At 61.8% G+C, this 56,251-nt stretch carries 53 protein-coding genes (1 of these 53 cut by a window edge); 31 read left to right on the forward strand and 22 right to left on the reverse strand.

Annotation, left to right across the window (positions count from 1 at the left end; all coding sequences use genetic code 11):
- Window positions 1-392: 392 nt before the first annotated feature.
- The gene (locus tag JQ600_RS18110; RefSeq protein ID WP_212390316.1) at window positions 393-3,011 is read right to left on the reverse strand and encodes a CHAT domain-containing tetratricopeptide repeat protein; all 2,619 of its coding nucleotides are present in this window, start codon (window positions 3,009-3,011) and stop codon (window positions 393-395) included.
- 93 nt (window positions 3,012-3,104) lie between these two features.
- Window positions 3,105-3,851: a HugZ family protein gene (locus JQ600_RS18115; protein ID WP_212390317.1), complete on the reverse strand. Its 747-nt coding sequence runs from the start codon at window positions 3,849-3,851 to the stop codon at window positions 3,105-3,107.
- Between the two features lie 214 nt (window positions 3,852-4,065).
- Here JQ600_RS18115 and JQ600_RS18120 point away from each other — a divergent pair, with 214 nt between their 5' ends.
- The 5 genes from JQ600_RS18120 to JQ600_RS18140 all read left to right on the forward strand — a co-directional run bounded on the left by JQ600_RS18120 (window position 4,066) and on the right by JQ600_RS18140 (window position 8,127).
- Window positions 4,066-4,767: a response regulator transcription factor gene (locus JQ600_RS18120; protein WP_016843287.1), complete on the forward strand. Its 702-nt coding sequence runs from the start codon at window positions 4,066-4,068 to the stop codon at window positions 4,765-4,767.
- A 172-nt stretch (window positions 4,768-4,939) separates the two neighbouring features.
- On the forward strand, window positions 4,940-6,751 hold the full coding sequence (locus JQ600_RS18125; protein WP_212390318.1) for a sensor histidine kinase: 1,812 nt from the start codon (window positions 4,940-4,942) through the stop codon (window positions 6,749-6,751).
- Complete coding sequence (locus tag JQ600_RS18130) at window positions 6,748-7,269, forward strand: HPr kinase/phosphorylase (protein WP_212390319.1); 522 nt, start codon at window positions 6,748-6,750, stop codon at window positions 7,267-7,269. Before JQ600_RS18125 ends, JQ600_RS18130 begins: the two co-directional genes overlap by 4 nt.
- Window positions 7,270-7,402: 133 nt before the next feature.
- Complete coding sequence (locus JQ600_RS18135) at window positions 7,403-7,804, forward strand: PTS sugar transporter subunit IIA (protein ID WP_021076632.1); 402 nt, start codon at window positions 7,403-7,405, stop codon at window positions 7,802-7,804.
- Window positions 7,801-8,127, forward strand: a complete 327-nt coding sequence (locus JQ600_RS18140) for an HPr family phosphocarrier protein (protein ID WP_212265809.1) — start codon at window positions 7,801-7,803, stop codon at window positions 8,125-8,127. The genes JQ600_RS18135 and JQ600_RS18140 overlap by 4 nt, the downstream gene beginning before the upstream one ends.
- An 88-nt stretch (window positions 8,128-8,215) precedes the next feature.
- Here JQ600_RS18140 and JQ600_RS18145 read toward each other — a convergent pair whose 3' ends face one another.
- Together JQ600_RS18145 and JQ600_RS18150 are read right to left on the reverse strand one after the other, a co-directional pair.
- The gene (locus tag JQ600_RS18145) at window positions 8,216-9,013 is read right to left on the reverse strand and encodes an SDR family NAD(P)-dependent oxidoreductase (protein ID WP_212390320.1); all 798 of its coding nucleotides are present in this window, start codon (window positions 9,011-9,013) and stop codon (window positions 8,216-8,218) included.
- A gap of 43 nt (window positions 9,014-9,056) precedes the next feature.
- Window positions 9,057-10,661 (reverse strand): glycosyltransferase family 39 protein, encoded by a 1,605-nt coding sequence (locus tag JQ600_RS18150; protein ID WP_212265807.1) that lies wholly within the window; start codon window positions 10,659-10,661, stop codon window positions 9,057-9,059.
- 115 nt (window positions 10,662-10,776) lie between these two features.
- On the opposite strand from JQ600_RS18150, the gene lepA reads away from it, so the two are divergent.
- The 3 genes from lepA to JQ600_RS18165 all read left to right on the forward strand — a co-directional run bounded on the left by lepA (window position 10,777) and on the right by JQ600_RS18165 (window position 15,270).
- Window positions 10,777-12,588: a translation elongation factor 4 gene (lepA, locus tag JQ600_RS18155; protein WP_212390322.1), complete on the forward strand. Its 1,812-nt coding sequence runs from the start codon at window positions 10,777-10,779 to the stop codon at window positions 12,586-12,588.
- A gap of 171 nt (window positions 12,589-12,759) precedes the next feature.
- Entirely contained in the window at window positions 12,760-14,007 is a 1,248-nt protein-coding gene (locus tag JQ600_RS18160) for an MFS transporter (protein WP_212390323.1), read from the forward strand.
- Between the two features lie 90 nt (window positions 14,008-14,097).
- A complete protein-coding gene (locus JQ600_RS18165) occupies window positions 14,098-15,270 on the forward strand; it encodes an acyl-CoA dehydrogenase family protein (protein ID WP_212390324.1) in 1,173 nt (390 codons plus the stop codon).
- Window positions 15,271-15,284: 14 nt separating this feature from the next.
- On the opposite strand, the gene JQ600_RS18170 is transcribed toward JQ600_RS18165, so the two are convergent.
- Window positions 15,285-16,007: an RDD family protein gene (locus JQ600_RS18170; protein WP_212468745.1), complete on the reverse strand. Its 723-nt coding sequence runs from the start codon at window positions 16,005-16,007 to the stop codon at window positions 15,285-15,287.
- A gap of 253 nt (window positions 16,008-16,260) precedes the next feature.
- Between JQ600_RS18170 and JQ600_RS18175 the strand changes: the two genes are divergently transcribed.
- Window positions 16,261-16,680: a DUF1801 domain-containing protein gene (locus tag JQ600_RS18175; RefSeq protein ID WP_312017257.1), complete on the forward strand. Its 420-nt coding sequence runs from the start codon at window positions 16,261-16,263 to the stop codon at window positions 16,678-16,680.
- A gap of 1,057 nt (window positions 16,681-17,737) precedes the next feature.
- Here the strand turns inward: JQ600_RS18175 and JQ600_RS18180 are convergent.
- The 4 genes from JQ600_RS18180 to JQ600_RS18195 all read right to left on the reverse strand — a co-directional run bounded on the left by JQ600_RS18180 (window position 17,738) and on the right by JQ600_RS18195 (window position 25,193).
- Entirely contained in the window at window positions 17,738-19,957 is a 2,220-nt protein-coding gene (locus JQ600_RS18180; RefSeq protein ID WP_212386690.1) for a bifunctional diguanylate cyclase/phosphodiesterase, read from the reverse strand.
- Window positions 19,958-20,298: 341 nt separating this feature from the next.
- Complete coding sequence (locus tag JQ600_RS18185) at window positions 20,299-22,416, reverse strand: methyl-accepting chemotaxis protein (RefSeq protein ID WP_249135965.1); 2,118 nt, start codon at window positions 22,414-22,416, stop codon at window positions 20,299-20,301.
- A gap of 83 nt (window positions 22,417-22,499) precedes the next feature.
- A complete protein-coding gene (locus tag JQ600_RS18190; protein ID WP_212386688.1) occupies window positions 22,500-23,675 on the reverse strand; it encodes an ABC transporter substrate-binding protein in 1,176 nt (391 codons plus the stop codon).
- A gap of 306 nt (window positions 23,676-23,981) precedes the next feature.
- Complete coding sequence (locus JQ600_RS18195; protein ID WP_212386681.1) at window positions 23,982-25,193, reverse strand: FAD-dependent monooxygenase; 1,212 nt, start codon at window positions 25,191-25,193, stop codon at window positions 23,982-23,984.
- 137 nt (window positions 25,194-25,330) lie between these two features.
- Here JQ600_RS18195 and JQ600_RS18200 point away from each other — a divergent pair, with 137 nt between their 5' ends.
- Window positions 25,331-26,329, forward strand: coding sequence for a tripartite tricarboxylate transporter substrate binding protein (locus JQ600_RS18200; RefSeq protein ID WP_212386679.1), 999 nt, complete (start codon window positions 25,331-25,333; stop codon window positions 26,327-26,329).
- 41 nt (window positions 26,330-26,370) lie between these two features.
- On the opposite strand, the gene JQ600_RS18205 is transcribed toward JQ600_RS18200, so the two are convergent.
- The gene (locus JQ600_RS18205; RefSeq protein WP_212386677.1) at window positions 26,371-26,805 is read right to left on the reverse strand and encodes a L,D-transpeptidase; all 435 of its coding nucleotides are present in this window, start codon (window positions 26,803-26,805) and stop codon (window positions 26,371-26,373) included.
- Between the two features lie 240 nt (window positions 26,806-27,045).
- On the opposite strand from JQ600_RS18205, the gene mepA reads away from it, so the two are divergent.
- The 7 genes from mepA (at window position 27,046) to JQ600_RS18240 (ending at window position 31,788) form a co-directional block, all read left to right on the forward strand.
- Entirely contained in the window at window positions 27,046-27,993 is a 948-nt protein-coding gene (mepA, locus tag JQ600_RS18210; RefSeq protein ID WP_212386675.1) for a penicillin-insensitive murein endopeptidase, read from the forward strand.
- A 159-nt stretch (window positions 27,994-28,152) separates the two neighbouring features.
- Entirely contained in the window at window positions 28,153-28,362 is a 210-nt protein-coding gene (locus JQ600_RS18215) for a molybdopterin-binding protein (protein ID WP_212265795.1), read from the forward strand.
- A gap of 1 nt (window position 28,363) precedes the next feature.
- Window positions 28,364-28,867: a hypothetical protein gene (locus JQ600_RS18220; RefSeq protein ID WP_212386673.1), complete on the forward strand. Its 504-nt coding sequence runs from the start codon at window positions 28,364-28,366 to the stop codon at window positions 28,865-28,867.
- A gap of 200 nt (window positions 28,868-29,067) precedes the next feature.
- A complete protein-coding gene (gene modA, locus JQ600_RS18225) occupies window positions 29,068-29,853 on the forward strand; it encodes a molybdate ABC transporter substrate-binding protein (protein ID WP_212386672.1) in 786 nt (261 codons plus the stop codon).
- On the forward strand, window positions 29,853-30,548 hold the full coding sequence (gene modB, locus JQ600_RS18230) for a molybdate ABC transporter permease subunit (protein WP_192739217.1): 696 nt from the start codon (window positions 29,853-29,855) through the stop codon (window positions 30,546-30,548). The genes modA and modB overlap by 1 nt, the downstream gene beginning before the upstream one ends.
- Before the next feature lie 2 nt (window positions 30,549-30,550).
- Window positions 30,551-31,225 (forward strand): molybdenum ABC transporter ATP-binding protein, encoded by a 675-nt coding sequence (gene modC / locus JQ600_RS18235; protein WP_212265791.1) that lies wholly within the window; start codon window positions 30,551-30,553, stop codon window positions 31,223-31,225.
- A 266-nt stretch (window positions 31,226-31,491) separates the two neighbouring features.
- Complete coding sequence (locus JQ600_RS18240; protein WP_212466341.1) at window positions 31,492-31,788, forward strand: hypothetical protein; 297 nt, start codon at window positions 31,492-31,494, stop codon at window positions 31,786-31,788.
- Here JQ600_RS18240 and JQ600_RS18245 read toward each other — a convergent pair.
- Window positions 31,785-32,690, reverse strand: coding sequence for a LysR family transcriptional regulator (locus JQ600_RS18245; protein ID WP_212386669.1), 906 nt, complete (start codon window positions 32,688-32,690; stop codon window positions 31,785-31,787). The two genes, JQ600_RS18240 and JQ600_RS18245, sit on opposite strands and share 4 nt — an antisense overlap.
- A 126-nt stretch (window positions 32,691-32,816) precedes the next feature.
- Between JQ600_RS18245 and JQ600_RS18250 the strand changes: the two genes are divergently transcribed.
- The 3 genes from JQ600_RS18250 to JQ600_RS18260 are packed head-to-tail and all read left to right on the forward strand — an operon-like array spanning window position 32,817 to window position 33,718.
- A complete protein-coding gene (locus JQ600_RS18250) occupies window positions 32,817-33,086 on the forward strand; it encodes a hypothetical protein (RefSeq protein ID WP_212386668.1) in 270 nt (89 codons plus the stop codon).
- Between the two features lie 43 nt (window positions 33,087-33,129).
- Complete coding sequence (locus JQ600_RS18255) at window positions 33,130-33,381, forward strand: DUF1127 domain-containing protein (RefSeq protein WP_212265787.1); 252 nt, start codon at window positions 33,130-33,132, stop codon at window positions 33,379-33,381.
- A gap of 46 nt (window positions 33,382-33,427) precedes the next feature.
- A complete protein-coding gene (locus tag JQ600_RS18260; protein WP_212386667.1) occupies window positions 33,428-33,718 on the forward strand; it encodes a DUF1330 domain-containing protein in 291 nt (96 codons plus the stop codon).
- Here the strand turns inward: JQ600_RS18260 and JQ600_RS18265 are convergent.
- The 6 genes from JQ600_RS18265 to JQ600_RS18290 form a co-directional block, all read right to left on the reverse strand.
- Entirely contained in the window at window positions 33,715-34,908 is a 1,194-nt protein-coding gene (locus JQ600_RS18265; protein WP_212490002.1) for a CaiB/BaiF CoA-transferase family protein, read from the reverse strand. The genes JQ600_RS18260 and JQ600_RS18265 overlap by 4 nt on opposite strands.
- Window positions 34,909-35,095: 187 nt before the next feature.
- On the reverse strand, window positions 35,096-36,025 hold the full coding sequence (locus JQ600_RS18270) for a glycine/sarcosine/betaine reductase selenoprotein B family protein (protein ID WP_212386662.1): 930 nt from the start codon (window positions 36,023-36,025) through the stop codon (window positions 35,096-35,098).
- Between the two features lie 205 nt (window positions 36,026-36,230).
- Window positions 36,231-36,833: a hypothetical protein gene (locus JQ600_RS18275; RefSeq protein ID WP_212386661.1), complete on the reverse strand. Its 603-nt coding sequence runs from the start codon at window positions 36,831-36,833 to the stop codon at window positions 36,231-36,233.
- A complete protein-coding gene (locus JQ600_RS18280) occupies window positions 36,830-37,621 on the reverse strand; it encodes a hypothetical protein (RefSeq protein ID WP_212386660.1) in 792 nt (263 codons plus the stop codon). Before JQ600_RS18280 ends, JQ600_RS18275 begins: the two co-directional genes overlap by 4 nt.
- A gap of 16 nt (window positions 37,622-37,637) precedes the next feature.
- Complete coding sequence (locus JQ600_RS18285) at window positions 37,638-38,498, reverse strand: hypothetical protein (protein WP_212386659.1); 861 nt, start codon at window positions 38,496-38,498, stop codon at window positions 37,638-37,640.
- 149 nt (window positions 38,499-38,647) lie between these two features.
- Window positions 38,648-40,441, reverse strand: coding sequence for a potassium/proton antiporter (locus JQ600_RS18290; protein ID WP_212386658.1), 1,794 nt, complete (start codon window positions 40,439-40,441; stop codon window positions 38,648-38,650).
- A 274-nt stretch (window positions 40,442-40,715) separates the two neighbouring features.
- Between JQ600_RS18290 and JQ600_RS18295 the strand changes: the two genes are divergently transcribed.
- From JQ600_RS18295 to JQ600_RS18320, 6 genes are all read left to right on the forward strand, one after another.
- Window positions 40,716-42,032: a mechanosensitive ion channel domain-containing protein gene (locus tag JQ600_RS18295; RefSeq protein WP_192739229.1), complete on the forward strand. Its 1,317-nt coding sequence runs from the start codon at window positions 40,716-40,718 to the stop codon at window positions 42,030-42,032.
- Between the two features lie 108 nt (window positions 42,033-42,140).
- Window positions 42,141-42,965 carry a type I methionyl aminopeptidase gene (gene map / locus JQ600_RS18300; protein WP_211998364.1) on the forward strand — a complete coding sequence of 275 codons (825 nt, stop codon included), beginning with the start codon at window positions 42,141-42,143 and terminating at the stop codon, window positions 42,963-42,965.
- Window positions 42,966-43,655: an HAD family phosphatase gene (locus JQ600_RS18305; protein WP_212386654.1), complete on the forward strand. Its 690-nt coding sequence runs from the start codon at window positions 42,966-42,968 to the stop codon at window positions 43,653-43,655. It begins immediately after the preceding gene.
- A 230-nt stretch (window positions 43,656-43,885) separates the two neighbouring features.
- On the forward strand, window positions 43,886-44,845 hold the full coding sequence (locus tag JQ600_RS18310) for an MBL fold metallo-hydrolase (protein WP_212265780.1): 960 nt from the start codon (window positions 43,886-43,888) through the stop codon (window positions 44,843-44,845).
- A 127-nt stretch (window positions 44,846-44,972) separates the two neighbouring features.
- Complete coding sequence (locus JQ600_RS18315) at window positions 44,973-45,575, forward strand: RadC family protein (protein WP_212490039.1); 603 nt, start codon at window positions 44,973-44,975, stop codon at window positions 45,573-45,575.
- A gap of 134 nt (window positions 45,576-45,709) precedes the next feature.
- Complete coding sequence (locus tag JQ600_RS18320; RefSeq protein ID WP_212490003.1) at window positions 45,710-46,951, forward strand: site-specific integrase; 1,242 nt, start codon at window positions 45,710-45,712, stop codon at window positions 46,949-46,951.
- A gap of 163 nt (window positions 46,952-47,114) precedes the next feature.
- Here JQ600_RS18320 and JQ600_RS18325 read toward each other — a convergent pair whose 3' ends face one another.
- The gene (locus JQ600_RS18325) at window positions 47,115-47,897 is read right to left on the reverse strand and encodes a dCTP deaminase domain-containing protein (protein ID WP_212490004.1); all 783 of its coding nucleotides are present in this window, start codon (window positions 47,895-47,897) and stop codon (window positions 47,115-47,117) included.
- Window positions 47,898-47,946: 49 nt separating this feature from the next.
- Between JQ600_RS18325 and JQ600_RS18330 the strand changes: the two genes are divergently transcribed.
- Window positions 47,947-48,438: a deaminase gene (locus JQ600_RS18330; protein ID WP_212490005.1), complete on the forward strand. Its 492-nt coding sequence runs from the start codon at window positions 47,947-47,949 to the stop codon at window positions 48,436-48,438.
- Window positions 48,439-48,615: 177 nt separating this feature from the next.
- Window positions 48,616-49,515, forward strand: coding sequence for a hypothetical protein (locus JQ600_RS18335; protein WP_212490006.1), 900 nt, complete (start codon window positions 48,616-48,618; stop codon window positions 49,513-49,515).
- A 49-nt stretch (window positions 49,516-49,564) separates the two neighbouring features.
- On the opposite strand, the gene JQ600_RS18340 is transcribed toward JQ600_RS18335, so the two are convergent.
- The gene (locus JQ600_RS18340; RefSeq protein WP_212490007.1) at window positions 49,565-50,866 is read right to left on the reverse strand and encodes a DNA cytosine methyltransferase; all 1,302 of its coding nucleotides are present in this window, start codon (window positions 50,864-50,866) and stop codon (window positions 49,565-49,567) included.
- A 12-nt stretch (window positions 50,867-50,878) separates the two neighbouring features.
- Entirely contained in the window at window positions 50,879-51,301 is a 423-nt protein-coding gene (locus JQ600_RS18345; RefSeq protein WP_212490008.1) for a very short patch repair endonuclease, read from the reverse strand.
- Between the two features lie 164 nt (window positions 51,302-51,465).
- Between JQ600_RS18345 and JQ600_RS18350 the strand changes: the two genes are divergently transcribed.
- The 3 genes from JQ600_RS18350 to JQ600_RS18360 all read left to right on the forward strand — a co-directional run bounded on the left by JQ600_RS18350 (window position 51,466) and on the right by JQ600_RS18360 (window position 54,483).
- Window positions 51,466-51,993 (forward strand): hypothetical protein, encoded by a 528-nt coding sequence (locus tag JQ600_RS18350; RefSeq protein WP_212490009.1) that lies wholly within the window; start codon window positions 51,466-51,468, stop codon window positions 51,991-51,993.
- Between the two features lie 172 nt (window positions 51,994-52,165).
- A complete protein-coding gene (locus JQ600_RS18355) occupies window positions 52,166-53,524 on the forward strand; it encodes an ATP-binding protein (protein ID WP_212490010.1) in 1,359 nt (452 codons plus the stop codon).
- Complete coding sequence (locus JQ600_RS18360; protein ID WP_212490011.1) at window positions 53,521-54,483, forward strand: O-methyltransferase; 963 nt, start codon at window positions 53,521-53,523, stop codon at window positions 54,481-54,483. The genes JQ600_RS18355 and JQ600_RS18360 overlap by 4 nt, the downstream gene beginning before the upstream one ends.
- A gap of 37 nt (window positions 54,484-54,520) precedes the next feature.
- Here the strand turns inward: JQ600_RS18360 and JQ600_RS18365 are convergent, their stop codons facing one another.
- Complete coding sequence (locus JQ600_RS18365) at window positions 54,521-55,480, reverse strand: replication-relaxation family protein (RefSeq protein WP_212490012.1); 960 nt, start codon at window positions 55,478-55,480, stop codon at window positions 54,521-54,523.
- Window positions 55,481-55,541: 61 nt separating this feature from the next.
- On the reverse strand, window positions 55,542-56,251 hold the final stretch of the coding sequence (locus JQ600_RS18370; protein WP_212490013.1) for a type IV secretory system conjugative DNA transfer family protein. Its footprint extends 1,597 nt past the window's final position; 710 of the gene's 2,307 nt are visible here — the last part of the coding sequence; its start codon lies off the right edge, out of view — the gene reads right to left on this strand; the stop codon is at window positions 55,542-55,544.

Here is a 56,251-nt window from a genome sequence, read left to right on the forward strand (position 1 = left end):
TTGGTAGAGCTGCGGCGCTCCGAGGTTCCAATGCACCTCTTTGAGTTTCTTTAAGCCAAATTTATCGGCGCCAAAGGCACCGTTACGTAGACCCGTCTCTTGCACGAAGAACCTCCTCGAACCCGCGTATCTCGATCGCGCGAATGCCGCTAAACGCGCTTCTGTCGCGGTGACCACTGAATATAGCCTTCCGGCTCCGGTCCGGCGACCTAATACTTGGCAACGCCGTGCTTGCCAAGCCGATCCCGCGCATTTTGGTTTATTCCAGCCAAGGCTTTGATCTGGATCAAACACTTGTTGCGGCGCGGGGCGTTTTGCAGCGCTCAACACGCGACCATCAGCCGCGCGATAGCGCTACCATTTGGTTTGCGCCGCACAATCCACGGTAAAGCTCAGCGCGGCGCACCCTCGCCGATCAGCGCAAACGGCGCCCAGAATGCCGGATAGGCATTTCGGGGCGACGAAGTATCGTTGAGGTAGGCCAGCATCGACTGGCGCAGCGCCTCGGCCCGGCCAAGCTTCGGGTCAGCCTTGAGGCGATCGAAGGTCGATGTCGTCAGCCGCGTCGCGGCCGCGGAATCCACCGCCCAGTGTGACACCAGCAATGCACGCGCGCCGGCATAGAAGAACGATCGCGCCAATCCCGACAGCGCTTCGGCGCCGGGCTTGTCGCCGGCGATCGTGTTGCAGGCTGATAGCACCACCCAATCGGCGTTGAGTTTCAGCTGCGCCACTTCGCTCGACGTGAGCAGGCCGTCGTCGAGTTCGGACGGCTGCTTCGGAATACTGAGCACCAGCGAGGGCTCGGCGATCCCCTTCACGTCCCCGGCGACGAGACCGTGGGTCGCGAAATAGACGATGCTGTAATCGGCGAGCCGGGCGCGCTTCACATTGGTTTCGCTGGCGTTCTCGCCGAGATGAATATCGCTTTCGGAAACGCCGAGATCCTTTGCGACCGCATTGAGTTCGTCGGCGGTATCAGGCAGTTGCGACAGCACGCGAGAGAGCCGCGCGCGATCGACACCGGCGCCTTGCCAGAAGTCGGTATAGGCCACGTTGGTGACGCCGCGCGCCGCGGACTTGATCGCCTCCGGCCCGGCTGCGCCGCGCTTGTCGCCAGCGCTATCCTGCAACGGATTGAACAGCGGATCGCCGAAACCGGTCATCGGTTTGGTGGTTTGATCCTTGCGGGCAATCGCCCGCAGCGTCTTCAGGCTTGCGACCGACGGCAACACCGACACCGCGTGACGCTTGAGCAGCCAGGCGGCATCGCGATAACCGTCGAGTTTTTCCGGGATCGCGGCCGGCGGCTTCTCCGTCACCAGCAAATGAAACGGCAGCGCCGTCAACGCGCCCGTGGGAACAATCAGAAGGCTGCGCTTGTCCTTCAGCCGTGTCTCGACGCGGCCCAGCAGGTGGTTGTACAGCCAGTGTGCGAATTCGAGATTGAACAGCGTGGATTTTCCCGACGAATCGCTGGCATTGGCGATATCCAGTCCACGGCGGAAATCGGCGACCAACTCATGCAGCCCTTCCGAGCCACGCCCGATCGGGGACCAGTCAAATCCCTCGCGCGTGATCGCAATGACGTAGCTGTCCTTTACCGTGACCGCGAGCAGCACCATCGCCTCATCGCCCGATAACAGCGACTGAATCTCCTTCACCGTCATTGGCAGTGGATTCGACAGCGCGGCGTAATCGGGAAATTCCGCAGACAAGGTCTTTTGCAACGACGGGCGTTCGCTCGAAATGGCGGCAAGCCTGGCCTTGGTCCGCTGCTCGGCAGCAAGGTCGCGCTTCGATCGCTCTTTGGAGACCGCCGCCACCAGAGCCTTGTCCAGCGCTTCCGCTTCCGCGGCGAGATCCTGATCCCGGCGCACCAGTTCGGCGAGCCGATCGTTGCCGGCAGCCAGCCGCACCGCCAGCTTGTTGACGGCTGACGCCGCCGACGACTGGGTGCCGCGCTGGATCGCATTGAGCATCGCATCCAGCGCTTGATCGGTCGGTATCAATTGGTTGCGCTCGGCGTCCGCCAGCACCGGCAGCACGGCGCGCAGCTCCCCGCGCCCGCTCGCAATCAGCCGCAGCGCCAGCGGCAACGCCTTTTCCGGGTAACCTGTATTTGCTTGGAAGAGCGCCAGATTGTTCATGGATCTGGCGGTATCGGGATGATTGGGGCCGACCGCGCGTTCACGGATCGCCAACGCCCGCTCGAATAGCCGCTCGGCATCACGGACACGGTCCGTCGGCCCATCGTAAAGCTCCGCCAGATTGTTGAGCGAACGCGCCACGTCGGGATGATCGGGGCCGAGCACTTTCTCGCGGATCGCCAGCGAGCGCTTGATCAGCGGCTCCGCTTTGGCAAAGTGGCCCTCGACCTTCTCGACCTGACCGAGATTGTTCAGAAGCGTCGCGACCGCCGGATGCTCCGGACCCGCCGCTTTCTCATAGATCGCCAGCGCGCGCCGGAACAACGGCTTGGAGTCGTCGTGGCGGCCCTGCTTCTCGTAATGGGTGCCCAGATTGTTCAGGGACTGCGCGACGTCGGGATGCCCGGATCCCAGCGACCGCTCACGGATCGCCAGTGCCCGCTTGAACAGCGGTTCAGCTTCGGCGTAGCGCTCCTGGCGCTGATAGAGCGCAGCGAGATTGTTTAGCGCCGCAGCGATGTCCGGCGACTCGGCGCCAGCCGTCTTCTCCAGGATCGCAATGGCCCGCCTGGACAGCGGCTCGGCTTCAGCGTCCCTGCCCTGACTGCCATAGAGCTGCGCCAGATTGTTCAGTGCGGCTCCGACGTCGCGATGCGCGGGGCCGTATTTCTTTTCCAGGGATTCGACCTGCCCCTGCGCCAGCGCAACAGCTTCGGCATATTTTCCGGCGCGGCTGAGCTCGTTGATTTTGGCGCTGACCGCCGCGGTCTCGCTCTTTTGCGCCGAGGACGGCGCACTGAGGCAAGTTGTCGCCAGCAGCGCGAGGCACAGCGAAAATACCAAACGATTGCGGGAATTCATGATGCGGACTTGACCTTTGGCCATCTCGACGCGGGCGTCGATTAGGTCGCGCGAATAGCCGCCGCCGTTCAAATTCCGCTTTCGCGTGGCTGCCTAGGGCTTGGCGGGCTCTTGGGCCCGCGCCTCGCCCGCCAACCGGACCAGCATTTTGCGTAAGGCAGTCCCGTTGGTGACCCGTTCCGGGAAATCCAGCCGCAGCGTGGCGGAGCCTGCCTGCATGTCCATGCCATCGGGGTCGCAGCCGGTGCAGGCCCAGTCGGCGGTGTCGGCCCCGAGCAGGCGCGTGGCGTAGAGGTTCATCGCCTCGCGGTGGTCCTCGTTCATGTGTTCCACGGCGCCCTGCTCGGCCTCCAACAGCCCCTCCGCATCGCTGATATCGGTCAGGAACTGCTGGGGGGTCAGGTCGATGATGCGGCCAAACCCGGCGACCAGATGGGCGCCTATGGGTGCGATCCGGAAGAACGAAAAATCCTTAAAGTCTACAAAGACTTCCGCGGATGGATGGGCGTTGAGGTAGCGCCGGCGCAGGATCTCAGCCCGGTCGCCCGCGGCCTCCTCGGCCCGCCCCGCCAGCATGATCCGGGCGCCCTCCAGCGGGTCGCCCGCGGCGCGCTCGTCCAGCATCAGTGAGACCCTGCTATCGGCCAGGATATTCCTGGTATGCAGCGCCAGCCGGGAGATCAGCAGGATCGGCGAGGCGTCAAAATGACAGGCGATATTGACCAGCGAGCAATAGGGATCGCCGCTGCCGGCCATCAGGGTTCCCAACGCGCCCTGCCGACTGCGCCGCAGCAGCGAGCGGGCCAGTTTGGAAGGGTTAAAATCAGCCGTCGGTTGCATGGGTTTTTCCAGCCATTTTACTGCAAAAAGGCCCTTTGCTCAGGCCTTGAGGGTGCTATATGGGTGCTACGCATCGTCCGCGGAATGTTTTTGCGGAACTCGGTCACACTTCAGCCCAGCTTGCATTGCTCGTAGACCGAATACGAAGCCCATTTATACGGCGCATGGCTGGATTGCCCGCCGTTTAAGCCACTTCTCTTTCGAAAGCAGGCTCATGCCCACAATCGCCTTGGTCGATGACGACCGCAACATTCTCACTTCCGTCTCGATCGCGCTCGAAGCCGAAGGCTATCGCATCATGACCTATACGGATGGTGCGTCGGCGCTCGATGGTTTCCGCACCTCGCCGCCGGACCTTGCGATCCTCGACATCAAGATGCCGCGCATGGACGGCATGGAGACGCTGCGGCGGCTGCGGCAGAAGTCCGATCTGCCGGTCATCTTCCTCACCTCCAAGGATGAAGAGATCGACGAATTGTTCGGCCTCAAGATGGGCGCCGACGATTTCATCCGCAAGCCGTTCTCCCAGCGCCTGCTGGTCGAGCGCGTCAAGGCCGTGCTGCGCCGGGGACAGCCCAAGGATCCGACCGCCGCACCGAAGGAGCCGGATGCACGTGCACTCGACCGCGGCCTGCTGCGAATGGATCCGGAGCGTCACACCTGCACCTGGAAGAACGAGCCGGTGACGCTGACCGTGACCGAGTTCCTGATCCTGCAGGCGTTGGCGACGCGGCCCGGTGTGGTGAAAAGCCGCAACGCGCTGATGGACGCGGCCTATGACGATCAGGTCTATGTCGACGACCGCACCATCGACAGCCACATCAAGCGGCTGCGCAAGAAGTTCAAGGTGGTGGACGACGATTTCGAGATGATCGAGACGCTCTACGGCGTCGGCTATCGCTTCAAGGAAGCCTGATCTGCACTTCTGGTCTTTTTTGTTTGAGCATGATCTTTTCGGAAAACCGGTGTCCACTTTTCCGGATCATGCTCGAGCGGCTCGTTAACTGACGCCTTGGCGCGTCTGGGGTAGGATTGAGCGCGCGAGCAGCGCTTGCAGGGACAGTCGAGACAACCGGCAGTTTTAGCCATTGCTAGATCGAACGCAGCCTGATCGAGGCCGGAACAACGAGGATGCATCTGCGTCCCTCGACCGGGATTACGTTGCCGACGACAAGGCGCAGAGCCAGGGCTGGCGGCGGCCGCTGGGCTGGTTGCGTCGCGCCGGACAATTCTTCTTTGCACTCTCTTTCTCCAGTCTCACCCGCCGTATCGTCTCGCTCAATCTGGCGGGCCTCGTCGCGCTGGTGGCGAGCATCCTCTATCTGTCGCAATTCCGCGCCGGCCTGATCGAGGCGCGCGCGCAGAGCTTGCTGGTGTATGCCGAGATCATCTCCGAAGCGATCGCGACATCGGCCACCGTCGAGGGCGGCACCATCACCGTCGATCCCGACCGCCTGCTCGATCTGAAGCCCGGGGAAAGCTATGGCATACCGGACGAGTATTCCGACTTTCCGATCAACCCGGAGCGCGTCGCGCCGGTGTTGCGCCGCCTGATCGCGCCGACCAAGACGCGCGCACGTATTTTTGACCGCGAAGGCGGGCTTATCCTGGACAGCCGCAATCTGTTTGCCCGCGGCGACGTGCTGCGGTTCGAATTGCCGCCCCCGTCGGCCGACAAGCCCAATATTGCGGAGCGGACGCTGACCGCGATCCGCACCTGGTTCAATCGCGGCGATCTGCCGATCTATCGCGAACTCGGCCCCGAGGGCGGCAAAGGCTATCAGGAAGTCGCGCAATCGCTGGGCGGTCAGAAGAGCAGCATGGTCCGCGTCAATGAGCGCGGCGCGGTCATCGTGTCGGTCGCCGTGCCGGTGCAGCACTTCCGCGCGGTGCGTGGCGCGCTGATGCTCACGACCCAGGGCGACGACATCGACCAGATGGTCGGCGCCGAGCGCTGGGCGATCCTGAAAATCGGCGGCGTCGCCTCCGCCGTCATGATCGTATTGTCGCTGCTGCTGGCGAGCACGATCGCAGGTCCGGTGCGGCGACTGGCCGACGGCGCCGAGCGCGTTCGCCGCCGCATCCAGACCCGTGTCGAAATTCCCGACTTCACCCGCCGCCGCGACGAGATCGGCCATCTTTCCGGCGCGCTGCGCGACATGACCAACGCGCTCTATAGCCGCATCGAGGCAATCGAGATGTTTGCCGCCGACGTCGCCCATGAACTGAAGAACCCGCTGACCTCGCTGCGCTCGGCGGTGGAAACGCTGCCGCTGGCGCGCAATGAAAACAGCCGCGCGCGCCTGCTCGCCGTCATCGAACACGACGTCAGGCGGCTCGACCGGCTGATATCAGACATTTCCGACGCCAGCCGCCTCGATGCCGAACTGCAGCGGCAGGATATGGCGCCGGTCGATTTCAGGCGCTTGCTGACGACGCTGACCTCGGTCGCCAATGAAACCAAGCTCGGCCACGACGTCTCCGTCGAGGCGCGCTTCGAGGGCCGCACCCCGACCGATACCTTCTCGGTGCCCGGCCATGATTCGCGGCTCGGCCAGGTCATCTCCAACCTCCTGTCGAACGCTCAATCGTTCTCCCACGCCGGCGGCAAGGTGCGCATCGTCTGCCGCCGCGTCCGCTCGGAAATCGAAATCGTGGTCGATGACGACGGCCCGGGCATCGGCGAGGATGCGCTCGAGCGCATCTTCGAGCGCTTTTACACCGACCGGCCGCATCAGGGTTTTGGCCAGAATTCCGGCCTCGGGCTGTCGATCTCCAAGCAGATCATCGAGGCCCATGGCGGGCGTATCTGGGCGGAAAACCGCGCCGGTCCGGCCGACGCCGACGGCAACCCGACGGTCGCTGGCGCGCGCTTCGTGGTCAGGCTGCCAGCGCCATGACTGAGAATGCTAGCGTGCACGCCTCCGCCGTGCTGGTTGGCGACCGCGCCGTCCTGATCCGCGGGCCGTCGGGTTCCGGCAAGTCACGGCTGGCCTTCGACCTGATTCTGGCCGGCCGTACCGGCCAGGTTCCACCGGCCATTTTGGTGGGCGATGACCGTGTCCATCTCGACACACTGGCCGGAGAATTGTGGGTCCGCCCGGCGGCTGAGTTGGCCGGCCTGATCGAAATCCGGGGCCTCGGGATTCGTCGCTGTGATTGCGTCAGCGAGGCGGTAGTCGGTCTGGTTGTCGATCTCGCGGCTGATGACGCGGAACGGCTGCCACCGCCCGAAGCCCTTGTAGTCAGCCTTAATGGTGTTATGATACCAAGAATCCCTGTCGGAACCGGCTTTCAGCCCCTTCCGCTGGTTGTCGCCGCGCTAACGACAACTGAAAGTTCACCTTCCGGTAATAATACGGCCGATTGTGTGAAGGGGTTTGGTAACCATATAAGCCCCACTATCGCGACCGAATAAGACCGGCGCAGGCTCCCCTCTCTGCCACCAAGTTTCCGGGAGAATAGCCAAGATGCCCTCTTGCGCGGGGCCTCTGGATGGTCAAAGTGGCGCGTTCGTGCGGTGCACCAAAAGCACCCGCGAGGAGTTTCCGATGATTGGTCTAGTGCTTGTGACCCATGGGCGCCTTGCCGACGAGTTCAGGGCGGCGCTCGAACATGTCATGGGTCCGCAGAAACAAATTGAAGCGATTACGATCGGGGCCGAGGACGACTCCGATTTGTGTCGAAGCGACATTATCGAAGCGGTGAATCGCGTCGACAGTGGCGATGGGGTTGCTATCCTTACCGACATGTTCGGTGGCACACCCTCCAACCTGGCGATCTCCTGTATGAGCCGCCCCAAGGTGGAAGTACTCGCAGGTATCAACCTTCCCATGCTGGTGAAGCTTGCCAAGGTGCGCGAAGAGCGCTCGCTTCCGGACGCCATCGCGATGGCCCAGGAAGCCGGTCGCAAGTACGTCACCATCGCCAGCCGCGTACTCGCCGGCAAATGAGCGACGAGGCCGCGCCCGGAAACGACGTCGGGCCGAGCGTGCCGGCCGGCGCCATTTCCCGCGAACTTCTCATCATCAACAAACGCGGACTGCACGCGCGCGCGTCGGCCAAGTTCGTCCAGATGGTCGAGCGTTTCAACGCCGAGGTCTGGGTGACGCGCGGCAACGAGACCGTCGGCGGCACCTCGATCATGGGATTGATGATGCTGGCCGCGGGCCCCGGCACCACGGTGACGGTTTCCGCCACCGGCCCCGAGGCGCAGGCCGCGGTGGATGCGATCGCGGGTCTCGTCGCCGACAAGTTCAACGAAGAAGGCGTTTGAGCGCTAGACGCTCGTAGCGCTGCGCTCTGGTAGGGTGGGCAAAGGCGCAGCTGCGCCGTGCCCACCATCCATCCAGATCATCGCCATCTCAAAACGGATTGGTGACGATGCCGCCGTCGGCGCGCAATGCGGCGCCGTTGGTGGCGCTGGAGGCCTTCGAGCAGACGTAGCAGATCAGATTGGCGATCTCCTCGGGCTCGGCATAGCGCTGCAACAGCGAGGCCGGCCGCCGTTCGCTGAAGGTACGCGCCACGAGGTCGTCGACGGTCGTTCCCATGCCCTTGGCACGCGCGGCCAGCCGCACCGGCGCCATCTCGACCCAGGTCGGCCCAGGCATGACCGAATTGACGGTCACGTTGGTCCCCTTGGTGAGTTCGGCGGCGCCGCGCGCCACCACGAGCTGGGCGGCCTTGGAGAAGCCGTAGTGAACCATCTCCTTGGGAATGAAGACGCCGGATTCGCTGGAGACGAACACGACGCGGCCCCAATCCTTGTTGTCCAGCATCCGCTTCAGATAATGCCGGGTGAGGCGCACGCCGCTCATCACGTTGACTTCGAACATCCTGGTCCAGTCGGAATCCTCGATATCGAAGAATCCTTTCGGCTCGTAGATGCCGAGATTGTTGACGAGGATGTCGACTTCGGGAAATTGCGCTGTAAGCGCGGCGCAGCCTTCGGCGTCACCGAGATCGACCGCCGCCGAGTGCACCTCGGCGGCAGGCGCAGCTTGCCGGACCTTTGCCATGGCCTCGGTGACAACAGCTTGCTCGCGCCCGTTGACGATGACTTCCGCGCCCATCTGCGCAAGCCCGATGGCGGTTGCGAGCCCGATGCCGCGCGTCGAGCCGGTGACGAGCGCGGTCTTTCCAGTCAGATCGAGATTCATGCGTTCCCCTAAATTTTCTTGCCCAAATCTTCTTGTTCGCCGCCTATTTCTTTTCCGGCGGCACCACAATCACGTTCCAGATCGTGGCGGGGCCCGGCCCCCCTGAGAAAAACCTTCGCGTGGTGACCACCATACGCTCGCCATTGGCAGCATGGGCATTCATCCATGCCTCGCATTTTTCCAGCTTCCAGTCGCCGGTTTCGCAGATCCCGATAAAGCCGGATCGCTTGGCCTCTTCGAGCGAGGTCAGCCCGGACGACCACGGCTCGTACGGCGTCAGGACCGCCGGATGATCGGCGCTGTAGAATGTAACGGGGTGGCCGATATCGCTATAGGCCGCAACCACCGGCAAGGCTGAGAAAAACCGCCGGTGCCAGACTTCCGTCAGTTCGCGGGCGAGTTCGGAGCGCGCCCGGTAGCTTGCCCCCTCGTTGCGATGCTGGCCGGCATCATAGGCAGCGATCTGCGGCGATGCGATCAACACCGCTACCGACAGCACCAGCCAGGTCGCGGTCAGCCGAAGCAGCGCCAACTGCCGCACCCGCAGCGCCGGGATCGCGATCAACGCCAGCGGCACCAGGAAGAACAGCGGGATGCCCCAATCGGTCTTGATGTAGATCTGGAACAGCACCGCGCCGAGCGGCGGCCCGATCGCGACCACCGCCTGGATCAGCCAGACATTGAGCGCCTGCGTGGTGTTCACGCTGGCATTCGCGCCGCGCGACCAGAACGCAAAAGACGGCTTGCGCCAGCGCGACGGCCACGCCAGCGCTACTCCCGCCAGCACCACCGGCAACGCCAGCAGCGCCAGATTATGGCCGACATAACCGAGCGCGAGGTTGTCGATCATGCGGCGGTCGCTGATCGAATAGATCTCGCCGGCATAGGTGAACGGGACGAAATTCACGTCCCGGAGCCAGAGGAAGTGCGGGACCATCGCCACGACGAGCACGAAGATGGCCACCCACGGCGCCGGCGAGCGCAGGAATTGCAGGCGCTGCGGGTGGATCAGCGCGGCGAGGCCGATGGCGCCGATCATCGTCAGCGCCCAGTATTTGGTCATCAGCGCCAGCGCGCCGGCGATCCCAAGCAACCATCCGGATTTCACGCTGCGCTTCTCGAATGCGTCGAGATAGGCCAGCACCAGAAGCGGCAGCGTCACCAGCTGCAGCAGGTCCGGATTGTACTTGAAGCCCTTGAAGTTGAAGATCGGATAGAGCGCGAGCATCACCACGACGAGGAAGGCGCGGCGGTGATCGACCACGCGCAGCGCCAGCAGCCAGCAGATCACGAGCCCCAAGCCCAGCGTCGCCATCGCCAGCGCATAGGTCGCCCAATCGGTGACCGGAAACAGCCTGAACCAGGCGCCCGCCACCCATCCCGACAGCGGCGGATGCTTGCCATAGCCGAACAGGAACTTCTGGCCCCAGCCGAACGCCTCGGCGACGTCCATATGGATATCCTGGCCGGTCTTCAGATTGACCAGGATCAGCGTCCAGAGCGCGGCATGGACCACGGCAAAGCCGCTCACCAGCCACAAAGCGCCCTTGGGGTCGCTGGCGCATGAGGCCAGCCATGCCGCCAGCCGCCGGACGGACAATCTGCGCCGGGAACGCGCGGCGGCGGGTAAAATTGATGCAGTCGACATGGAGGAGTGCGTAGCGCGTTTTTGGCGCGCGTGGAATCAGCTTGGCGTGAAGAATGCCCCTTAAAATACAGCAATATGGTTGCCGCACGGGGATGTGAATGCTATCCCGCGCCCCATGACAACTGCCCCGATTTCCAACATCCGCAACTTCTCCATCGTCGCCCATATCGACCATGGCAAATCGACGCTGGCCGACCGCCTGATCCAGACCACCGGCGGGCTGACCGATCGCGAAATGGCGGGCAAGGAGCAGGTGCTCGATTCCATGGATATCGAGCGCGAGCGCGGCATCACCATCAAGGCGCAGACGGTCCGGCTGAACTACCGCGCCAAGGACGGCAAGGATTACATCTTCAACCTGATGGACACGCCGGGCCATGTCGACTTCGCCTACGAAGTCTCGCGCTCGCTGGCGGCCTGTGAAGGATCGCTGCTGGTGGTCGACGCCAGCCAGGGCGTCGAGGCGCAGACGCTCGCCAACGTCTACCACGCGCTCGACGCGGGTCATGAGATCGTGCCGGTCCTCAACAAGGTCGACCTGCCTGCGGCCGAACCCGAAAAGGTCAGGCAGCAGATCGAGGACGTAATCGGCATCAGCGCCGCTGACGCGGTGATGATCTCGGCCAAGACCGGGCTTGGCATTCCCGACGTGCTGGAAGCCATCGTCACCCGCCTGCCGCCGCCGAAGGGCGACCGCAACGCGACGCTGAAGGCGCTTCTGGTCGATAGCTGGTACGACGTCTATCTCGGCGTCGTCGTTCTCATTCGCGTCGTCGATGGCGTGATGAAGAAGGGCAGCCGCATCCGAATGATGGGCACCAACGCCGCCTATGACGTCGAGCGCGTCGGCTTCTTCACGCCGAAGATGACGCAGATCGACGAACTCGGCCCCGGCGAGATCGGTTTCATCACCGCCGCGATCAAGGAAGTCGCCGACACCCGCGTCGGCGATACCATCACCGACGACCGCAAGCCGATCACCGAGATGTTGCCGGGCTTCAAGCCCGCGATACCCGTGGTGTTCTGCGGCCTGTTCCCGGTCGATGCCGACGACTTCGAAACGTTGCGCGCAGCGATGGGCAAACTGCGCCTCAACGATGCAAGCTTCTCGTTCGAGATGGAGACGTCGGCGGCGCTCGGCTTCGGCTTCCGCTGCGGCTTCCTCGGGCTGTTGCATCTGGAGATCATCCAGGAGCGGCTGTCGCGCGAATTCGATCTCAACCTGATCGCGACCGCGCCGAGCGTGATCTACAAGATGCACCTGACTGACGGTCAGGAGATCGAAATCCACAATCCCGTCGACATGCCCGACGTGGTCAAGATCGCCGAGATCCAGGAGCCATGGATCGAAGCCACCATCCTGACGCCGGACGAATATCTCGGCAGCGTGCTGAAGCTTTGCCAGGACCGCCGTGGTTCGCAGAAGGAGCTGACGTATGTCGGCTCGCGCGCGATGGTGAAGTATGATCTGCCGCTCAACGAGGTCGTGTTCGATTTCTACGACCGGCTCAAATCGGTCTCGAAGGGCTACGCCTCGTTCGATTATCATCTGACCGACTACAAGCCCGCGGATCTCGTCAAGATGCAGATCCTCGTCAACCTCGAGCCGGTGGACGCATTGTCGATGCTGGTGCATCGCACCCGCGCCGAAGGCCGCGGCCGCGCCATGGTCGAGCGGATGAAGGAACTGATCCCGCCGCACATGTTCGTGATTCCGATCCAGGCTGCGATCGGCGGCAAGGTGATCGCCCGCGAGACCGTCCGCGCGCTGCGCAAGGACGTCACCGCGAAATGCTACGGCGGCGACATCACGCGCAAGCGCAAGCTTCTGGAGAAGCAGAAGGAAGGCAAGAAGAAGATGCGGCAGTTCGGCAAGGTCGACATCCCGCAGGAAGCCTTCATTGCCGCGCTGAAGGTGGATAGCTGAGGCCCGCTTCGCGCACTTTGCCCGCTGGCTCGACGACCCTGCGCCGCCCGACCCTGGCGGTGAGTTGCGAAAACCTGTGACCGGCCATTCATCCGCCGCCTTGCTCTGCCGCGGCGGATAGGTCACCATCGTCCCGCGCACACAAAAAATATTACAAGCGCGAGGAAACGCATGAGCAAACCCGCCGGTTTCTCCCAGCCCGGTTTCTCCTATGGCTGGATCGTCGTCGGCGCAGGCGCGCTGATGACCTGTGTCGGCTTTGGCACGATGTTGTCGCTGGCGGTGTTCCTGCAGCCGATTGCGACGGATACGGGCTGGTCGGTCAGCGGCGTCTCGGCGGCGGCGACGATCGATTTCCTTGCCATGGGATTTGCGGCGTTCTTCTGGGGCGCGCTGTCCGACCGGTTCGGAACCCGCATCGTGGTTTTGGCCGGCGCCGTGCTGCTGGGTATCGGCCTGGTCGGCGCGAGCCAGGCCACGAGTCTCTGGCAATTCCAGTTTTTCTTCGGCGTATTGATCGGGATCGCTGCGGGGAGTTTCTATGCGCCGATGGTCGCGGTGGCGAGCGCCTGGATCGAACATCGCCGCAGCCTTGCGGTGGCGCTGGTGTCGGCCGGCATGGGCGTGTCGCCGCTGACGATCGCGCCATTCGCAAGCTGGCTGATCACCGCCTATGACTGGCGCACCGCGATGCTGGTGATCGGCATCGCATCCTGGGCGCTGCTGATCCCGGCGTCGTTCCTGGTCCGTCCGGCGCCGGAGGCCGCAGCACCTGCGAGCGGCGGGACGGATGCGCCGGAAATGCAGTGGTCCGTCGGACAGGCGTTGCGGACCCCGCAATTCATCACGCTGGCATTGGCGCATTTCGCCTGCTGCGCGGCGCATTCGGGACCGATCTTCCACATGGTGAGCTACGCGATGATCTGCGGCATCGCGCCGCTGACCGCCGTCACCGTTTACAGCCTTGCCGGATTCTCCGGCCTCGGCGGCCGTCTGCTGCTCGGCATCATGGCCGACCGCCTCGGCGCCAAGCCGGTACTGGTCGGCGGGCTGTTCGTGCAGGCGATGTCGGTTGCGACCTATCTCGCGGTCGGCCAGCTCGGCGAGTTCTATGCGCTGTCTGTGATCTTCGGGCTCGCCTATGGCGGCGTGATGCCGCTCTATGCGGTGCTGGTGCGCGAATATTTCGGCGCGCGCATCATGGGCACGGTGTTCGGCGCGGTCTCCGCCTTTGCCAGCCTCGGCATGGCGCTGGGGCCATTGGCCGGCGGGTGGGTGTTCGACACTTTCCACGCCTATAACTGGCTCTATGTCGGCTCCTTCGCGATCGGCATTACCGCGGTCGCGGTGGCGCTGAGTTTCCCGTCGGCGAAGCGGCCATCGCAACCGTCGCTCGATCTCGGACGCGCCGCAGCCTGAGACGCGTATCCTCCGCCGCCTTGATCGGAGGCGGCGGATGGGCCACCATCGCCCCTCGCGCAAACAAAACAAGACAATGCGAGGAAGCGCATGAACAAGCACCCCGGCCTCGACCTCGTCGAGCGCGCGCGCATGCTGCAGCCATTGATCGCGCGCGACGCCGACGAAATCGAGCGGACGCGGCGGCTGACGCCGGATGTGACCACCGCCCTGATCGAGAACGGGCTTTATCGTTCGTTGCTGCCGCAGAGCCTCGGCGGCGCCGAATTGCCGCTCGAGATCTTCATGCAGATGCAGGAGGAAATCGCCAAGGCCGATGCCTCCACCGCCTGGTGCCTCGGCCAATGCAGCGTCTGCGCCATGACCGCGGCCTATCTCGATGCCGATGCCGCCAGCGAGATTTTCAACGTCGCGCCCGGCATCCTCGCCTGGGGCGCCATCAAGCATGAAGTGCAGGTCGTGCCCGGCGGCTACAAGGCCAGCGCGCGCTGGGATTTTGCCAGCGGCTCCCGGCAGGCGAGCTGGCTCGGCGCCCATGTCAGGATCGTCGAGGCCGACGGCAGCCCGCGGCGCAAGGCGGACGGCTCGCCGGAAATTCGCACCATCCTGTTTCCGGTGGCTGATGCCACGATGTATGACGTCTGGGACGTGATCGGCTTGCGCGGCACCGGCACCGACTCCTACTCGGTCGACAACCTCTTCATCCCGGACAAATTCGCCGCGCTGCGCGACGATCCTTCGGCGCTCCGCGAAAACGGCCCGCTCTACAAGCTCTCCACCAACATGGTGTTCAGCATGGGCTTTGCCGCGACCTCGCTCGGCGTCGCGCGCGCGACGCTGGATGCCGCCACCGATCTGGCGCGCGGCAAGACGCCGCAAGGCCTCAAGGCGATGCGCGACAACAACGCCGTGCAGGGCCTGATCGGGCGCACCGAGGCGAGCTTGCGCGCCGCGCGCGCCTATCTCTACACCACCGCGGCTGAGGTCTGGCGCGATCTGGCGCGCGGCGACGCCATCACCGAACAGCATCGCATTGCGCTGCGCATTGCCGCGACCTGGACCATTCATCAATCGACCTCCGTGGTCGACACCGCCTATCACATGGCCGGCGCCACCGCCGTCTTCAGCGCCAACAAGTTCGAACGGCGTTTTCGCGACATGCACGCCATCGCGCAGCAGATCCAGGCCCGCGATACCCATTACGAAGATGCCGGCAAGGCGATTCTGCTCGCCAATCTCGACGCGCCGCCGACGGCACGTTGAGGGAACGAACCGCATCAGGCCTTGCGCGCGCCGAACAGTCTACCTTTCCAACCCAGCGCAACGACGACCGCCAGCATCACGAGGAACGCGACGCTGGTGACAAGGTTCAACATCCTGTCGACGCCCGAACAGTAATCCCCGTAGACACAACTACGCGACATCAATCCAGCGGCAGCCATTGCCGCAAGAATGACCAGCAAGCTGACAAACAGCAACAGCCAGTAGACGCAAATGACTGCAGCCCGCCGCACCGGGGACGGCATGCCCAAGGCCACAGGTTCAACGCGTTCGGTAATGTATTGGCCAGATCGCGCTTTGGCAGGATCACGGATTTGCACGGTCGACCGCGTCAGCAGATCGTGAACCGCCTGGTTGCGGCGTGTCGCCGCCAGGATCACGAACGAGTACCAGCCAAGCACACCTTTGAGGACGACGCGGGCGCAGGCCTTGAGAAAACTTACGTTGCCGCCGCTACGATCGTCAACAACGCGCAGATTGGTCAAATGATGCCCCAGCGTGCCGCCGGTGAACGACACCAGAATCGGCTCATAGAGCAGCAACGTGGCAATCACCAGACATCCCAGTGCTCGGGAAAAATTATCGTTCTCTACCGAAACCGCCAGCATAACCGCACCGAAGAGGACGGCCATGGCGATGGCCCAGTCGACCACGATCCCTCGAAAGCGGCGAGAAAATCGCGCATAGAGTGGAGCGGACGCGGCGGCATCAAGGGGCATATGCGACATTCGATTTTGATTCTGGCTCATATTCTATAAACTTGAGAAGAGACGAGTCCAGCAGGCTCCCTGTAATGGAGAGCCTCCCATGAGACGGCACGAGGACAATCGTGGTTCTATCGTGCGAACGGCTCTGGCGCGGCTTCCGCTCGTCGACCAACTGCCCTATCCTGTTTCAGCAATGGCATGCTCGGATATTCGGACGACCGCGATGAAGACCACGGCAAAGAGCGGCACCGCAAAGAGACTACCCGTGGCAGCTTCGGCCCCCGCCGTCGAAGCCGTCTTCAATGCCTATCCGAAACCGGTCAAAGCCAGATTGCTGGCGCTGCGCCGGCTCATCTTCGATACCGCGAAAACCACCAAGGGCGTCGGCGCGCTGGAAGAGACGTTGAAATGGGGGCAGCCGAGCTATCTCACGGCGGAGACCAAAAGCGGCAGCACGATCCGGATCGACCAGGTCAAGGCTGAGGCCGGCCAGTACGCGGTTTACTTCCATTGCCAGACCAATCTGGTCGAGACGTTTCGCGAGCTCTATCCGGAGCTGCGTTACGAAGGAAACCGGGCCATCCTTCTTGGCGCGGAGGATAAGGTGCCCGAGGCCGAGTTGCGCCACTGCGTGGCGCTGGCGCTGACGTATCATTTGGGGAAGCGGAAGAACGGTGCGAAGTAACTCGCCGTCATTGTGAGGACGCACAACGCTCGTTCCGCGCGTCGTCCCGGCCTTGAGCCGGGACCCATACCGCGTGATCTCTCGATGAAGACTTGGTCGCAGAGACCTTTCGCATAACTTCTTCCTGTGGTTATGGGTCCCCCGATGCGCAATTGCGCATCTGAGCTCAAGGCCGGGACGACGGCGGTGTTTGCTGTTGCACCGTCATCCAAACGCAGTTCAGCATTCTCGCGGCGCACAGCACCCGAGCTTTGCCATTCAATCTCCTTGCCCTCCAATGAGAGGGCGCAGGGAAGACCGGGTGCGCGCTGCACCCGCGGTCTCGCGTGCGGTTTGCACAAAACAAGGTGCACACGAGCATACAGGGCAGCGGAGAACACCCGGCCTTCCCTGCGCAATGGCTTTACGGCTTATGCCGTGCTCTCCCCGGAGACGAGTTCTTGGTTGACTCCGTCGCTGCCGTTCAGCTCTCGCCTACCCGACAGCTTGACACCTGCAACGGGCGCCAGGACCACACGGTTTTGCCGTACGCTTAGTCCGCGCCGTCGTCGAGGCGTAAACCAGCGTCCACCGCAACCCGTCCAACGTCCGTGACGACGGCCGACGCCCTCTGAGTGGGACGGGATGGGCAAACATATGCACCTGATTTCCCTTCTGGTAAACAGAAATATTTTTTATTTTAGGGCTTGACACAATTTCCGTAAATCAGAACTGATTTGCCCGTCGAGTTAATTTGTCGCAGTCATTCCGGGGCGCGTAGGATGGGTGGAGCGAAGCGATACCCATCAATGCTTGCACGGGGTGAAATGATGGGTTTCGCTTCGCTCTACCGATCCTACGAACTTGCTGACGTATCATCTGGGCAAGCGGAAGGGCGGTGGGACGAAATGACTCTCCGCTGCGTTCCAAATTCCATCAACGCGTCGTCCCGGCGAACGCCGGGACCCATACGCCGCGGCGGTCGTTTTGCGGAAAGTCTCTAACGCCAGCGCTCTAGCCGATGGGCCGCGGCGTATGGGCCCCGGCGCAAGGCCGGGGCGACGACGGAACGGTTGAGCTACGCCACCAGCGCCGCATCCCCGCCGGCTTCCTCGCCGCGCTGCGCCTTCAACAGGCTGACGATCTCGGCGTTCGGCCGCGCGCGGCTGAACAGGAAACCCTGGCCTTCGTGGCAGCCTTCGTTGCGCAGGCAGCTCAGTTCGGCTTCGGTCTCGACGCCTTCGGCGGTGATGGTGACGCCGAGGCCCTTGCCGAGGCTGATGATCGAACGCACGATCGCCTGCGCGTCACGGTTGGAGCCGAGATCGCGCACGAACGACTGGTCGATCTTGATCTTGTCGAACGGAAAGCTGCGGAGATAACTCAGGCTGGAATAGCCGGTGCCGAAATCGTCCATCGAGATGCGGACGCCGAGCGAGCGCAGCGCATGCAGTGTCGCCAGCACCTGGCTGCTCTTTTCCAGCACCAGTGTCTCGGTGATCTCGAGTTCGAGCCGCGTCGCCGCCAGACCGGTTTGTTTCAACGTTTCCATCACCATCGACAGCAGATTGCCGACGCGGAACTGCAGCGGCGACAGGTTGACCGCGACGCGGACGTCGTCGGGCCATTGCGCCGCATCCATGCAGGCGCGGCGCAGCATCAAGCCGCCGACGGCGTTGATCAGGCCGGTCTCTTCGGCAACGGGGATGAACTCGCCGGGCGAGACCATGCCGCGTTCGGGATGCGGCCAGCGCACCAGCGCCTCGAAGCCGGTGACGCGACCGGTCGAAAGATCGACCAGCGGCTGATAATGCGGCCGCAGCAAATCGTTCTCGATCGCGTGGCGCAGCTCGATCTCGATCCTGCGGCGGGACTGGGCGCGGGCGTCCATTTCGGCTTCGAAGAAGCTGAACGTGCCACGGAACTCGTTCTTGGCGCGCGACAGCGCCATGTCGGCATTCTTCAGCAATCTCTCGGACTCGTCGCCGTCGCCCGGCGACATCGCGATGCCGATGCTGGCGCCGATCACCACCGAATGGCCGTCGAGCAGGTAGGGGTCGCCGATTGCCTCCAGCAGGCGCCTGGCCAGCAGCACGGCGTCCTCGGGGCGCGTCACCCCGCTCTGGACGATCGCGAACTCGTCGGAGTTGAGGCGCGCCAGCACGTCTTCCTCGCGCAGCGTCGATCGCAGGCGCTTGGCGACGCCGCGCAGCAGCTTGTCGCCGATGCCATGGCCGAGCGTATCGTTGACCGCCTTGAAATTGTCGAGGCCGAGCACCAGCACCGCCACCTTCTCGGCGCTGCGCCGCGTATGCAGCAGGAGGTCGTCCATCTGCTGACGCAGCAGGGTGCGGTTCGGCAATCCGGTCAGGCCGTCGTGCTGGGCCATGAAGGTAAGCCGCGCTTCGGCACGTTTGCGTTCGGTGATGTCCATCAACGCCAGCAGCACGGCTGGCTGGTCGCCGTAAACCAGCTGGCGCGAATAGATCGCCAGATCGATCAGCGCGCCGTCGGCCCTGACATGCTTCCAGGTCCGTGCCGCCTGTTCGTCACTGCTGCGATCGCCCGCCCACGGCAATTCCGGATCGAACGCCTGCAGGCTCCGGATCGTCAGTCGCTCGAACTCGGAGCGGCTATAGCCATAGTGCTGGAGCGCGGCGTCGTTGACGCCGAGAATGCGCTCGCCATCCAGCGAACAAACGATCATCGGCACCGGGTTGCTGTCGAACAGCAGGCGGAACGACGCCTCGCGCTGTTTCAGCTCGGTAATATCGACGCGCAGACCGATGACGCCGCCGTCTTCGGTGAGCCGCTCGTCGATCAGGATCACGCGGCCATCGGCCAGCGTCTGCTCGTGACGATCGCCGGGCTGGTGAAGCCTGGTCAGACGCTCGGTGAGCCATTCCTCCTCGCGGCCAATCGCTTCCGGATAATCGCCGCGCTCGACGCCGACGCGGATGGTGTCCTCCAGCCGCGCACCCGGCCTGAACAGATCCGCGCTGCGGGTGTAGATCTCCGCATATTTCTTGTTCCAGAGAATGTAGCGGCCTTCGGCGTCGAGAAACACGATGCCCTGGGGCAGGATGTCGATCGCCTCGCGCAGCCGTTCATGCGATTTGCGCGCGTCCGCAATCGCAGCCTCCGCCTCGGCGCGCGTGCGCACGATTTCGCTGCGCTCGGCGGGGCCATGGCGGCGATTACCTGAAAGCTTTGGGCTGGGTTTTACCGGTCGACCGAAAAGGCGAGCAATCGAGGTCCGCTTTGGTTTCTTGATTGTCTTTGGCCTTATCTTCGGCATTGCTGCGCCTCACCCGCCTTCTGCGTGCAATGTTCTCCGATAAGTGTCTGAAAAAATGGTATCTCTTGCCGATTCGAAGCGCCCCGTGCCCGGCTCTCTGGTGCCCGCTAAAAAGGCTGGTTCACGCTATGCGTGTGTTGCTGCAACAGGCGCGCGAGACCAAACGCAAATGCACACGCAGAATCTCAACCAGCGCACGAAGAACACGCGACACGCATTCGGATTGCACACGGAATGCGCGAAATCTCGCGCTGGCGCATCAATATGCGCCAATGGTCGACAGGGTTATTGAAGCGTTAAGCCGGAGCTGATCGCCGCACAGTGCAAGCCGTCTAAAAAGCTTAGGCCGCGCGCACCGTGTCGAGGAATTTGCCGACTTCCAGCCGGAGGCGGTTGCTTTCGCCGGACAGCGACTGAGCCGAGGAAAGAACCTGCGCGGAAGCGGAGCCGGTCCGGCGGGCGCCCTGGTTCACATCGACAATGTTGGTGGCGACATCGGAAGTGCCCACTGCGGCCTGCTCGACATTACGCGCGATCTCCTGCGTGGCGCCGCCTTGCTGCTCCACCGAGGTCGAGATCGTCGCCGCGATTTGCGAGATCCGGCCGATGGTGGTGCCGATCTGTTTGATCGCCAGAACCGATTCCTGGGTCGCCACCTGCATCCCGGCAATCTGGCTGCTGATTTCCTTGGTGGCCCCGGCGGTCTGCGCGGCGAGCGCTTTCACCTCCTGGGCGACCACCGCAAAGCCCCGTCCCGAATCGCCCGCGCGCGCGGCCTCGATGGTGGCGTTCAGCGCCAGGAGATTGGTCTGTTCGGCGATCGTGGTGATCAGGTTGACGACGTCGCCGATCCGCAAGGCTGCCTTCGACAGCTCGTTGATGCGGGCGTCGGTCATTTCAGCCTGATTGACGGCTTCGCCGGCGATCCGGTTCGACTCCTGGACCTGGCGGCTGATTTCGGCAACCGAGGCGGTCATTTCTTCCGTCGCGGCGGCGACCGATCTGACGTTTGAGGAGGCCTCCTCAGACGCCGCCTCCACCCTGCCGGAGAGCTGCTGCGTCTCTTCGGCGGTCCGGCTCAGACTGGTCGCCGAGGCTTCCAGCTCCGTTGAGGCCGAGGATACGGTCTGCACGATCTCACCGACCGCGGCCTCGAACTCGGCCGCGAGTTTCTGCATTTCCGCCCTTCGCTGGGCATGCGCGTGTTTTTCGGATTCCGAACGTTCCGCGCGCAGCCGGTTCGATTCCAGCATGTTGTCCTTGAAGACCTGCAGCGCGCCCGCCATGTCGGCGATTTCGTCCGAGCCGCCGGTCGCGATATTGGTCGCCAGATCGCCCGCGGCAATCGACTTCATGCTGTTCTGCAGATGCACCAGGCGGCGCACGACGCCGCGCCCGACATAGTACCAGCCGATGACCAGCGCCGTTAAAAGGCTGACGAGCGCAAGACTGATCAGGATGATGCGTCCCTGCCCGATCTCCGCCTCCGATTCACGGACCGCGGTGGCAGCGCCCGCTTCGCTGCGCTTTCGCAAGCTGGCGACTTCCTTCTCGAACTCCTGGGCGAGCGTGCGGTTCTCCGTCACCACATTGGCGCCGGCCTTCGCGGCCACCAGTTCGCGTTGCTTGAGCTCGAAAATATTGCCGGCGTCCTTGCCGGTCTTGACCAGCTCATCGACCAGTTTCGACGCCTCGGGATTCTTGAAGGCCGCGGCTGCTTTGCCAAGGCGGCCTGCGGTCGCCGTGAAGCGGTCCTTGACCGGCGGCAGCAGATCGGCGGACGGCAGGTCGGCGGCCTCCACCAGGATTCCCAGTATCAAATTGGATTCCGCGCGCAGGTCCAGAATGGCTTGCAGCGATGCCAGTTCGTTGTCGGCCAGCGCGGACAGCGTCTTCTGAATGACTTCCAGATCCTTGTTGTCGGCCGCGGTCTGCAGGCCCATCGTCAGGCTGAACCCGGCGTCATCGGCCATCGGCGACAGTTTTTCGGCAAGCTTCTGATGCGATTTGCGCAGGCTCGCGACCAGCGCGTCGCGCGAGGCGGCAATGGTCTGGCGCTCGGTGACGGATTGCAGCAGCCGGTCGAGATTGACCAGGATGCGATCGGCGGTCTTGCTGACTTTGGCAACGTCATCGGGAGCGAGCGCGCCGATGCTCTGCTTGAGCTCCTGACGCGCCGCGGTCAAAATTTTGGAGGCGTGATCGCGCTCGGCCTGATCGGTCGCGGCGAGAAGACGGGGTGCCGCGGCGGCGACGTCGCCGGCGGCCCTGGCGACCTCGGAGGCCCGCGTGATCTCAGGCAGGCTCTTCTCGGAGATCGCGCCCAGCGAACGCCCGAGGCTGTCGTAGGAGATGATCGCGCTGCCGCTTGCGAGCACCGTGAGCGCAGCGACGACGCCAAAGGCCATAAACAAGCGACCGCGAAGGCCGAGGCGATACCACGACATGCCAGCGTTCATCGCAAAACTCCAAATAACAACGGCAAAATAAAATAGTGCCGCGAGCAGCCGGGCGTTACCCCGGTGCTCGCGGCTTTCTGAACTTACGATCCGGTCTTCTCGAGCCGCTCGACTGCCTTGAAGCTGCCGTCCGCCTGGATCACGGTCAGGAACACTTCATTCGAGCCGCGGTTGCTGGTGGGGCTGTAGGAGAGCTTGAAGCCGCCGAGATCGAGGCTGCCGGCTTTTTGCACGGCGTCGATCATGGCCTGGCGGGTGAGGTCGCCATCAACCTTCTCGAGCGCTGCGGCAATCGCACGGCCGACGAGGTAACCCTCGAGCGAAACGAAGCCGGGCTGCGCGTCGGGCGCGCTGGCCTTGAGTGAAGCATGGTAGCGCCCGACCACCGGGATCGCCGCATCCTTCGGGAACGGAACGACCTGCGTGATCACGACGCCGGTGCCGGCCGCGCCGAGTTCCTTTGCAAGCGCATCGGACCCGACAAAGGAGATGTTCACGAAAGTGGCGTCGAGCTTGATCTGCTTGGCCAGCTTGATGAACTCAGCCGCGGGCTTGTAGGGGCTGATCATGATCACGGCCTGGGGCTCGGCCTTCTTGATGGCCAGCAGCGCGGCTTTCACGGCCACCGTGTTGCGTTCGAAGGTGCCTTCGCCGGCAAGCTGCATCTGCCGCTTTTCGAGCGCCTTCTTGACGCCGGCAAGGCCGGCCTGACCGAAAGCGTCGTCCTGGTACATGATCGCGATCCTGGTCGCGCCGAGGTCCTTGGTCACCCGTTCGACCATGGCTTCGGTTTCCTGGAAGTAGCTGGCGCGAATATTCATCACCAGCGGCTTGTGCGGCTCGCGCAGGAATTCGGCGCCGGTGAAGGCACCGATGAAAGGCGCGCCTGCCGCCGTTGCGATCGGCTGGGTGGCGGCGGATGTCGGGGTGCCAACCGCACCGACGAGCGCGAACACCTTGTCTTCCTCCAGCAGCTTCTTGGCCGCTTCGATCGACTTGGTCGGCTCATAGCCGTCGTCGACGCTCTTGAGTTCGAGCTTGCGGCCCTTGACGCCGCCGGCCTTGTTGATCTCGGCGAAGGCAGCTTCCAGCCCGATCTTCATGCCCTGGCCCAAGGCCGAGGCCGGACCGTCAAGCGCCGCGGCTTGACCAAACACGATCTTGTCGGCCGACACGCCGTTTTCGGCGGATGCGGGAATGCTCGTCGCGAGGAGAACAGCCGACGCAGCAAGGAAGGCGTTGAACGGAATAGCTCGCATATGAATTGTCCTTTGGCGGGTGTAATGGTCGAACGGATCTGCTGGCTCGGGTCATCGCTGGCATGACGACACAGCAACACTGCGTTGCGATTGTGCACCCGATAGCTTCAGAACAGATTAATGATTTGACCGGTGCGTATTTGTACGGTTGCTGAATCGAGGCGAGGTTCACGGCCGGGTTGCACCTATGGCCGCACAAGGCGATCGACCAGCTACCCAGGAAATACCCAAAGCAGAATCGTCACTTGCGCGGATCAGCGACAAGTGTCCGAAATTCTTGCGGTGACCGGCAAGGTTATCGAAGGGTTAAGATGCCGGTGAGGCGCCAGCGATTGGCGTCAGCGCGGTTGCTGCGGCTTCCGCCTCCGGTACGACATCATGATCGTAGAGCTGTCTGCGAAACGCCGCATGCGCCGTTATCTCGGCGTCGCGTACGCCGAGATCAGCGTAGGAGGAGTTGTAGCGCATACCGTTCTCACGCGCGCCGCGCTGAACCGCCGCCACCCGCTCGCGCCGCAGGCGCTCATAGGCCAGCAGTGCCGCCGGAACGTTGACGGGCCCGGCACGCGCCAGAATTGTCGCCAGTGCCATGCCATCCTCGATCGACTGGTTGGCGCCCTGCCCGAGATGCGGCAGCATCGGGTGCGCGGCATCGCCGAGCAGCGTCAGCCGACCCTTGGTCCACGCCGGCAACGGCTCGCGATCGTACAGAGCCCAGCGGAATGTTTTTTGAACCTGGCTGAGCAGCGTCCCGATCCGCGGGTCCCAGCCCTCGAATTCGCGGCGGAGCATGTCAGGGTCACCCGGCGCCGACCACGATTCCTTCATCTCCGCGTCGGCCGGCACGAAGCCGACATAGTTGATGAGTTCGCCTGATCGCACCGGAAAGGTGAGAAAGTGTTTCGCCTTGCCGAGCCACATCAACCAGCGATCGGCCGGCCAGTGCGGAATGAGGTGATGCGGAAGCACGCCGCGATAGGCGACGGATCCATGAAACACCGGGCGCGACGGCGGCGCGGCATAGTGGCGGAGATCGGAGTGGATGCCATCCGCCGCGATGACGATGTCGCCTTCGACAGTTGCGCCATTGGCAAACGATACACGCGCGACGTCGCCGGTTTGCTCAAGGCCAACGCCGCGGTGTCCGGTGCGCACGATACCTTCAGGCAGCGCGGCCGCCAGCAGCTCGACCATGTCGGCGCGGTGCATGCCGAATGTCGCGTTCCAGCCGGAAGAGTCGGTCACCTGAACCGGCGCTATGGGCGCTCCGTCATGACGGAAATAATGCGAACCGGAGCCGACCCTGACGCCGAACTTCTCCACCGATGGCCCGAGGCCCACCCGTTGCAGCTGGCGAACACTGTTTGGCGTCAGAAACACGCCTGCCCCGATTTCACCGAGCGCGGACGCCTGCTCGTAGACTGAGACATCGAAACCGCGCGCGATCAGCGCGTTCGCCGCGAACAACCCGCCGATTCCACCGCCAACGATGACAACCCTGAGCCGTTTTCGTTGCATCGTATTATCCTTCGGCTCCGAAACCGAAAAGGCTTCGGAAGCCTGTCCGTTCAGGCTATCCTTCCCTGCAGGAAACACCAAGCGCCATCGCCGGCAGCGCAGACCGGCGGAAGAGAAGCGACAGCGGGAGCATTTCAATGCACGGCTTTACGGCTCTGGCCCCGAACGGCCGGCATTTGGCGGTGCTGCCATTGCTACTGGCTTTATCCGCGCATGTTCACGCACCGGCATTGGCCGGAGATTATCCGGATCGCACTGTCAAGATCGTTGTGCCCTTTCCCGCCGGAGGGACCGCTGACGCCGTTCCCCGGATTGTCGGGGAATGGCTGTCACGAAAATGGGGCCAGCCGGTCGTGATCGAGAACCGAACGGGTGCGGCCGGAAACATCGGCTCCGAAACTGCCTATCGTTCGGCGCCGGACGGCTACACGCTGCTCTCGTCACCGCCGCCACCGCTGGTGATCAACCAAAGCCTGTACCCGAAGCTCGGCTTCGATCCGACCAGGTTCGAGCCTGTTATCGTGATGGCGCAGGTGCCAAACGCGCTGATCGTCAATCCGGACAAGGTCAAGGCGTCGAGCGTGACCGAGTTGATCGAATATCTGCGCAACAATCCCGACAAGCTTACCTGCGCCACGCAAGGCAACGGCACGACCTCGCATCTGACGTCCGAACTGTTTCAACTCATGACCAGGGTGAAACTGCGCCATATTCCCTATCGCGGTTCGGCGCCGGCATTGCAGGGCCTGCTCGCCGGCGACGTCGACGTGATGTTCGACAATCTCGGCGTCTCGCTGCCGCTGGTCCAGGCCGGCAAGCTGAAATTGCTGGCGGTCGCCTCGCCCGCCCGCTTGCCGGCGCTGCCCGACGTGCCGACGATCGCCGAAACGCTGCCTGGTTTCGAGGCGGTCGCCTGGTATGGCATCGTGGCGCCGCCGGACACCCCGAAGAACATCACTGACAAGATCAATGCCGACGTGAACGAGGTACTGCGTCAACCCGAAGTACAGGAGCAGTTGCGGAAACTGTCCGCCGATATTTTCGGCGGATCCGTCGACAAGACATCCAAATACATGCGGGAGGAAGTCGATCGATGGGCCGCGGTGATCAAGTCGGCCAACATCCAGCTGCAATAAGACATCAAACGAGTGGCGCGCTGGCGGCCCAGGTCACGGCCCTAGTTGATTTGAATCCGCGTATTGCGCTGGCCGTTACGCTGGACCAGCGCGAACAGCGCCGCCGCATGCGACGGGTGCAGCCTGATGCAGCCATGCGAGGCGCGGCCGCCGAGCCGCTTGATATCCGTGGTGCCGTGAATGGCGAATCCGTAATAGAAGAAGATCGCGTGCGGCATCGGCGAATTGTAATATTTGCGCGAGAAATAACTTCGATGCATCGATTGCGGACGGAATATCCCGCTCGGCGTGCCATAGCCGCTGCGGCCGGTCGAGACCGGCCAGCTGTACCGCGTCGCGCCGTCGATGCTGACAGCCATGCGCTGGGACGATTTATCGATCTGGACCACGACAGCGGCGCGTGCCGGGCTCAGTGCCAATGCCGACATGAAAATCGCGGCCGCAAATGACAGCCGCATACCCAACCGAAATTTCATAATGAGCCCTGCCGCCCAGAAAACTCTCTAATGGCGGCATGATGTGTTTTGGAAACGCGCCTTTGTAAAGAGCGGCGGGCCGGCCGGGCGCAAAGGGTCCGAATTAATCTTAACCCGGGGCAACCGGGATAGCGTGGAAATGCCGCGAGCAGATGCTGTGGGAGATCAAACAATTGCGATTGGCACGGTTGTCCCGCGCTGCCGATTCCATGTTACGTCTTGGGCAGCTAGAGTGATCCGATGACACCCCGCCTGATTCTGATCCCGCTCCTGGTCTTGATCGGTCTCGCCAATGCCAGCATGGCATGGGCGCAGGACAAGGGCAGCGTCGACCCCAAGCCGCTGCCGCCGCTGGCCAACCCCAACGACCCCAACATCGGCGCCAAGGAATTGTTCGGCCGCAAGCTGCTGCCGGCGGCGGCGCCGACGCGGGTGCTCGGCTTTTACGCCCATGGCTGCATCGCGGGCGCGGAGGGACTGCCGATCAACGGCGACACCTGGCAGGTGATGCGGCTGTCGCGCAACCGCTACTGGGGGCATCCGGACATGGTCGCGCTGGTGAAGCGGCTGGCCAACAAGGCGCACAAGGATGCCGGCTGGCCCGGCATTCTGGTCGGCGACATGTCGCAGCCGCGCGGCGGCCCGATGTTGACAGGCCATGCCAGCCATCAAGTGGGGCTGGACGCCGACATCTGGCTGACGCCGATGCCGAACCGCCGCTTTTCGCGCAACGAACGCGAGGAAACGTCGGCGGTCATGATGGTGCGCTCCGACCGGCTCGACATCGATCCCAAAGTGTTCACACCAAGCCATCTGGTGGTGATCCGCGCCGCCGCGCAGGAGCCGACGGTGCAGCGCATCTTCGTCAATGCCGCGATCAAGAAGGCGCTGTGCCGCGAGGCCAAGGGCGATCGCAGCTGGCTGCACAAGGTGCGGCCGATGTACGGCCACGACTATCATTTCCACATCCGGATCAAATGCCCGCCCGGCGCCGGTGAATGCGAGAGCCAGCCCGATCCGACCGAAGGCGAAGGCTGCAGCGCCGGCGACCTCGCCTTCTGGTTCAAGGATTCCGTGCTCCATCCGAAGCCGCCGCTCATCCCGCCGAAACCAAAGCCGCCGATGACGATGGCGCAGCTCCCCCCGGCCTGCAAAGCGGTGCTGACCGCACCGGATGCAAAGCAATAGCCGCCATTTCATTCTCGTCCGCAATGCGCTAGTGTTGAAGCGCCTCACGCCGTAAGCGCGGGCGGACTTCCTGGACGACGGTCCTTAGCTTCACATCTCAACCGATAGCCACCCTGTGCGCGGCCAAGCTGCGCGCAGCATCAATTCGTGAGGACCGTCATGCGCATCAGTGCACGCAACCAGATCAAGGGCACCGTCGTCGAAGTCAGGAAAGGCGCGACCACCTCGCATGTCCGCGTCGATATCGGCAATGGCCAGATCATCACCTCCTCGATCACCAACGAAGCCGTCGATGACCTCGGCATCAAGACGGGTGGCAAGGCCATCGTTGTGATCAAGGCCTCGGATGTCATGATCGCGGTGGACTGACATGCGCGTAATCCTGCTGGTGGCGCTGCTGTTCGGCGCCGCGCCCGCTCTTGCCGCCGAAGAGCCGAGCGGCTGCGACAAGTTCAAATGGCCGATCGAGCGCGAACGCGCGATGCTGACCGCGCCGGATCGCGCCACGCTTGCGTCAGGCGTTGAACTCGGGACATTGCCGTCAACGGGCCTGACACTCGCCATGGTCGCGCCCGCGGACGCCAGGCTGCCGACGCCGCCGGAGCGCGCGCCGAAGGAAGGCAGCTTTGCCGGCTTCGTCAGCGTGAAGGCGCCGCCGAAAGCGGGCCTCTACAGCATCAGCCTGTCCTCGGGCGGCTGGGTCGACGTGGTGCAAAACGGCAGCTTCCTGAAACCGAAGGCGCACAGCGGCGCGACCGACTGCGACGGCATCCGCAAGACCATGAAATTCGAGCTGTCGGCGAACCCGTTCGTGCTGCAGATCAGCGGGACCAGGGAGAATTCGATCTCGATCGCGATCCTGCCGACCGAATAGGCCAAGGTGTGAGACGAGAAGTCCCTTTGAGGTCTCTTTACCCGGCCGGTCAGCCTGCTATTGTTCCGGTCAGCGATATCCCGACCGACCGTAAGTCATCGGGATTGCCGGAACGGCGCTTCCGCCTGTCGCATCCCTGACCCAACCAATGCCTGATTTGCGCGCGCCAACCGCGCCGCAGACTCGCACGGAGCGCCAACATGTATCGTCCCGCCGGAATTTTTGCCGCCTTTTTCATTCTGTTTGGCGCGATCCATTCGCCCGCTGCGGCGCAGGACAAGACCATCACGGTGTTCGCCGCCGCCTCGATGAAGAATGCGCTCGACGACATCGACGCCGCCTATACCGCCAGGACCGGCGTCAAGGTCACGGTAAGCTATGCCGCGAGCTCGGCACTGGCAAAACAGATCGAACAGGGCGCGCCGGCCGACGTCTTCATCTCCGCCGACACCGACTGGATGGATTACGCGATCGGAAAGAAAACCATCAACGAGCCGACCCGGGTCAACCTGCTCGGCAATTCCATCGTGCTGATCGCGCCGAAGGATTCCAAGATCGACAATGTCAGCATCGGCGCGGGCTTCGACCTCGCCAAGCTCGCGGGTGACGGCAGGATCGCGACCGGCGACGTCAAATCCGTGCCGGCCGGAAAGTACGCCAGGGCCGCGCTGGAGAAACTCGGCTCCTGGCAGGCGGCCGAGCCGAAATTCGCGATGGCCGACAGCGTGCGCGCGGCGCTGACGCTGGTGGCGCGCGGTGAAGCCACACTTGGCATCGTCTACTCCACCGACGCCAGGGTCGAGCCCGGCGTCAAGGTCGTCGGTACCTTCCCGGGCGATTCCCATCCCGCGATCATTTATCCGGTCGCAGCGACCACGACCGCCAGGCCGGAGACGTCGGATTATCTTGCCTTCCTGCGCTCGACCGCGGCCAAGAACATCCTTGAAAAATACGGCTTCAAGTTCCTGGTCAGTCCCTCGACCTGATGTTCGATATCTCGCCGACGGAATGGACGGCGATCCTGCTCTCACTGCGGGTCGCCATCATCGCAACGCTGGTGGCGACGCCGTTCGGCATCGCGCTGGCGTGGCTGCTGGCGCGGCACAATTTCTGGGGCAAATCCATTCTCGACGCACTGGTCCATCTGCCGCTGGTGCTGCCGCCGGTCGTCACAGGCTATCTGCTGCTGCTCACCTTCGGCCGCCGCGGCATGGTCGGCGCGTGGCTGGCCGACAATCTCGGCATCGTGTTCGCGTTTCGCTGGACCGGAGCTGCGCTGGCCTGCGGCGTGATGTCGTTTCCGCTTCTGGTGCGGCCGATCCGGCTGTCGATCGAGGCGATCGACCGGCGGCTGGAACAGGCATCGAGCACGCTCGGCGCGGCACCGTGGCAGGTGTTTGCCACCGTGACCCTGCCGTTGGCGCTGCCGGGCATCCTGGCCGGCATGGTGCTCGGCTTTGCCAAGGCGATCGGCGAGTTCGGCGCCACCATTACGTTCGTCTCGAATATTCCCGGCGAGACCCAGACGATTTCCTCGGCGATCTATTCGCTGATCCAGACGCCCGACGGCGACCGCGCGGCGGGGCGGCTGGTGCTGATCTCCATCGTGATCGCGATGGGCGCGCTGATCGCATCCGAGTGGTTCGCACGGCGCGCCACGCAGCGCCTGCACGGGAACTGACCATGCTGCGCGTCGAGGTCACAAAGCAGCTTGGCGAGTTCTCGCTGGAAGCCTCCTTCACCAGCGAGGGCCGCGTCACCGGCCTGTTCGGCGCGTCCGGCGCCGGCAAGACCTCGCTGATCAACATGATCGCGGGCTTGCTGCGGCCCGACCGCGGCGTCATCATTCTCGACGGCGAAACGCTCGACGACACCTCGACGGGCGCGCACGTGCCGCCGCACCGCCGCCGCATCGGCTACGTGTTCCAGGATGCCCGGCTGTTTCCGCATCTCGACGTGCGGCAAAATCTCGACTACGGCCGGCGCATGAACAGCCTCGCCGAGGATCCGGCGCAGCATGCGCGCATCACCGACCTGCTCGACATCGGCGGCTTGCTGGATCGCCGGCCCGGAAAACTCTCCGGCGGCGAGCGTCAGCGCGTCGCGCTCGGCCGCGCGCTGTTGTCGAAGCCTCGATTGCTGCTGCTCGATGAACCGCTGGGATCGCTTGATGAGGGACGCAAGATCGAAATCCTGCCCTATCTGATCCGACTGCGCGACGAAGGCATCCCGATGGTCTATGTCAGCCACGATGCCGCGGAGCTGCGCCAGCTCGCAACGCAGATCGTGATGCTGCGCAACGGACGCGTCACCGCGCTCGGCGGCGTCAAGGTGCTGACGAGCAGCACGCCTGCCTGATTTCGTCCGTGATCCAGATCACGTTCGATCGGCGCGAAATTCAAGAAATCCAGTGTTTATAAGCACTTCCTGAACACCCGTTCAGAAAAATCTTTCGAACTATTTTCGCGGGCGACGCGTCTCATAAACGCATCAGGCAATCACGCCTAGCACAATGGAGACTACAACTATGTTCCGTAAAATCGCTCTTGCAGCTGCTGCCGCGATCGCTCTGACCGCTGCTGCTGTTGCCCCGGCTTCGGCCGGTGGTAAGGGTGGCCACGGTCATGGTGGGCATCACGGTCATGGCCATCACGGCCATCATCATGGTCATCATCATCACGGTCATGGCCATCATCACCATCACGGCCATCATCACCACGGTCATCATCACTTCGGATCGTTCTACATCGGCGGAAGCTGCTGGAAGACGGTGTGGTCCGACTTCGGACCGCGTCGCATCTACGTCTGCGGTCGCTATCTGTAAGCTGACGGCCATCGCAAGAAGGCCTCAGCCGAAGGCTGGGGCCTTCTCCCTTTCTGCAGCGCTCGCCGTGACGAAGTTTGGCGAAGCGACATCCTAGCTCGTGCGTTTGCCCGCAGGATGCTCACCCAGCAAGTCGCGCAGCGCCTGAATCTTCGGCGAACCCGCGCCCTTGCGCCAGATCAGGTAGGTATCCGCCCTGTTCTCGCCCGGCGGCAACCGGTGCACCCGCAAGCGTTTGCTCTCCGGAAACGTGGTGAGAACACTTTTGGGCAGCAGCGCGACGCCCATTCCTGCAGCGACGCATCCGAGCATCGCGTGATAGGAGCCGAGCTCAATCGTGCGCTCCGGCATCTGGTCGCGAAGCGCGTACCAATCCTCCAGCCGTTTGCGATGCGGACAACCATGCTCGAAGGCAATGATGGTTCGCGGGAAATACTCCTTCTTGCCTTTGTCCTTGCCTTTACTCCTGCCTTGGCCGATCGCCGGCGTGCCGGCAGCGGACACGATCACGGGTTCTTCCTCGAACACCGCAACCTTTTCAAACAACGCATCCGCAATCGGCAACGTCACCAGCGCAGCATCGAGCTCGCCGGCCAGGATCGCCTTTGAAAGCGTCGGGGGATTGCCGGTGCGAAGTTCGAGCTCCACTTCCGGATAAAGGCGATGATACTCGCTGACCGGTCCCGGCAAGCGGACGGCCGCGGTGCTCTCCATCGCCCCCAGCCGAAAGATTCCGCGTGGCCTCGGATCCTGCACCGCGTTGCGCGCCTCGTCGGCCAGCGCGAGCAGCTGGTCCGCGTAGTCGAGCAGCACCTGCCCCGCCGGTGAAAGATGCAGGCGCTTGCCCTCGCGAATAAAGAGCGGAACGCCGATGTCGTCCTCGAGCTGCTGGATGCGCGTCGTGACATTGGATTGAACGCGATGCAAATGCTCCGCGGCCCGCGTCACGCCACCCTCGCGGACAACCGCGCTGAAAATCTTCAAATCGGACAGATCCATACATCTCTCCACGGGATCATAATCATCTTTATTATTCATTTTATGTGATCATCGCCACGTCGTAAAGAGACCCCGTCGCAACGCCCGGAAGTATGGAGGCGCCAATCGCGATCGATGGAGGTCACGATGCCAGCAGGACATGGAATGCAGGGCTGCCCGTCCGACATCCGCCGGGCCTCGCCAGCCGAGTTTCTCTTGCTGACAGAGCGGATCGCCCGAGAGGCGCGGACCGCTCGGGCCGCGGCGATCGGTGACGCTGTCGTTCGAACGTTCACGCGGGCAGTGCGCGGCGTGCGCGTGCTGGTGTCGGTGGTCCGCACCGCGTTCGCCTTGCGCGACACCCTCATGCCGGCGCGTGAAGGCAGCCGAACGCACCATCCCAATCACCATCAGTGACCCCGACGCCACCACCGGCGCAAACTCCGAAAGAGACGCGACCATGCTGATCACCATCATGAAGCCGGCTCGACTCAACACAGGCTCTCTTGCCGCGGACGCCTTTCGTGCCCTGCGAACGGTCTGCGCCAGACTTTGGCGTTGGCGGCAGCAGCGGCTGGCGGCCTCGGAACTGCACAGCCTGAGCGACTACTCGCTGAGAGATATCGGTATCGCGAGAAGCTACATCGACGAACAGGTACGCCTTTCCGCCAAGCGCTACGCGCGGCCGACCAAGTCAACCGGACTGATCTGAGTTCTCATCGCTGCAGCCGCTTAACCCCTGGGACGGAGAAACTACCATGCCCAAAGCATACTGGATCGTGCGTGTCAGCGTTCATCAGCCAGCGCAATACCCGGATTATCTCGCCGCAGCGCGTCCGGCCCTCGAAAAATTCGGCGCCCGGTTTGTCGTACGCGGCGGCGCGTTCGAACTGATGGAGGGACAGGCGCGGGAACGCAACGTCGTCGTCGAGTTCGCCGATTTCGCGACGGCGACCGCCTGCTACCGCAGCGACGAATATCAGAAGGCAAAGGCGATCCGCCAGGCGAACGCGGATGCCGACTTCATCATCATCGAGGCCGCCACCTAAACGATTTCGCGCGCGCGCAAATCTGCGATCGCGGCCGCATCGTAGCCGAGCGAGGCCAGCACCTCGTCGGTATGGGCGCTGAGTTCGGGCGCCATGCGGTCGAGCTTGCCACCGCCATGGGCGAGCTGAAATCCGCTGCCGGCGAAACGAAGCCGGCCATAGGGCGTGTCGATCTCCTGAATGGCGGCGCGCGCCGCGATCTGCGGATGATCGATCACTTCCTCGACCTTCCAGATGCTGGCGCAGGGCGCGCCGGCAGCTTCCAGGATGGTCTCCCACTCGCGGGGATCTTTTTTCGATAGCGCGTCCTCGATGATGGCTCGTAGCGCCGGCTCGTTTTCCTGCCGCGCGAACCAGTCGACGAAGCGCGGGTCCTCCAGCGCATCAGCGCGGCCGAGCGCCTTCATCAGCGACTGATATTGCTTCTCGCTGTTGACGGCGAGCAGCAAATATCCTTCGCCAGCCTTGAACAGGTTGGCGGTCGGCCGGCGGCTGACGGCCTGATTGCCTGACAGTTGCTGGCGATGGCCGGCGACCGCGTAATCCGCCACCTGACCTGAAAGAAACGCCAGCGTCGCCTCCAGCATGGAGACGTCGACCATCTGTCCCTTGCCGGTATGGGTGCGCTGGAACAGCGCACTGGAGACACCGAACGCCGCGGTCGAGCCGGACAAGACGTCGCAGACCGCAAAGCCGGCGCGGGTCGGTCCGGTCTCGGCATGGCCCGTAATGGACATGATGCCTGATAGAGCCTGGATCTTGCCGTCATAGCCGGCGCCAAGCCGCGCCGGGCCGGTCTGGCCAAAGCCCGAAATCGCGCAATAAATCAGCCGTGGATTGATCGCCGAGAGCGCCGCATAGCCGATTCCGAGCTTGTCCATCACGCCGGGACGGAAATTCTCCATCACCACGTCGGCTTGCGCCGCGAGCTGCTTGACGATCGCGATCGCTTCCGGCTTTTGCAGGTCGAGCGTCAGGCTGCGCTTGTTGCCGTTGATCGCCTGCCAGCCGGGCGCGAGACCGCGCTCGGCCCATTCGCGGGAGAGCGGCGTGCGGCGCATGTCCTCGCCCTCGCGCCGCTCCACCTTGATGACATCGGCGCCGAGCAGCGCGAGCTGGTAGCTCGCATAGGGGCCGGCCAGCACCTGCGTGAAGTCGAGAATCTTCACGCCTTCGAAGGGTCGGGTCACGTCTGCTCTCTCCCCTGGCTCTTCTCCCCTCTCCCCTTGTGGGAGAGGGTGGCACGGACGCGCGAGAGCGCGTTCGTGACGGGTGAGGGGTTCTCTCCTCACGGCAACATTTCGAGATGAGGATAGAGACCCCTCATCCGGCGCTTCGCGCCACCTTCTCCCACAAGGGGAGAAGGGAAGTAGAGCCTCACGCCGCGCGGTTGCCGCGCGCGATTTCTTTCTGCTTGTCGAACTCGGCGCGACGCCGTGCCAGTTCTTCCGGGCTCATCTGCGCGATGTTGTTGTAGTCGAGCTTCCAGGAGGCATCGTCGCTCCAGCGCAGCGGCGATTGCATCGTGGTGCGCGCGCCGGACGCGGTTTCCAATAGGCGCAGCGCCAGTTCGAGCGTCTGCGCCTGCGAGGCCACATCCTGCGGCTTGCCGGCGGAGTTCCCGAGCGGAAAGTCCGAAAACAGGAAGCGCGGCACGGCCGCGTGCTCGACGATATCCTTGGCACAGCCCATCACGACGGTGGCGATGCCGTTGGCTTCGAGATGGCGCGCGACCAAAGCCGAAGTCTGGTGGCACACCGGACAGTTCGGCACCAGCACGGCGACATCGACCTTGTCGGCGAGGCAACGCTCAAGAATCTCCGGCGCGTCGGTGTCGATGGTGACGCGATGGCTGCGATTGGTCGGCGCGCCGAAGAAGCGCGGCGCCACCTCGCCGATCCGCCCCGCGGCCTGCGCCTTCAGAAGCTGCGGCAGCGGAAACCAGGTGCCGCTGTCGGTTGCTGACGTGTGCTTGCGGTCATAGCCGATATGCGAGATCCGCAGATCGTGCTGTTTCGAAGTATCGCCGTCATAGACCGTGTAGAATTTTGCGCCGCCGTTATACGCCGCACCCGGACCCTGATCGCCCTTGGCGGGATCATATTGCGCGGCGGTCGTAACGATGGTCACCCGCGATTGCGCCAGCGGCTTTTTCAGCGGCTGGAATGGCGCATCGACGTAATGCGCCCAGCGGTACGCCGTGGTGTAGCCGATCGCCGCGTAATAATCGCGGGTCCGCTGCATATAGGGGACCGCGGAATCGTAGTCGGGCGCAAAGCCCAGTTGATCGTCGGACGAGCCGGACATTGTTGTGTCTCCTGCGTTTCCACCGTGAGGGCGCTGATCTGGCTTGAGCCTAAGCTAGTGATAGTCAGCCTGTTCCTCAACAGCGGATATTGCACGAGCCAGGACCAATGACCATGCGCGCCACGGCCGGGACAGCAGGCCCTAACCGGGGGCTGGTACCTTGTTTTGCCGTGCGCGTGCCGGCAACACGGCAGCGCGGCGCGACCTAGTCGTCCTCCTCGGCCGGCTCACCAATTCTGCACGGGCGCAAGGCATCGCCGCCCTTGAGCACGATGATCGAGACCGCCGCATGATTCTGCCGGAAATCGTTGAGGCGGAAGATTCCGGCGGCGTAGCGTTCGCGCAGGCCTTGTTCCACCCTGGCGTCGATCGGATCACGGAAGATTTCGCGCGCACGCAACAAACCCAAATCGCCATAGTCGCGGTACAGATTCGAGGTGTGCTGCAAGCGCGAGGACAGATACCAGAACATCGCCGAGCGGTATTCCTTCAAGGCGTCTTTCGGGCAGGACTGCGGCGTACAGACACGCAAAGCCAGCGTAATCTTGTCGGGATCAAAGTTGGCGATACGATCATCGATCGAGCGCCCGCCGCGGTCGCGCGAGCCGCGCGAGGGAATGGCTTTCGTTCCAGCGACGTGCTGGCGGCCGTAGCAGGCCGGCGCCGTCTTCGGCTCGGACATGTATCTCTCCACGCGAGCGAAAACACCGAAACCGACCATCGCGATGCCGCCGACGGCCAGACCCGTGGCCACCGCGCGCCAGCGGGTGAAGAAGCCCGAAGGCAAGCCTTGTTCGAGCATGCTCATCCGCATGCGTTCTTGCTGGGTTGAGCAGGGCCTACGACAGGCATCGCGGGCATCCCGCGCGGCGGCGGCGGACTTCCGAAGACGCCCGGCGTTCGGTTCGACATGAGCCGGGCAACATCGCTGGCCGGGATGTAACCGTCGGCTTCGAGCGCGACCAGTCCTTCCTTGAGTTGCGGATCGATCCGGGCGCTGGGCATGCCGGCCGCGTCTTGCTTGTAATCGATCGGCCCGCCGGCAATCATTGCCGATGGGCTGCCCGCCTGTATTTGCCATTCTTCACGCGCCTGAACGACCAGCTTGGCATACTGCCGAACCGCCTCGTACAAATGATCCCGATGCGGCTTCTGACAGAAGCGCTGCGGCTGTTCCCTGGTCAGGCACGCCACATAGGCGCCGCCGCGCACGACCCGGTGCTCGACGATATAGAGGCTATCGAAAGCTGCGTTCCTCTGCGTCGCAGTCAATTCGGCCGTAGCGGCGCGGTCGGTGCAGATGCGATGAACCCGCTGCAACAGCGCGTCACCGCCGCCGGCCTGCTCGATCGCCGCCGCCGGGTTGCCGGCGTTGGCGGTTTCTACGAAACCCCGGTCGAGCGCCTTACCCGCCTGCTTCATGAAGTAGACACTGGCGCCTCCGATGGCGAATGCCAGTGCGACTCCGAGCGCCATGCCGCCGACCTGCTTGACCAGCGGCGGCATCCCGCCGCCGGAAGACGCCGGGATCGGCCGCGACGCCTCCGGCGCCGGCTGTATCCCTCGCCGGCCGAAATCGCCGTTCTGTCGACTCATGGTCTTTCCCTTTCGATCAGCGGCGCGCGCGCTGCTTGCACAGGCGATCCAGGTCGCCGGCGTACATGGTTTTGTCGGTAGAGCCGTCGCTCTGTGCCAGACCCGAAGTCGGCGTGATGCGGGATGGATTGAGCAACAGAGTGTAGCGGATAGCATCGAACGGCAGACCAAAATGATCGGCCCAGTTCTGCAACGACGTACACAATCCCTGACGGTTGCTGACTTCGCCGCCGGTCGGGTCCACGGGGCGCGCGAAACTGGGAGCGCCAAACGCGCCGATCCGAAAGCCCGCCAGCGAGCCCGGTTGAGCGTCGAGAACGTCAAACGCCGCATAGCCTTCAAATCCGACGCGGGGCGCCGATCCCGGCGTCAAGCCTTGCAGGCGCCAGCGGATCGGCTGATCGGCGATGATGACGACCGCATCGCGCGGAGCCTGTTTGAGGTCGAGTTGCAGAATCCGATAGCCGTCCTGATCGACAGCCTGTCGCGCCTGCGACGACGTTCCCCCGCCACCCGGCTTTGTGCTGTCGAATGCGACCGCGATAATTTGAAGCGATGCTGTCGTGCCGGAGGCCATTTCCGGCCTGCCGGTCAGCGCCCTGAGCCTCGCGATCTGCCGCCCGCGTTCCTTATCCAACACCGAAGTGACGATGCCTGGCTTCGATGCCGGCTCGTCGCGGGGACCGGCCTGCTCCAGAATCTGCTGAAACCTGTCATTGTTGCGACCGGCGACCGAGCCGAGCACGTGCCCGTACGTCATCGTCAGCACGACAAGCGGCGTGGCGATAAAACCGAGCACCGTGAACCAGACAAGAAAGCGAATGACCTGATCAAGCAGCGGCGGTCGCGGCGGAGGATCTGTTTGCGTCACACTCATCAACGGCCCCGATGGCCGCCGGTGGGAGCGCGACCTTACGGACCCGAATTTACACGGAGAGGTTGAAAGGCTTTTTTGAGCCTCAGACTAAAAGTCGCTCGATCCCGGCCATGTTTGATTAACGGGTTGTGCCTTTTCGAGACGACGCCTCAGACCCCCGCGACCTGCGACCATATCTCGGCGAGCTTGCGCCTGAACGCCTGCATGCGCGTCAAGGGCACGGCCACTTCCTCTTCCTCGGGCAGCCGAAGGCCGATGACGTTGACCCGGCCGCCGCCAAGGCTGCGCGCGACCAGGACGATGGGATCCAGCACCAGCTCCGCGCCTTCCTTTGGCGCGTGGTCGAGATGGATGTCGAAATAATCCGCCAGCGTCAGCTTGGCCTGCTCTTCACCGACCGCAACGCCGTAGATCTCGGCGAGTTCACCCAGCGTGTGCTCGCCCGACACCGTGAAATCGCCGAGCAGATGCGGATCGGGCGTCGTGCTCGGCGCCATATCGACAAAGAACCGATCCAGCGCCTCGGCCTTTTCCGGTGGCGCCAGCAGGTAGATGTAATCGCCGGGCGCGATCGGGTCGGCCTCGGTGGGCGATAGGATCCGCTCGTCGCGGATCACCAGCGTCGGCTTCGACCAGGACGGGATCAGCCCGCGCCGGAAATACAGGCTCTTTGAGCGCACGGGATAGCCGACCAGTTGCTGCTCGAGCTGGCCGGGCAGATCGAGCTCGACGCGGCGCGGGCCACGGTCCGCGCGGGGCAACGCCACATGCAGCAGCCGCGCCGCCGGCGCCAGCGTCCAGCCCTGCAGCAGCAGCGAGATGAAGACGACGACAAAGGCGACGTCGAAATAGAGATAGGCTTTCGATAGCCCCACCAGCATCGGGATCGATGCCAGGAAGATCGCCACCGCGCCGCGCAGGCCGGTCCAGGCGATGAAGAGCTTTTCCCGCCAGTTGAAGCGAAACGGCGCGAGACAGAGAAACACCGCCAGCGGCCGCGCCAGCAGCATCAGCACCAGCGCCACCAGCACGGCCGGACCGATGCTGTCGACCAGCCGCTGTGGGGAGACCAGCAGGCCGAGCATCACGAACATCACGATCTGCGCCAGCCAGGTCGCGGCATCGAGGAACGTCACCACCGAATTATGCGCGCGCGTCGGCCGGTTGCCGATGATGATGCCGGCGAGATAGACCGCGAGAAAGCCGCTGGCATGCGCGATCTGCGCCGCCCCGAAAATCACCAGCGCCGCGGTGGCGACAAAGGGCGCATGCAGGCCTTGCGGCAGCGCCACGCGATTGAGCCCCACCACCACCAGACGGCCACCGATCACGCCGACGACGGCGCCGAGCCCGGCTTCACGGATGAATTCCAGCGCGATATGCACGGCCGAGCTTTGACCGAGTGAAATGTACTGGACCAGCATCAGCGTGAGGAAGACCGCGAAGGGATCGTTGGTGCCGGATTCGGCTTCCAGCGTCGCACCCACCCGCGGCCGCAGCCGCAGGCCCTGCGCATGCACCAGCAGGAACACCGCCGCCGCATCGGTCGAGGCGACGACGGCGCCGACCAGCAGCGACTCGCTCCAGTTCAGATCGAGCACGTATTTGGCGAACGGCGCGGTGACCAGGGCGGTGAGCAATACGCCGACCGTCGCCAGCACCGTGGACGGCGCCAGCACCGCACGGATACTTTGAAACCGCGTTTTCAGACCGCCGTCGAACAGGATCAGCGCCAGCGCCACCGATCCCACCAGATAGGTCGAGCGCACGTCATCGAAGCTCAGCTGGCCGGGCCCGGAATCGCCCGCCAGCATGCCGATCAGCAGGAAGACCAGCAGCAACGGCGCGCCAAAGCGCAGCGCCAGCAGGCTCGAGAGAATTCCGGCCATTATCAGGACGGCTCCGAGCAAAATCGCCAGACTTACTGAATCGAGAGAAGCCATAAATTTAGGAAAGCCTCGAATCTAGAGAAGATTTGCAGCTCTGCAACGTTGGGCAAATACTTGCAATTGCATCCTTATCGTCGCCACAGTTGAACGCCAACCCATTTCTCCAGATAGCGGCAATGTGCCCGGTTTATCGGCCTAACTTGCCCTTGCGGACGTCTGGTATCGATGGCATCCGCAGCGGGCTTGTGGGAATCTGCCAGCGCTTCGAATCAATTTTGCATGATGGGGCAGCTTGATAAGCAAGCTGGCCCCGAACGAGATTTTGCCGATGGATCCGAAAGAGATTATCGAGTTGCTGCACACCACCGCGCGGTCGCTCGGCGCGGAGGTCACCTCACCCTGGTTCTATCTGCAGTTTGGCCTGATCCTCGCCGGCGCAGGCATCGCCTATGCGAGCGACGCGGCCATTCGTTCGCGCGTCGACATGACCTCGTTCGCGATGGGCTTGCCGCTGCCGCTCAGGCACTTCGCCCGCGTGCTGGTCTTTAGCGCCTCCACCGCGGTGTTCGCCGTTCTGATGATCGCCGCCCGCATCACGATGTACCATTCGACCTGGCCGAGCCGCAGCTATCTGCTGGCGGTCTGCGCCAAGCTGGCGCTGGCCTGGCTGGTCATTCGCCTCGTGACGTCGGTCATTCGCAACGAGTTCATCGTCCGCCTGGTGTCGCTGTCGGCATGGCTGGTCGCGGCGCTCAGCGTCGTCGGCCAGCTTCAACCGACCCTGGACTTGCTGGATTCGGATGCGGCCTCGATCGTGCTCGGCGGATTGCGGCTGACGCCGCTGGTCCTGATCAAGCTCGGCGCCCTGCTGATCGTGGCGCTGTGGCTGACCAACATCGCCAGCAATTTCGTCGAAAGCCGCATCACCCGCTCCGCGGACCTGACGCCGTCGATCCAGGTGCTGCTGGTGAAGATGATCCGGATGGGCCTGATGGTGCTCGCGATCATCATCGCGCTCAGCGCCGTCGGCATCAATTTGTCCGCGCTCGCGGTATTCTCCGGTGCGGTCGGCGTCGGTATCGGTATTGGCCTGCAGAAGATCGTCGCCAACTTCATCTCGGGTATCATCCTGCTGGCGGACAAATCCGTAAAACCCGGCGATCTCGTCACCATCGGCGACAGTTCGGGCCGCATCAGCGCGATGAAGACGCGCTACATTTCGGTCGCCGCCGGCGACGGCCGCGAATTCCTGATCCCGAACGAGGATCTGGTGACCCAGAAGGTCGTGAACTGGACCTATACCGACAAGAACACGCTGGTGAAGGTGCTGTTCGGCACCAATTACGACGCCGATCCGCGGCTGGTCTGCAAGCTGGCCATCGAGATCGCCGCGGCCGCGCCCCGCGCCATCAAGAACAAGCCGCCGAACTGCATCCTGACCGAATTCGCCGAGGCCGGGATGAAATTCTCCCTGACCTTCTGGATCGCCGACCCCGACGGCATGGACACCGTGAAGAGCGACGTGATGCTGGCGCTGTGGGACGCCTTCAAACGCGAGGGCATCCGGGTTCCCTATCCGGTGCGTGAAATCCGGGTTCGGGGCGGCGCGCTGCCGGTCGAATCCGTGGTGGAGGTTTCCAGCTGAAATCAAGCGTTTAGATGCCCTCCAGCCCGCCAACCTTGGCTTGCACTGCCAGCTGCGATCATTAAATTAGGCCTTTGACGCCCTCAATTCCCGAAGCATGACCCGCCCATGAGCTATATCGAAGCAACAGATACCTCCTTGCGAAAGACCGGACAGATCAAGCTGCATGGCGCGAGCGGTTTCGCCGGCATGCGCAAGGCGGGCGCCCTGGTCGCCAAATGCCTCGACGAGCTCACCGACATCGTCAAGGAAGGCATTCCCACCTCGCGGATCGACGAATTCGTCCGCGATTTCGCTTTCAGCCACGGCGCCTACCCGGCAACGCTGATGTATCGCGGCTACCGCTATTCGACCTGCACCTCGATCAATCACGTGGTCTGCCACGGCATGCCCGGCGATCGCGCGCTGAAGGAAGGCGACATCGTCAATATCGACGTCACCTTCATCGTCGACGGCTGGTACGGCGATTCCAGCCGCATGTATGTGATCGGCCCGATCGCCCGCAAGGCCGAGCGGCTGATCGAGGTCACCTATGAGGCGATGATGCGCGGCATTGCCGCCGTAAAACCCGGCGCCACCACCGGCGACATCGGCCACGCCATCCAGAGTTTTGTCGAGCCGCAGGGCATGAGCGTGGTGCGCGATTTCTGCGGCCATGGTTTGGGACGCATGTTCCACGACGAGCCGAACATCATCCATATCGGCCGGCCCGGCGAAGGCGTGGCGCTGAAGCCCGGCATGTTCTTCACCATCGAGCCGATGATCAATCTCGGCAAGCCGCATGTGAAGATCCTGTCCGACGGCTGGACCGCTGTCACGCGCGACCGCTCGCTGTCGGCGCAGTTCGAGCATTCGGTCGGCGTGACCGCTGATGGCGTCGAAATCTTCACGCTGTCGCAGCGCCATGCCGAGAAGCCGCTGGCGAAGGCGTAATTGGACCGGCGCGTAACCCTGCCTCGCAAGCCCAAGGCCGTCGTCTTCGATATGGACGGCCTGCTGATCGACACTATTCCCGCCTATGTCAGCGCCATGGTCGAGGCCGGCCATGATGTCGGACACGTCGTCTCGAAAGACTATGCGCTGTCGCTGGTCGGGCTGCTCGGCCTTGAGCTGGAAGCGCAGCTTCGCACCGATCATGGCGCGGCGTTTCCGCTCCCTGCCTATATGGCCGCGGTCTCGGCACGGCTTGGTCCGATCCTGGATGCCGGCGTTCCCTTGAAGGCCGGCGCATCAGAATTGCTGGAAGCACTGGCAAGGGCAGAAATGCCAATGGCGGTCGGGACCTCGATGACGCGGAAGGAAGCGCTTCATCATCTGAACCACTGCGAGGTCGAACACTTCTTCCGCAGCGTCGCCGCGCGAGACGACGCGGCCCGCGGCAAGCCGCACCCGGACGTTCACCTGAAGGCGATGTCGGCGCTGGGGTTCGAGCCTCGCGATTGCCTGGTCCTCGAAGATTCCTTCAACGGCGTTCGCGCGGCACACGCCACCGGCGCCATGGTGATCATGGTGCCGGATGTGGTAGCGCCGACGCCGGAGATTGCGGCGCTTTGCATCGGCGTGGCCATCGACCTGCATCAGGTCGGGGAGATCATCGGGTGGATGGAAACCCCGGCCAACTGATTTCCTGCCGTTGCGGCAATTGATGATTGCAACAGCACGAAATTCTGGATGCCGATGCCATGAGGACGATGGCCAAAATCCCAGTTGCAAATCGTTCTCAATATCCTGCGGCAAGATGCCGGTCCTTTAACTTGAATCCCTGCGGAATACGCCGCGCGCGACGGTGTAGAACTCACGCGGACGCTCTCGGTCGAGCCTCCGACGGGCGATCAACCAAGGGAGCAAGAACAATGTTCGAGATTTCACGCAGAGATCTGATTCTCGGAAGCACGGGGGCCGCGCTCGTTTTCGGCCTCAAGGGACCGGTTTCGTTCATCGATGCGGCGCACGCGCAGCGCGCCGCGGACAGCCTCAAATACAAGGTCGGGGATATCGAGGTCTTCAGCCTGCATGAGGGATCCGTCGAGCGCACCGTCACTGAAGCGATGGTCAAGAACGCCTCGCTCGACGACGTCAAGAAGGCGCTGAGCGCGGCGGGCATCGGGCCTGACAAGATCGACAATCCCTTTACCGTCACGGCGATCCGGACCGGCGGCAAGGTCGTGCTGTTCGATACCGGCTTTGGCGGCAACGGTCCGGCCACGGTCGGCAAACTCGCCGACAACATGAAGGCCGCCGGCCTCGATCCCGCGACCGTCTCCACCGTCGTGATCTCGCATTTCCATGGCGACCACATCTCCGGCCTGTGGGTGAAGGAGACGAGCGCGCCGGTGTTCCCGAACGCGGAAATCATGATGCCCGAGGTCGAGTTCAAGTACTGGACCGATCCGGCGCTGGTGGAGAAGGTGCCGGAAGCCAACCGTCCGATGGTCAAGCGCATCCAGGCGACGTTCCCGACCTGGAAGAACGTCAAGCAATACAACGACGGCGCCGACCTCGCGCCCGGCGTCAAGGCGATCGCCACGCCTGGTCACACCGTCGGACACATGTCGTTCCTGGTGGCATCCGGCGGACAGCAGCTCTATATCCAGAGCGACGTCACCGGCATGCACCAGCTGTTCGTCAGGAATCCCGGCTGGTTCTCCAGCTTCGATGCAGATGGGCCGAAAGCGGAAGCCACGCGCCGCGCTTTCTTCGATCGCGTCATTGCCGAAAAGGGCATGATCGCCGGCTATCATTTCGGCTTCCCGAATGTCGGCACCCTGTCGAAGGATGGCAATGGCTATGCGTTCGCGGCCGTGAAGGCCTGATAGCGGGCTGGTCCGAAAAAAATGAAAGGCGCCGCATGTCGTGCGGCGCCTTTTCTCTATCCGAAATCCGCCGCCGCCCCGCACTTCAGAGTTGCAAAAGCTGGCCGGCACGGCATGCTTGACGCCGATGCCCGCCAAGCCGCGCGACCCAAATCCCGAACCCGACGAAACGCCGCATTACCACGGCCATCGCGAGCGGCTGCGCGAGCGCTTCTACAGCGCCGGGCCGGACGCGCTCAGCGATTATGAGCTGCTGGAGATGGCGCTATTCCCCGCCCTGCCCCGGCGCGACACCAAGCCGCTGGCCAAACTGCTCCTGAAGAAGTTCGGCTCCTTTGCCGAAGTCGTCCACGCGCCGGAAGCGCGGCTGCGCGAAGTCGATGGCATCGGCGATGCGTCCATCCACCAGATCAAGCTGCTCGCGGCGGCCGCGAGCCGGGTGGCAAAAGGCGAGATCAAGCGCAGCATCGCGCTGTCGTCCTGGAACGACGTGATCGGCTATTGCCGCAGCAGCATGGCATTCGCCGACAAGGAACAGTTTCGCCTGCTGTTCCTCGACAAACGCAACCAGCTGATTGCGGATGAGGTGCAGCAGACCGGCACCGTCGACCACACCCCGGTCTATCCGCGCGAGGTGATCAAGCGCGCGCTGGAATTATCCGCGACCGCGCTGATCCTGGTGCACAACCATCCTACTCACACGTTGATGTGCACGTTTGCTCACGCTTAATCACTTACAATCACTGCGTTTTTCTTGATCGCGTGTTCGTGCTTGAGGTACATTCGGTGAAGGCAGCGGGAACGTAACAGTCCCCACTTTCCGTCCCTCAAAGCGTCCCCACTTCGGACGCACGGGCTACCGGCATGGCAACCCTTACCGACCGATCGATCCAAATCGCGATCAAGCATGTGGCGAAGTCTCGCAAGCAACAATTGCTTGCCGATGGCGAAGGTCGCGGCACCGGAAGACTTGTTCTTATATTGAAGCCGATGCCGAGCCGAGTCACTGCGGAATGGATGGCACAGCAATGGCGTGACGGGCGCCGGGTAAAATCGAAGATCGGCTCGTATCCCGCCATGCCGCTCTCGGATGCCCGAGATATTTTCAAACGCGATTTTGCGAGCGTTATTATGCAAGGCCGCAGCATCAAGACCGCCACCGACGCGCGACCGGGCACTGTCGGCGATCTGTTTGATGCGTATGTGGAGCATCTCAAAAGCAACGAGCAGAGCTCATGGGTCGCGATCGAGAAGAGCCTGAAAAGTGTTGAGAAAATTCTCGGTCGAAACCGGCTTGCACGCGATATCACGGCCGATGATGTTCTCGGGGTACTGCGACCAATTTACGCGCGCGGTAAGCGAGCGATGGCGGATCATGTCCGCAGTTACATTCGATCGGCGTATTCATGGGCGATCAAATCGGAGCACGACTATCGCACGACCTCCCCTCGCCGCTTCAAAGTCGTTGCTAATCCCGCCGCCGGCATTCCGACCGAACCGAAGATAGTTGGCACGCGCTGGCTCGGCGAAGACGAATTTGTTCGCCTATACCGCTGGCTCGAATGTCCAGATACTCCTGTGCATCCTCCGTACACGCGCGCCGTTCGCGCGCTTATGCTGACTGGCCAGCGCGTTGAGGAGATTGCGCGCCTGCACATCGATCAATGGGATGCGGCAGAACGCATCATTGACTGGTCGAAAACGAAGAACGGAAAGCCGCATGCGATCCCGGTGCCGGAACTTGCGGCCGATCTCATCGCGAGTATCAGGCCGAACGAGTACGGCTGGTTCTTCCCTTCCGCAATGGACCCCACACGACCGGTGAGCGCGAACACGCTCTATTCGTTCATGTGGCGGCAGCGACAGCGTGATGTCATTCCATCTGTAACCAATCGCGATCTTCGGCGGACGTGGAAGACACTCGCCGGAAAGGCCGGCTTGCCGAAAGAAATTCGCGACCGCATCCAAAACCACGCCTTCCAGGACGTCAGCTCGAAGAGCTACGACCGCTGGAGTTACATGCCCGAGAAGCGCGCCGGCATGGAGAAGTGGAACGCGTTCGTCGAGTGTCTTCTCGCCAAGCCCGGCGTATCAATCGCCGCGTGACTGTCCGCGGCTCGCCACGATTGTGAGCGACCAGCCGCGACGAGAATCGACACGCCGCGGGCGGACGTGGCATGACGCGACTTGTCGCGACCAGAAGCTTGCATCGCCTCCGCATACACAAGGCGGTTCAGTCGCTTGCCTTCGACGCTCGGTTCGGATTTCGCTACTGATTTTTGGGAGCGGTCGGCGGCACGGCCTGGGAATTGGGTTGTGAGGGTGGAGGCGGAGCCACTTGTTCGTATTTGAGTAGTTTCGCCTGCATCGCATCCATTGCGGCACGCAAATCGTTTAGGTCGCGCGTGCTCACCTCGGTGCTGAGCCAATAAGGTCGGTACGAGCCAACGTTCACGACGAATTGCATCAGCGTGAACAGCACCGCTATGCTGGCCACCCATCCCAGCGCTTCTGTTCGGATGCGGGTCAGCACTTTACCTCCCGCGGCCTCGGCTATCTTTTCAGTGTCAAGGAACGTATTTGGAAAGCTGGAAGCAGCAGTCTTCTGAATATCCTTCAGATACGCGTCCAGCGCAGGGGACTTCCGCATTCTTTCGGCCGGCACTGGTTCGTGCTCGAACAGACTGACACGAAGAAAAGCATCGCCCTCAGCGATGGCATGATCGACCCTGCTGAAGTTAAGCAGGGTTGTAGCGATGGGGCCTTCCCACCCCGGATCGACGATGCCAACTGTGAGGGCCCAGATGCCCTTCTTGGTCAACGTGGTCTTGTACGTTGCGTGTCCGGTCACGCGATCAGAGAGGCTGAACACCTCAGAGGACACCACTTGAACCATGTGCCCCGGCTTAATGGTAAAAGGCCCGTCCACCTTCTTACCCTCATGGTCGAAGATAGAGCCGATCGTAAGATCAAAGCTGGAACCCTGAACTGCAGGCTGTCCGCTCTTGAAGAACTTCTTTGGATCCAACGAATTGCCCGCTATTAATGCCATGTTCGCCCCCGTTCGTTTATGGTGTGACTGGTACCGCACGGAATCCCTGATGGCAATTGCCAAACAAGACCGCCACTACCTTCAGATGTGTTTCGAAGTTCGTGAGAACAGTCACGACCCAGACCGAAAGGTCGGCGCGGTTATCACAGATAGCGTTGACGATGTTCTTGCCGTGGGTACCAATGCGCCGCCATCCTCACTAAACCTGACGCGTGCGGAGAGTTATGAGGCAGTGCGGCAGGATCGGACCTGGAAGTACTTTGTGCTAGAGCATGCGGAGCGGAACGCAATTTTTGCCGCGTATGGCCAAGGTAAAGTCATTGCAGGCGGGACAATGTACAGTACTCTCTTTCCATGCGCGGACTGTGCAAGAGCGATTGTAGCCGCCAGGCTTTCTCGGTTAGTCGTCCTTGGTCTTGAAAAAGATCCAGTAAGGGACGAGAAGTGGCTTGACCACTATCGCCACGCCGAACGGATATTGGCGATGGCTGGTGTTGTTGTGGATGTCGTCGACCCGGCAGGGATAATGGCGGGAGATTAGCCGCACGGTATTCCAGCCGCTGGTCTCGCCGCTTTTTATTGCGACCTGGTGAATGCGTCGGATACAGTCGGGCTCTCGGACTTCACCTCGCTCGCTGGACGACCTGTCACGGATTAAAGCAACAGGTGAGACTCGGAACCGCAAGTTTTGTTATTATGCCCCCGATTCGGGGGGCGGATGGCAACAAAGCCAAAGTCAGAGAAGATAAGAGTCATAGAGTATCTCTATGAGAAGTTGACGGCGGAGGGACGCACCGTCGCGATGCTTTCTGACGTTCAGCAAGCGATTGTGACATGCAACGCGCAGTTTGGGCTCAGTTTAAGCACGTCCAACCCAGCAAATTTTATGAAGGATTTAGTTCGAGGAAAGAATGCCTCGCGCAATTGGCCTGAGAGTCTAAAAGGAAAAAAGATTGGCGGAAGACAGCGTGTTGGCGGCGGCCGTGCCTTGGAGTTTGTCCCGTATGGACCCGACCAGACCGATGCATTTGAAAACAGTTTTACAAGAAGCGCCGACCTTGTGCCAGTGCCCCTGCAATCAATCAGCTTGCCGCTTACCGCAAAGCGATTGGGTCGTAAAGATGAGTCGTGGCTGGTTCAAGTCACCGTAGCACTGCGTGTTGTCGAGCAACACCTGGCCGTTCGGAAATCTGAAACATTGCCCGAAGTATTGGAGGTCACCCATCTGCAAACGGGTGTTAAGTTTGGCAAGAGCGAAGTAGACGCACTTTTTCTTGCAACGTGTGAAATTGGCGGAAAACGACTTAGCACACTCATTACATGCGAAGCTAAACAAGAGAGCGAAAGAATCGTTGGGCATCAAATTGTCGGGCAAGTCGTGGCCGCTAATCGCAGCGTAAAACTTGCAGGTATCGAGGTTGAGTTGATTCTCCCGATCGCGATTCAAGCCCTGACCGAACCGGCCGGCTGCATTTATGTGGCAGAATTCGAGCCGTGGCTTCCATCACAAGCTGAGCTGGATGAGGCTGCGTTGCCAGACCTGGTTCTCGCAGCAGAAGGTTTGTTCGAGCTTCGACCTTGTGTGCCAGGTATTGGATTTGATCCCCGCAAAAAATAAAATCGGGCTAATGCGGCGGTGGAGAGGAGCGACTTTCAGTTCAAGTCGTTCACTCCGCGGGAGACAGATGCGCCTGCAAGTCCAATTCGATTTGCGACTGACTCCGTTTCTTTGAACCGCTCTTTCTATCCCGTCGACTGTTGGGCTTATCGATTCCCCAAAACTCAGCGGCAGCCTTCGTATTCATTCGAAGAAGGTCGGTATCTCCCAAATCGACATCGGCTTTCGGTCGTTCGGGCTTCAATCCGAGCGCGGTCAATATTGAGCTTCCTATCGCTCGTGCGAGAGGCGGAGGGACCGCATTCCCGATTTGGCGCGCACCGTGCCACTTGGTTTCGTGCAATCGAAACCAATCAGGAAATCCATGTAAGCGGGCCATTTCTCGAACGGTTACACAGCGGTCATACTTGTAGTGAATCGGACGCGGCGAGGTAAACGCACCACGCGCACCGTCGGTACCGGCCCGAAGCGTGTTCGAGATGCCCTTAGACGGCAATTTAAAAAAACGTGAAATAGGCTCAACATCACCTTCGTTAGTCGCGCCAAAGCGTCGCTGAGAAATGGTCGAATGCTCCGTGCGCATGCTCGAAGTAAGAATTCGCGGATTCCATACTCTTCGATATCCATATCTCCAAGAGTCGTTAGCGAGACAACGCATCTCCCGTGCGTATGCGCCAGCCCTCTTGAACGCACCAGCAGGGAGAACGATTTCGTCGATCTCTCTTAGCTCTGCATAATCGTCGGCATTCGGAAGGTCGTCCAGCGCGTCTTTGCACGTGAATGAGGTTTTCGAGGGCAACGGATATTTGGGGAGCTTCAATCCTTTTTTAGCACCGAACAGGATCAACCGTTCGCGGCTCTGCGGAACCCCATAGTCAGCTGCGTTTAGCACCCGCCATGGTTGCCCGACCGAATAACCTTTTTCTTCGAACGACGCGATCAACTCCGTTAGAAACGCCTTGTGCTTTCCGACGGTGAGGCCCTTCACATTCTCAAAAACGAAATATCTCGCGCCGAGTTCGCAAACGATCCGCACGAAGTCATTCACCAGTGAATTTCGGGGATCTTCGAGTGCGCGATGCCCAATTAACGAAAAACCCTGACAGGGAGCGCCTCCAACAACTAGGTCGACCTTACGTTTCCCGAGTTTTGCGACGTCTCGAATTTCTTGACCTGAGAGCTTGGAAATATCCCGGCACAGAGTAGCGCAACTGGGGAAATTGAACTTATGCACTGCCGCGTGAATGGGATCGATCTCAACGGCGGCAACCACGTCGAAGCCCGCCTGTTCAAATCCAAGGCTCATCCCGCCAGCCCCGGAAAACAGGTCAACCGCTATCGGGCGTGTCATTCAGATCCCCTACTAAAGTCGACCGCGCTGCTTCCGGCCGAAGAACTTCTTTAGCCGACGACGCAGCAGTTGTGAATCCTTGGTTTCGCATTGCCAGATCGTCAGAACGCGCCATCCGTCGGCTTCCAGAGCCTTAGTTGCATCGGTATCTCTGGCTTGGTTGCGTCGAATCTTGGGAACCCAAAAGTCAAGCCTCGTCTTGGGCAGTCGCCCTTTTGAACAGTCGTGGCCATGCCAAAAGCAGCCATTCACAAATATGACAGCCCCGTGCCGTGCTAGGACCAGATCGGGCGACCCCGGCAGCCTTTTTTGATGAAGGCGGAATCGAAACCCAAGACCGTGGATCAGCTTACGGACGATCATCTCGGGCGCCGTATGCCGGCTCCCGACACTTCGCATGATCCGGCTGCGCTGTTCCGGCGTCCGTGTGTCCATTACCTACCTCATTGCCATGAGCAAAAAACGTCCAGCACCGGTCGCGTTTTCCACACGTTTATTTCAAGCTAACCACCTACGCCAGTCGTTCATCGGGCCGATGAAATGCTCGATTCCCCCTTGGGGATAACCAACGCATTCTCATTGCGAACCTCGCAAAAGGCATGATCGGCGAGCAGGCATCGAACTTGCTCGGATCTCTGTTGGTATCGCACCTGCAGCTGATCGCGATGGAGCGCGGATCGTTGCCGCCAGAGGATCGTGTCCCCTTTCATATCCACGTCGACGAATTCCAGACATTCAGCTCGGATACGTTTGCGACGCTGCTCAGCGAAAGCAGAAAGTTTAAACTCCGCTTCACTCTCGTGAACCAGTTTCTTGACCAAGTCGCGCCGATCGTGCGAGCGGCCGTGCTTGGTAACGTGGGCTCACTTGTTGTTTTTCGCGTTGGCAGCACTGACGCGAAAATACTCGCACCGGAGCTGCATCCCATGGAGGCGGGCGGACTGACCGATCAGATGCCGTTCACGGCGTGGGTGCGCCGGTCTAATGGCGGCCGGAATCGTATCGAAGTTGAGCCGAAGTTATTTCCCGCACGCAACTGCGCCGCAGCCATCCGGAGGCAAAGTCGGGAGCGGTTCGGTCGGCACCGGCAAATCGTCGAAAGTCGTTTGTATCGGAGCGCGGGTTGACTTCAGTTGCTTGCATTCGTATCGTTTCGCTATCTGCGGTTGGTATTTCATCGTGGTTACATCTGTGGCGAGGCGTAATCTCCCAATGCGCGCTTTTTGCTAAACTCATTTATCTTGTTCATCTAGATTTCTATGTTTCCGGCCGAGATGGCCTTTCAGCCGCGGAGTGACCATGTCGAGCAATACTGATGATGTAAATGCTCCGATTAGCGCAGAACCGACAAAGACATTTTTCGTTGAGATGCTCGTACGGGACATCCCTCTTGAAACTGCCATCCTTGATTTGGTCGATAACAGCGTTGATGGCGCAAAGCAGACTTTTGGAAACAAGCGATTCGAGGGCTGCTCCGTAGCAATTGAATTTTCGAAGCAGCGATTTCGTATGATCGATACTTGCGGTGGTTTCAATCGCCAAGTCGCGCGATTGTATGCTTTTCGGTTTGGTCGCCCAAAGGAGGCGCCCAAAACCGCTCATTCCATCGGTCAGTTCGGAGTCGGGATGAAGCGGGCGCTTTTCAAAATGGGGCACCACTTTTTGGTCCGCTCCGCAACAAAGGAAGAGGCCTGGGCCGTCGACGTTGACGTGGAGAAATGGGAAGGCCAGCCCGGCTGGCAATTCCCCTGGGCCAAGTTCGAGAACACTCAGCTATCGCAGAAAAAACCCGGTACAGAAATCATCGTCGAAAAACTTCGATCAGAAGTGGCTGCAAAATTTGGAACAGAAAAGTTCGTCAATGACATTATCGGCTTGATAAAGTCGAAGCACCGACAATTTATAGTCAACGGCCTTTCGATCTCAGTAAATGGGAGACATGTCGACGCCAGCGATCTCTTCTTGTTAGTCTCCCAGGATGGTTCTCTACAACCCGGTGTCGACGATCTGAAGTTTGATCGAGGTGGCCGTGCTGCGGTACTCGTACGAATTATAGTAGGAATTGGCACCTCGCTCCCACGGCAGGCGGGGTGGTACGTGATCTGCAATGGGCGCGTCATATTGGAAGCTGATCGGTCAGAGATAACAGGGTGGGGTTTGTTGGAGGAAAGTGCTGGACGAGTTTATGTGCCGTCCTTTCACAACCAGTTTGCGAGATTTCGCGGAATTGTCTCTTTTGATTCAGATGATTCTTCGCGCGTTCCTTGGAACACCACTAAGAATGGCGTTGATCAAGATAGTGCAATTTGGCAATCGACGTTCGTTCGCATGATGGAAATGATGCGGCCGGTTATCGATTTTCTCAATGAGCTCGATGCAGACATTGACGAACACACGCGCGACGAGAGCCCAATGCTAGATTACTTGAAGAAAGGAGACGCTGTGAGAGCCGATACTTTTGTCGAGAAGAAAGCATTTAAGGCACCCACGCGCGCGACCGCGGCAAAGCGCGGGCCTCGGACAGTCAAAGTCCAGTACGCCAAGCCCGTGCGCGAAGTTGAATTTTTAAAGGAAGCGCTCGAAGTTAATTCAGCTCGGGCTGTCGGCGAACGCACGTTCGAGTTAGTTCTCAAGAGACAGCAGCAGAGGAGTAAATGAGCTCAAGTTTCGATAAGATCAATTACTCGCTTCGACCGGCGAAGCACACCGAACGTCGAATGTTGTCTGAGGTGTTTCGTCGCTTATGGCCGTTTCAAATGGTGTCCGACTATGTTTATGTCGGCTTCGGTGCCGTGGCATTCAGTGATTTTGTTTTGTTCCATCGAACTCTTGGTATGCGCGAAATGATCTCGATCGAGCGCGAGACGGATGGGATTGCTCGCGTAAGAGAGAACGCACCTTTCAATATCAAGATTGACAATCGCAGTTCTGCAGAGGCGCTCCCTGATTTGCCGTGGGATAAGCACCACATACTCTGGCTTGACTACGATGATGCGCTCAGCCCCGATATGTTGGCCGATGCCAAGATCGTCGCATCCAGGGCGGTTTCGGGGTCCGTAGTCGCCGTATCGTTCAACTGCCATCGCGCCAGCGAGATTGCTGAGGCAAACGGCACGGACGAGCTAGACGCTGTTGATCTATTCAGAGATCGCTTCGGCCGGGAGCGGGTGCCAGAAGACGTTGGAGAGGACGATCTTTACGGTTGGCCGTTCGCATCCCTAGGAAGAAGACTGATCCTGACCGAAATCGAAGCTGCCCTTGCTCTACGAAACATCGAAGCAGAACCGGCGGATGTGGTTAGCTTTCATCGCATTTGCGAAATTGAGTATAAGGACGGCGCACGAATGACAACCTTGGTTGGTATTTTTGTTGCAGAGCGTGACGCTGACAAACTTTTCTCCTGCAAATTCGACTCCCTTGATTTTCTCGAAAAGGAGCAGAAGCCTATACGCATTTCCGTTCCTCTCTTGACGGTAAAGGAAATTCGATCTCTTGAAAGTCAGCTCCCGCTGAATGCCGGTATTCCATTAGAATGCGGCCAGGTGCCGCCGGGGGATGCGAAGCACTTCGTTGACCTCTATCGCTATCTTCCGAACTTTGCAGTCCTTGAGGCATGACCGCGATGACCGCGTAGCAAATGCGCCCGCGCTAGTCTTAATCAACCAAGCGAACATGATTGCGTTTTCCGCTGACCCACCGAGCGTTCAGCGGGTCGGATCCAGCGAGTGTCGCTTCGTCGATGAACAGGAAGAGGTTTGAACCACGGCCACTGGTTAATTCTTCTAGCGCCTCGATCATCTGAACGACGCGTTCACGCGTCGTCGTTTCGATGAGCACCCGAAAGTTCGGAATGCCCAGCTCATTGACGTGCTTTCGCTGCCGACTAGCTTCTAGGTAAATGTGCAGTTTCTTCGCAACGTATGTGCCGTACTGAGTTCGGAACCGCGTCACCGGCATTTCGCCGCGATCCTTTTCATACATGAAGTATGATTCCTCACCTGCTGCTGCGAATCGCAGGCCGAAAAACCCGTCCGGAATGACCGTGCATCTTCGCGACGATCCGTTGATCGGAATTCGCGCTTCCAGTCGGACACGCCGCACCGGCGTCGGTGCATCGGTGAATATCTCAGCTCGTTCCAGAATTCGTAGACCCTGTTGGCTACGGGTCGCGAGTTCGAGCTGGACGAAAAATCCGGAAATCCCTACCGAATGCTCGATGAAGCGCCACCCGGCGGCCTTGTGCTTGTCGATGCCGTCTAGCAACGGCCGCGTTACCTCGAAGCCGTGGCTCCGAAGGTACGACGCACCCTTTCGGGATAATCCGTAGATCAGGGGCCGCGAGCCTTTTTCTTTTCGCCTGCTCGTGACCTGCGACTCGGGTCGTTCGATGTAACCGTTCTCCCACAATCCGAGCAGTGCCCGTTCGACCTTCTGGCTGCTACCACCGTCGAGCGCTGCGAGCTGCGCAGTTGAACAGAGACGTAACCGCGAAAGGTGTTTGAGGTGTGCCACATTGCGATCAGTGATGCTGATTTCGCGCGGCTTCTCCGGACGCGTGAACAATTTGCCCCGCGATCGTTTCGCTTCCATGTCATTGATTGTACCGTTCGTCATACGATTCCGTTGTGCGCATGGTTAGCCCCGTACCGCCGGGCCGTTGCCAGTCAAGGGCGGCCTACGGCCGTCGCCTCCGGCGATCGGGACCCTTGACAGGCGACGGCTCCGGTGGAGACTTCTCACCATGCGCATCGACGGCCTTTTCTGCTTCTTTGCGCTTCCGTTTCGTCCGGAATTGCTGGGGCGCTTCTGGTTCGGCATCACGGAGCTGACCGGCGCGCTGCAGCAAGTTTGATTGCCGCGCAGCGAGCGTGGCGAGAGCTGTTTCGATCGGAACCGCAGAGGGACTGCGCTGCAGGAATGCGAGGCGAAGTGTGTCGAATTGCTCAGACGTCAGTTTGCAGTCAGGAACGTGTGCCACCTTGAGAACGGCCGTCTTGAGGCCGTCGCCATCGACAAGACTGATCGCCGCGTAGCCGGCGGCGAAGTCGCGCAACACTTCGCCCGCCATGTACCGCACATTGTCGAGACTGTGCACGGCCGTCGGCCGATCAGCGAGGATCGGCTCGAGCGCTTCGCTCCAACCTTTGGAGCCGCCGCGGCCGTGAGTGTGTGCGAGGCCCTCGGTAAGGGCTTTGGAAGTTGAGTGCGCGATACCGTGCGTTCGGGCGCCGGCGATTGTTCTTGCTGTTCCCCGTTGCACATTCCTGGTCCGGCTTTTCGATCGGTTGCTTCCCGATTGCCACCCGTCCGAGGTGGAAGACGTGTGTTGCCGATTCTCGCCGATACTCACCGATGCCACTACCGCCGGCTCAAGGTGAGCGCCGC

The organism is Bradyrhizobium sp. AUGA SZCCT0176, assembly GCF_018130145.1.
Taxonomy (GTDB): Bacteria; Pseudomonadota; Alphaproteobacteria; order Rhizobiales; family Xanthobacteraceae; genus Bradyrhizobium.

What these genes read in the sequence shown, in the direction of transcription:
- JQ600_RS18110 (WP_212390316.1), bottom strand. Translation starts at nt 3,011, where the DNA reads ATGAATTCCCGCAATCGTTTGGTATTTTCGCTGTGCCTCGCGCTGCTG.
- JQ600_RS18115 (WP_212390317.1), bottom strand. Translation starts at nt 3,851, where the DNA reads ATGCAACCGACGGCTGATTTTAACCCTTCCAAACTGGCCCGCTCGCTG.
- JQ600_RS18120 (WP_016843287.1), top strand. Translation starts at nt 4,066, where the DNA reads ATGCCCACAATCGCCTTGGTCGATGACGACCGCAACATTCTCACTTCC.
- JQ600_RS18130 (WP_212390319.1), top strand. Translation starts at nt 6,748, where the DNA reads ATGACTGAGAATGCTAGCGTGCACGCCTCCGCCGTGCTGGTTGGCGAC.
- JQ600_RS18135 (WP_021076632.1), top strand. Translation starts at nt 7,403, where the DNA reads ATGATTGGTCTAGTGCTTGTGACCCATGGGCGCCTTGCCGACGAGTTC.
- JQ600_RS18140 (WP_212265809.1), top strand. Translation starts at nt 7,801, where the DNA reads ATGAGCGACGAGGCCGCGCCCGGAAACGACGTCGGGCCGAGCGTGCCG.
- JQ600_RS18145 (WP_212390320.1), bottom strand. Translation starts at nt 9,013, where the DNA reads ATGAATCTCGATCTGACTGGAAAGACCGCGCTCGTCACCGGCTCGACG.
- JQ600_RS18150 (WP_212265807.1), bottom strand. Translation starts at nt 10,661, where the DNA reads ATGTCGACTGCATCAATTTTACCCGCCGCCGCGCGTTCCCGGCGCAGA.
- lepA (WP_212390322.1), top strand. Translation starts at nt 10,777, where the DNA reads ATGACAACTGCCCCGATTTCCAACATCCGCAACTTCTCCATCGTCGCC.
- JQ600_RS18160 (WP_212390323.1), top strand. Translation starts at nt 12,760, where the DNA reads ATGAGCAAACCCGCCGGTTTCTCCCAGCCCGGTTTCTCCTATGGCTGG.
- JQ600_RS18165 (WP_212390324.1), top strand. Translation starts at nt 14,098, where the DNA reads ATGAACAAGCACCCCGGCCTCGACCTCGTCGAGCGCGCGCGCATGCTG.
- JQ600_RS18170 (WP_212468745.1), bottom strand. Translation starts at nt 16,007, where the DNA reads ATGCCCCTTGATGCCGCCGCGTCCGCTCCACTCTATGCGCGATTTTCT.
- JQ600_RS18180 (WP_212386690.1), bottom strand. Translation starts at nt 19,957, where the DNA reads ATGCCGAAGATAAGGCCAAAGACAATCAAGAAACCAAAGCGGACCTCG.
- JQ600_RS18185 (WP_249135965.1), bottom strand. Translation starts at nt 22,416, where the DNA reads ATGAACGCTGGCATGTCGTGGTATCGCCTCGGCCTTCGCGGTCGCTTG.
- JQ600_RS18190 (WP_212386688.1), bottom strand. Translation starts at nt 23,675, where the DNA reads ATGCGAGCTATTCCGTTCAACGCCTTCCTTGCTGCGTCGGCTGTTCTC.
- JQ600_RS18195 (WP_212386681.1), bottom strand. Translation starts at nt 25,193, where the DNA reads ATGCAACGAAAACGGCTCAGGGTTGTCATCGTTGGCGGTGGAATCGGC.
- JQ600_RS18200 (WP_212386679.1), top strand. Translation starts at nt 25,331, where the DNA reads ATGCACGGCTTTACGGCTCTGGCCCCGAACGGCCGGCATTTGGCGGTG.
- JQ600_RS18205 (WP_212386677.1), bottom strand. Translation starts at nt 26,805, where the DNA reads ATGAAATTTCGGTTGGGTATGCGGCTGTCATTTGCGGCCGCGATTTTC.
- mepA (WP_212386675.1), top strand. Translation starts at nt 27,046, where the DNA reads ATGACACCCCGCCTGATTCTGATCCCGCTCCTGGTCTTGATCGGTCTC.
- JQ600_RS18215 (WP_212265795.1), top strand. Translation starts at nt 28,153, where the DNA reads ATGCGCATCAGTGCACGCAACCAGATCAAGGGCACCGTCGTCGAAGTC.
- JQ600_RS18220 (WP_212386673.1), top strand. Translation starts at nt 28,364, where the DNA reads ATGCGCGTAATCCTGCTGGTGGCGCTGCTGTTCGGCGCCGCGCCCGCT.
- modA (WP_212386672.1), top strand. Translation starts at nt 29,068, where the DNA reads ATGTATCGTCCCGCCGGAATTTTTGCCGCCTTTTTCATTCTGTTTGGC.
- modB (WP_192739217.1), top strand. Translation starts at nt 29,853, where the DNA reads ATGTTCGATATCTCGCCGACGGAATGGACGGCGATCCTGCTCTCACTG.
- modC (WP_212265791.1), top strand. Translation starts at nt 30,551, where the DNA reads ATGCTGCGCGTCGAGGTCACAAAGCAGCTTGGCGAGTTCTCGCTGGAA.
- JQ600_RS18240 (WP_212466341.1), top strand. Translation starts at nt 31,492, where the DNA reads ATGGTGGGCATCACGGTCATGGCCATCACGGCCATCATCATGGTCATC.
- JQ600_RS18245 (WP_212386669.1), bottom strand. Translation starts at nt 32,690, where the DNA reads ATGGATCTGTCCGATTTGAAGATTTTCAGCGCGGTTGTCCGCGAGGGT.
- JQ600_RS18250 (WP_212386668.1), top strand. Translation starts at nt 32,817, where the DNA reads ATGCCAGCAGGACATGGAATGCAGGGCTGCCCGTCCGACATCCGCCGG.
- JQ600_RS18255 (WP_212265787.1), top strand. Translation starts at nt 33,130, where the DNA reads ATGCTGATCACCATCATGAAGCCGGCTCGACTCAACACAGGCTCTCTT.
- JQ600_RS18260 (WP_212386667.1), top strand. Translation starts at nt 33,428, where the DNA reads ATGCCCAAAGCATACTGGATCGTGCGTGTCAGCGTTCATCAGCCAGCG.
- JQ600_RS18270 (WP_212386662.1), bottom strand. Translation starts at nt 36,025, where the DNA reads ATGTCCGGCTCGTCCGACGATCAACTGGGCTTTGCGCCCGACTACGAT.
- JQ600_RS18275 (WP_212386661.1), bottom strand. Translation starts at nt 36,833, where the DNA reads ATGAGCATGCTCGAACAAGGCTTGCCTTCGGGCTTCTTCACCCGCTGG.
- JQ600_RS18280 (WP_212386660.1), bottom strand. Translation starts at nt 37,621, where the DNA reads ATGAGTCGACAGAACGGCGATTTCGGCCGGCGAGGGATACAGCCGGCG.
- JQ600_RS18285 (WP_212386659.1), bottom strand. Translation starts at nt 38,498, where the DNA reads ATGAGTGTGACGCAAACAGATCCTCCGCCGCGACCGCCGCTGCTTGAT.
- JQ600_RS18290 (WP_212386658.1), bottom strand. Translation starts at nt 40,441, where the DNA reads ATGGCTTCTCTCGATTCAGTAAGTCTGGCGATTTTGCTCGGAGCCGTC.
- JQ600_RS18295 (WP_192739229.1), top strand. Translation starts at nt 40,716, where the DNA reads ATGGATCCGAAAGAGATTATCGAGTTGCTGCACACCACCGCGCGGTCG.
- map (WP_211998364.1), top strand. Translation starts at nt 42,141, where the DNA reads ATGAGCTATATCGAAGCAACAGATACCTCCTTGCGAAAGACCGGACAG.
- JQ600_RS18310 (WP_212265780.1), top strand. Translation starts at nt 43,886, where the DNA reads ATGTTCGAGATTTCACGCAGAGATCTGATTCTCGGAAGCACGGGGGCC.
- JQ600_RS18315 (WP_212490039.1), top strand. Translation starts at nt 44,973, where the DNA reads ATGCCCGCCAAGCCGCGCGACCCAAATCCCGAACCCGACGAAACGCCG.
- JQ600_RS18320 (WP_212490003.1), top strand. Translation starts at nt 45,710, where the DNA reads ATGGCAACCCTTACCGACCGATCGATCCAAATCGCGATCAAGCATGTG.
- JQ600_RS18325 (WP_212490004.1), bottom strand. Translation starts at nt 47,897, where the DNA reads ATGGCATTAATAGCGGGCAATTCGTTGGATCCAAAGAAGTTCTTCAAG.
- JQ600_RS18330 (WP_212490005.1), top strand. Translation starts at nt 47,947, where the DNA reads ATGGCAATTGCCAAACAAGACCGCCACTACCTTCAGATGTGTTTCGAA.
- JQ600_RS18335 (WP_212490006.1), top strand. Translation starts at nt 48,616, where the DNA reads ATGGCAACAAAGCCAAAGTCAGAGAAGATAAGAGTCATAGAGTATCTC.
- JQ600_RS18340 (WP_212490007.1), bottom strand. Translation starts at nt 50,866, where the DNA reads ATGACACGCCCGATAGCGGTTGACCTGTTTTCCGGGGCTGGCGGGATG.
- JQ600_RS18345 (WP_212490008.1), bottom strand. Translation starts at nt 51,301, where the DNA reads ATGGACACACGGACGCCGGAACAGCGCAGCCGGATCATGCGAAGTGTC.
- JQ600_RS18350 (WP_212490009.1), top strand. Translation starts at nt 51,466, where the DNA reads ATGATCGGCGAGCAGGCATCGAACTTGCTCGGATCTCTGTTGGTATCG.
- JQ600_RS18355 (WP_212490010.1), top strand. Translation starts at nt 52,166, where the DNA reads ATGTCGAGCAATACTGATGATGTAAATGCTCCGATTAGCGCAGAACCG.
- JQ600_RS18360 (WP_212490011.1), top strand. Translation starts at nt 53,521, where the DNA reads ATGAGCTCAAGTTTCGATAAGATCAATTACTCGCTTCGACCGGCGAAG.
- JQ600_RS18365 (WP_212490012.1), bottom strand. Translation starts at nt 55,480, where the DNA reads ATGACGAACGGTACAATCAATGACATGGAAGCGAAACGATCGCGGGGC.